Below are 43895 nucleotides of genomic sequence, written 5' to 3'. Positions count from 1 at the left end.
ACGAGCAGGGCTCGACCTCGGGGCGTAAGACGGGCATGTTTATGCAGGTTCATCCGGGGCTCCTGGTGTGCTGGTTGGGTCGCACCTCCAGAATCCCGGGATCGCCCCGGGTGAACAACCTACTGAGAGATCACAACTAGCGATGCAGCGCCACCTGGCGGAACTCGGTGGGCGTGCGCCCGTACATCTTCTGGAACGCCGCGCTGAAGTGGCTGTGGCTGGAGAAGCCAAGATCGGTGCCGAGCGCGGCGAGGTCCCCGCAGTCGCGCAGCAGGTCCAGCGCGCGCGCCAGCCGCAGCCGCAACTGGTAGCGGTAAAGCGGCACGCCTTCGACCTGCCGGAAGGCCTGGGTGAGGTAGACCGCCGATACGCCGACCTCCGCCGCCACGTCGGCGAGCGTCCAGCGCCTGGCCAGGTCGCGCGCCAGCACCAGCTTGGCGCGATCGACCAGACGCTGGCGCCCCTGGCTGGAGCCGGCCGCGTGCGTGGTGCGTGGCGCCAGCGCGCGGTGCACCAGGGTCAGTGCCAAGCTCTCGCCCTCCAGCGGCTCGGCGACGCCCTCCTGCAGCGAGTGGCGCAGCAGCGCGACCAGCACCTGCGCGCGGGGGTCGATGCGCAGGCGCGGCTGGCCGAAGCGCAGCGGCTCGTCCGACGCCAGCAGCGCGGCCGGTGCAAGCTCGCGCAGCAGCGCCTCGTCGACGGCCACCGACAGGCTGGCGTCGCCGCCCGGATTCGGATGGCTGATCTGGTAGCCCTCGCCCGCATTGAAGAACAACACCTGGCTGGCGTCGGCCACCGCCTCCTCCGCGCCGACGTGGCGCACGTAGGTGCCGCGATAGGGAAAGACCAGATGCGTGCGATCGGTTCGCTCGATCGCGCTCCGATGCCGGCAACTGCCAGCGCACACCACGTCGCGCACCTCGACCAGGGGTGTTGCGAGCAGGCAATCGATCTTGAAGTCGGACATGGCGCAATGGGACGGTGGGAAGGCCGTGTCGATTCTGCCTCCATCCACCCGTCTTCCGTGGAAGGCGGGTTTCGTCCCTGGCGCCTGAAAACCCCCGGACGGCGTACGCAATGCACGCCGCCCGGCAGCAGGGCTCAGGCTTGCGGCTCACCGCAGTGGCACGGGCGACCGGCGGCGCAGCCGCAGCCGCAGCCGGACTGCGTGGCGGGCGCGGCCTGGCAGCCACAGGCGCAGGTGGCACCGGCGCAGTCGGTGCAACGGCAGGCGAAGGTGTCGATGGCGTTCATGGTGATGTCCTCGTTGGTTTCGGTAGGGATACGGATGTTTGCTCCGTGGCGCCATTCTCTGCGCCACCCCTACCGGACGCTTGAATCGAAGGGCTAACCTTCGGTCCTGCCCATGCGGAGACCCGCCATGCCCCCCGCCCTGCCCGCCGCTGCTGCCGCACCCCGCCGTGGCCTCGCCGGCGTCGGGCGTGTGCTGCTGTGGAACGGCGGCAGCGTGTGGATCGGCCGCGACACCGGCCAGATGCAGCCGCACAGCCACCACGGCATCCAGATCACGCTGGCGTCGGCGTTGCCTGTGCGGATCCGCGCCGCTGCCGAGGACAGGTGGTACGAGACTCTTGCTGCCATCGTGATGCCTGACCGGCCGCACCTGTTCGACGGCTGTGGCCACCCGGTGGCGACAGTGTTCGTCGAGCCGGAGACACTCGCCGGCCGCGCACTGCTCGCCCGCTACGGTCAACGCGACGTAAGCCTGCTCGACGACCACGGTCTCGCCCAACGGGCGGCGGCCTTGCATGCGGTGTTCGAGGCGAAGGGAACGGACCAGGCACTGGTGGCCGCTGCACAGCAGGCGGTCGAGCACCTCGCGTCCATCCCTGCCGCATACGATGCCGTCGACCCCCGCATCACCGCGGTGCTGGAACGCGTCCGTGAGCGCTCCGAGGCCCCGCTGACCCTCGCCCAGGCGGCCTCCCTGGCCCACCTGTCGCCCAGCCGCTTCCGCCACCTGTTCGTCGCGCAGACCGGCATCTCCTTCCGCGCCTACCTGCTGTGGGCGCGCGTGGGCCTGGCGATGGCGCGCGGCCTGACGGACGCCTCGTGGACCGACGCGGCCCAGCTGGCCGGCTTCGCCGACTCGGCCCACCTCAGCCGCACCTGCCGGCGGATGTTCGGCGTGGCACCGACCATGCTGGTGCCCGAGGGCAGGGAAGGTTCGGGAAGACAGCAGAATCGGCCAGCCGCAGTCCCGCTGCCGCGCCATAGCGGGCGCATCCGACAGGCATGAGGTTGTCGTCGGTCGCGCGCTTCACCCGGCTCGTTGCCGGATCCATGTCGATGCGATCGGCGAATACACCGTGTATGAGCCTGGCCCTGGCGGCGTCGCCCGTGACCGTTGTGCAGGCGGGCGTCGCCGCGAGATCCGTTTCGCTGGCGTGACGTCCCGCCCTCTCGGCCACCCTTTCAGCTGGCGATCGGCAGGGCCGCGTCGTGGAAGAACGCCTGCACGTCGGCCAGTTCGCGCGTGCGCGGCATCGGCGGCAGGCTGGCGAGGAACAGGCGGCCATAGCCCTTGGTGGTCAGGCGCGGGTCGCACAGCATCAGCACGCCGCGGTCGTGCACGTCGCGGATCAGCCGGCCCGCGCCCTGCTTGAGCGCGATTGCGGCCGCGGGCACCTGCCAGCCCATGAAGGGGTTGATGCCCGATTGCTCCAGCGCATCCAGCCGCGCCTGGAGTACCGGGTCGTCGGGCGCCGCGAAAGGCAGCTTGTCGATCACCACCACGCTGAGCGCATCGCCGGCCACGTCGACGCCTTCCCAGAAACTCGCGGCACCGAGCAGCACGCCGTGGCCGCTGGCGCGGAAGTCCTGCAGCAGTTGGTGGCGCGGCACGCTGCCTTGCACGAACAGCGGCCAGGGCACCCGGTCGGCGAGCAGCTCCGCCGCCCGGCGCAGTGCGCGGTGCGAGGTGAACAACAGGAAGGCGCGGCCATGGGAGGCTTCGAGCACCGGCAACGCGGCGTCGATCACTCGCTCGGTATGGTCGCGTGCACTGGGATCGGGCAGGCCCGCCGGCAGGTAGCAGAGCGCCTGGCTCGCATAGTCGAAGGGGCTGTCCAGGTGCAGTGCCTGCGGATCGTCCAGGCCCAGCTGACGAGCGAAGTGGTCGAAGCTGCCGGCGACCGAGAGCGTGGCCGAGGTGTGGATCCATGCCGCCTGGGTGCGCTCGCGCATGGCGCGCAACGGCGCGGCCAGGTCCAGCGGCGTGGCATGCAGGGCGAAGCCGCGCGGGAACAGCTCGTACCAGCGCACGTCCTGCTCGCCGCCGCCCTCGGCGATGCGGTCCAGCCGTTCGGTGAGCACGGCAGCGCGTTCGTGCACGTTGGCCAGGCCGCGCGAGCGCTCGGCCTGCGAGGCGAGCAGGTCGGTGAAGGCGGCGAGCAGCTCGCCCAGGTCGCGCAGACCTTCATGCGTGGCCGGCAGCCCGTCCAGTTGCTGGAACGGGCCGCGCACGGGCAGCGGCTCCATCGCCAGGCGCAGGCGACGCAATGCGTCCTGCAGGGCCTCGGCCGGCTCCAGCAGCAGGCCGATGGCACCGGTGACGCCGTTGCATTCGCGCAATGCGTCGGCGGCGAGGTCGGCGAGCTGGCGCGCGCTGACGCTCCGGGAGAAGAATTGCCCTGCGAGCTCGGGCACCTGGTGCGCCTCGTCGAGGATGAAGGCGCCGGCGCCGGGCAGGATCTCGCCGAAGCCTTCCTGCTTGAGCGCCAGGTCGGCGAACAGCAGGTGGTGGTTGACCACCACCAGGTCCGCCTCCTGCGCTTCGCGGCGCGCCTTGACGACGTGGCAGTCCTCGAAGAACGGGCATTCCACGCCCAGGCAGTTCTCCGGCGTGGAGGTGACCCGCGGCCATAGCGGCGACTCCTCCGGCACCTCGGCCAGTTCCATGCGGTCGCCGGCGAGGGTGCGCGCCGACCAGGCGCGGATGGCGGCCAGGTGCGAGGCTTGCGTGCGCTCGAAGGTGCCGCCCTCGCGCACGGTCTGGTCCAGCCGGTGCAGGCAAAGGTAGTTGGCGCGCCCCTTCAGCAGCGCGGCCTTGCCGCGCGAGCCGAGCACCGCGCGCACCTTCGGCAGGTCGCGGAAGTAGAGCTGGTCCTGCAGCGCCTTGGTGCCGGTGGAGACAATCACCCGCTCCCCCGAAAGCAACGCGGGGACGAGGTAGGCATAGGTCTTGCCGGTGCCGGTGCCGGCCTCGGCGATCAGCGTGTCGCGGTGCTCGATCGCGTCGGCGACCGCGCGCGCCATCGCCTGCTGGGCCAGGCGCGGGGCGAAGTTGGGCAGTTCGCGGGCGAACGGGCCGTCGGCGCCGAGCAGCGCGCCGATGTCGTCGGGATCGGTCATCGCGCAAGTATCGCCGAGGTGCCAGCCATGCGCACTGGCAGGCGCGGCGGCACGGGCGCACCATGGCCGCACTTCAACCATGGGGAGCGGCACGATGGCGATCGAGCTGAAGATGCTGGTGTGGAGCGTGATCCTGGGCCTGGTGCAGATCGGCATCGCGGCCATCGCCTCGGTTGGCCAGCGCAGCCTGGGCTGGGCGGCCAGCGCTCGCGACCAGGAAGGAGCGCCATTGACCGGCGTGGCCGGCCGGCTGGACCGGGCGCGCGGCAATTTCCTTGAGACTTTCGCATTCTTCGCCGCGCTGGTGCTCGCGGTGGTGGCGATGGGTCGGCAGGACGCGAGCAGCGCGCTGGGCGCCCAGCTGTATTTCTGGGCGCGGCTGGTCTACGTGCCGGTGTATGCCGCAGGCATCCCCTACCTGCGCACGCTGGTGTGGGCGGTGAGCATCGTCGGCATCGTGCTGTTGCTCAAGGCGGCGCTCTGAACGCCCCGCACGGGGCGCGCTGACGACCCTCCCCCGCGGGAGGGATCGTCCTCAGTAGCGCGGCACGCCTTCCTTGTGGCATGCCTGCACGCCCTTGCGGGCGCCGGCGGCGCCCGCCTCGTCGCCGGCCAGCAGGCGCATCTCCACGATGGTCTGCCAGTTGCGCGCGCACAGCGGCCCCAGCTGGGGCCCGAGCGACCAGGACTGCCGCGCCAGGCGTTCGGCGGTGGCGTAGTCGTGCAGGCGCACGGCGATCTCGGCGCGGTCCTGCAGCAGGTCGGGCGAGTCGGGAGCGAGCTTCAGCGCGTGGTCGAGCGTGGCCGCGGCGTCCGCATAGCGGCCGGCGCGCTCGTCCGCCTGTGCGGCATCCTGCATGCCGCCGATGCCGGGGTCGCGCAGCGGCGCCACGTCGATCACCGACTTCTCGCGTGCGCCCGCGGCGCGGATCGCGGCGACCCGGTCGTAGCTGGGGGGCGCCGGCCTCTGCTCCTGCGGTGGCGCGTTGAAGCAGCCGGCCAGGAGAAGCGCGGCCAGCGTGGTGGAGGCGAAACGGAAGCGTGCAGCGGGGTACATCGTCAGTGAGTCTCAGGGTTGCGTGGTGGCGGCGGGCGCGGGCGCATTGCCGTTGCCGCCGAAGAAGTCGCCGACGCGCTGCCAGAAGCAGCCCTCGGTGTCGGCGGGAAGCGAGCCGGCGACGACCGGGAACTGCCGCGCGCCCTGGCATTGCGGCTGCGTGGGCTTGCCGTTGGCCGGGTCGATCCAGGCCATCTGCAGGCCCTCGCCGGGCGAGCTGGGAAGCGCCTTCGTGGGCAGGTGGCGGAACAGGTCCTGCCAGGCGCGCAGGCCGCCGGTGGCGCCGAACAGGCTGGTCGGCTTGTTGTCGTCGCGGCCCATCCAGAACACCGCCAGGTGCGAGCCGGTGAAGCCGGAGAACCAGCTGTCGCGCAGGTCGTTGCTGGTGCCGGTCTTGCCGGCGGCATTGAGCCAGGCCAGCGACGATTCGCCCAGGCTGTGCGCGGTGCCGTACTCGGCCACCTGCTGCATCGCCCAGGTCACCAGCCGCACCGCGTCCTGGTATTCGCCCTTGCCGCTCTCGACTTCGTAGCGCTTGATGGTATGGCCGTTGCCGTCCATCACGCCGCGCACCGCCAGCAGCGGCAGCGCGTGGCCGTCGGCGGCCAGGTACTGGTATAGCTGGGCGACCTGGAAGGGCGAGAGGTCGACCGCGCCGATCAGCATCGACGGGCTGGGGTTGATGTCGGTGAACCCGAAGGATTCGAGGAACGCCTTGATCCGCGGCACGCCCACCGCCAGGCCCAGGTGGATGGTGGCCAGGTTCCACGAATGCGCCAGCGCATCGACCATCGGCACCTGGCCGTGCGAGAGGTTGTCGTCGTTGTGCGGCATCCAGGTGCTGCCGTTGGGCTGGCGCAGGGCGATCGGCGAATCGTCCAGCGGCGTGCCCAGGTTCCAGCGCGACGGGTCGGTCAGCGCGACCAGGTAGACGAACGGCTTGACCAGCGAGCCGATCGGCCGGCGCGAGTCCAGCGCGCGGTTGAAGCCGGTGTCGCCCGGCATCTTGCTGCCGACCACCGCCAGCACGTTGCCGCTGGTCGTGTCGGTGACCACGCCGGCAGCCTGCACCTTCTCGCCGCGCTTGCCCAGGCCCTTGAGCGAGGAGGCGATCGCCTGTTCCGCATAGATCTGCGCGGCCGGGTCGAGCGTGGTGAAGATCGACAGGTTGCCCTGGCTCAAGGTGTCGTTGTCGAAGTCGCTGGTGATCTGCGCGCGCACCAGCTGCATGAAGGCCGGGAAGCGGTTGTGCGGCAGCTGCGCGTTGGACGCGATGTCCAGCGGCGCGGCCTGCGCGGCATTCGCCTGGTTGGCGTCGATCAGGCCGGTGTCGTAGAACTCCTTCAGCACCAGGTTGCGCCGCGCCAGCGCGCGCTCGGGAAAGCGGCGCGGGTCGTAGTAGCTCGGGCCCTTGACCATGCCAACCAGCAGCGCGATCTCCTGCGGACGCAGGTCCTCCATGCGCCGGCCGAAATAGAATTCAGCGCCCGCGGCGAAGCCGTGCACCGCCTGGCTGCCCTGCTGGCCGAGGAAAACCTCGTTGATGTAGGCCTCCAGGATGCGGTCTTTGGAGTAGTGCGCCTCGATCAGCAGCGACAGCAGCGCCTCGTTGAACTTGCGCACGATGGTCTGGTTGCGGTCCAGGAACAGGTTGCGCACCAGCTGCTGGGTCAGCGTGGAGCCGCCCTGCACGGTGTGGCCGGCCCGCAGGTTGGCGAACGCCGCGCGCAGGATGGCGGTGAAATCCAGCCCGATGTGGTGCTTGAAGTCGCGGTCCTCCACCGCCTGCAGGCCCCTGACCAGCAGCGGCGGCACGTCGGCCAGGTGCACGATGCGCCGCTCTTCCTGCTGCGCGCCGTAGACGGTGGCGATGCGCGCGGGGTCCAGGTGGGCGAGCTTGATCGGCGCACCGCTGGCCAGATCCGTCACCGATTCGACCTCGCCCTTGCCCAGCGTCACGCGGATGCGCTTGGGCAGTTCGCCGCCGTCGGGGCCGGCGTAGCCGCGCGAGGAGATCAGGTAACGGCTGCCTTCGCGGGTCCAGCTACCGGGCACCTTGCCGCTGGCGTCGCGGGTGTAGCCGGCGAAGGTCAGCTCAAGCTCCAGTGCCGATGGCGACATCGGCACGCCCGGCGCAAGCTCCAGCGGGCGGGCATACACGCGCGTGGGCACGGCGAAGACCAGTTCGTTGAAGCGGTCCTGCACGCGCTTGTTGAGGATCAGCGTGTACGGCAGCAGGAAACCCAGCCCGAGTCCCAGCACGACCCAGAACGGAATGCGCAGCAAGCGCCAGCTGTGGCGCGCAAGCGCGCCCATGCGATCGATCAGTGCCAAGGCGGGAGACCTGGATCCTAAGGTGACGCCGATGATAGGGCGTCCTTCCCCGCGCGCATCTGAACGCAGACCTGCGCAAGTGGCTTGCCACGGGCGCGGTGGTGGCTCCCGGATGGCGGGGATGCCCGGGGACCTCGCAAGGCACCATTCGCCCTGCCGCGTTTCCCGTAAACGGGGAGGATCGGAAACCCTCATCGGAGTCCTTCCGCCGCGAACGCGGGGTGCTCGGGATGTGCGGGCGAAGCTTCCGGTCGGAGCTGCGCTACGGCCGCCAGCAACCCGCATCGGGCCGGAACGGGCGCGGGTGGACGCCGAGCCATGCCTCCAGCTCGGTATTGTCGGCCACCAGATCCTGCTCCAGGCGCGCGAGCGGTCCGCGCAGGCGCGGTGCGGCATGGCGGCCCAGGCGCAGCAGCCAGGCCGGCAGCGGCAGCGGCAACGTCGCCACCGGCAGGCTTCGTTGCACGCGGGCGAACATCTCGCCCGCGCTCAGCCGCTCGCCGCCACCGAGCATGAGTACGCGGTTGGCCGGGCGCTCGATCGCGGCGATCGCGGCCTGCGCGATGTCGTCGGCGTGCACGGGCTGGCGCAGGCCGCGACCGGCCGGGCGCGGAAAGACGCGCGTACGCATCGCCTGCCGCGCGATCGGAGTGAGACTCTTGTCGCGGCCGGCGCCATAGATCAGCGTGGGGCGCAGCACGGTCCAGGCACAACCGAGTCGGGCACAGGCCGCGGCCAGTTCCGTCTCGCCCTGGGCAAGCTGGCGGGCGATCTCCCGCTCGGCGGGTACGTCCGAGGCGGCCTTGCTCTGGGCGCTCATCGAGCTGGTGGCGACGACGCACGGCGCATCCGCCGGCGCCGCCGATGCGAGCCAGCGGGCGAACGGCTGCAATGGACCGAAGCTGACCACGGCGCGCAGCGGCGGCAACGCAGGCACCCCGTCGGGAAGGCTGCCCCGGACCCAGCACAACCCGTCGCCGTCGGGGTGCGAGTGGCGACTCACGGCAAGCACCGATTCGCCGCGCGCACGCAGGCGCGGCAGCAGGAAATGGCCGATCTGGCCGCTGGCCCCGAATACTGCAATGGTCACGCAGGCGCGCTCAGCGGCCCGACTGCAGCCGCAGCGAAAGCTCGCGCACGCGTGCCTGATAGGGCGCGAGCTTGCGCGCCTGGTCGATCGACTGTGCCGCGTTGGCGCGGTCGCCGCTGTCGAGTTGCCGCTCGGCCTGGTCAAGCCAGGCGTCGACCAGCCGCCCGCGCAGCACGCCGGCGGTCGAGTCGCCCGGCGAGAGGTCGCCGAGCGCGCCGATCAATTCATTGGCCTTGGCCAGGTTGCCAGCGGCCAGCGCTTGGTTGAACTGCTGGATGACCAGGCCGGGAAGATCCTGCAGCCCCTGCAGCGCGGCCTGGTTGTTGCCGTCGACGGCCAGCGCGTTGCGGTACAGGTCGTAGGCGCTCTCGCCGGGCGGCAGCATGATCTGGCCGCTGGTAGCCGCCTGGCGCGCACGGTGGACCAGTTCGGCGACTTGATCGATCTGTTCGGGGGTCAATACGGGAGGCGGCGGTGCCGGCGGTTCGGCCGCCGGTGCGGGTGCCGCAGGCGCGCCCTTCGCGGACAGATTGGCCGGTGCGCGTGCGGCGGGTGCGCTCGCGCTGCGCAGCCGGGCACGGGCAGCGAGCAGGTCGGCGGACTTGGGCGCCAGCGCCTCGGCCTGGTCCAGCAAGCTGGACGCCTGTGCCGTGTCGTCGGCGTCGAGCGCGGCGTTGGCCTGCACGACCAGCGCCTGCGCGACCTGGCCCAGGCCTTCGCGCACCTGCGCATTGCCTGGATCGATCGCCTGCGCGGCCTTGAAGTGCGCCAGCGCGGTGTCGTCGCCGCTGCCGGCGATGCGGCCGTCGCGCAAGGCCTGCTGGCCCTGCGAGATCGCCGCCAGCAGTGCGCCGTTACCCTGCTGCTGCGCCTGCGCGAGCGCCGCGCGCAGCGCCGGCAGGTCGCCGTAGGTGGGCAACAGCGCGGCAAGCTGGTCGATCGTGGCCGAGGCGGTGTTGGGGTCGCCGTTGGCCAGCGCCGCGCGCACCTGCGTGGCAAGGCCTGCGCCGACCTGGTCCAGGCCGTGCCTGGCGACGGCGTTGTTCGGATCGGCAGCCAGCATGCGCTGGTACAGCACGCCGGCGCCGTCGGCGCCGGTGAGCTTGCCGGCGGCGAGGGCCTGCTGGGCCTGCGCCACCAGCCCGTCGGCCGGCACGGCGGCGCCGCGCGCCTGCTGGATCATGCGATCGAGCCGGTCGACGTCGCTGCCGCCGCCGAGCAGTTCGCGCGCGACGGCGAGTTCCTGCTGCGCCTCGTCAAGATGGCCGGCGCGGTAGGCGGTGTCGGCGCGGGAGAGCTCGGCCATGCCGACCTGGTGCAGGCCGTCGCGCGCGCGGTCGTTGTCCGGCTCCAGCGCACGCGCGGACTGGTAGAGCTCGCGCGCGCTGGTGCCGTCGGCGCCGTCCAGGTGGCCGTCGCGCAACGCAGCGTCGGCGCGGCTCAGCACGTCATTGAGCTCGGTGCGCGGGACCATGTCGCGCAGGCTGCTCTGGTACTGGCGCAGGGTCCACACGCCGCCGGCCAGAAGCAGCACGAGCACTGCCACGATCACGTGCCATGCACGCAGGCGTGCATGGTGGCGGCGCACCGGAGCGCTGCGTCGCGGCGCCTCGAAATTGATCTGGGGCAGGCGGTCGTCCGGATCGTCCGCACGCGAGCGCGGTGCGTCCAGGTCGCGCAGATTGCCCAGCGTGGGTTCGGTGCGCCCGTCCCGGCTCCCATCTTGGCTATGGTGGTCTTTGCGTCCGCTCATGGTCCCAAGCTGTCCTGGCAACGCCCGCAGCTTAGCATCGCGAACCTGGCGCGCCGGGCCGCGATGACGCGGCGTTCAGCTTGCGCTGACGCGCCGCGCTTCCACCACATTGGGCAGCGCAACCAGCCTGCCCAGCAACGCGGAAAGCTGCTCGAAATCGCGCACGCGCAGGGTGAAGCGCATTTCCACCTCGCCGGTGCGTCCCTCCAGCCGGCTCGAGGACGCAACGATCGGCGTACCCACGTTGCTGATCAGGCTGGTGACGTCTTTCTGCAGGCCCTTGCGGTCGAAACCGTGCAGCTCGATGTCCACCTGGTAGGACTGCGCGCTGGCACGCCCCCACTCCACCTCGATGACGCGGTCCGGGTCGCGGCGCGCCAGCCGCGCCAGGCTCGCGCAATCGGCGCGGTGCACCGAGACCCCGCGACCCTTGGTGATGAAGCCGCGCACGCTGTCGCCCGGCAACGGCTGGCAGCAGCGTGCGAGCACCGTGAGCAGGTTGCCCACGCCCTCGATGCGCAAGGCGCCGTGGTCGTGGACGGCATGCCGCGCCACGGCTGGCGCCGGCGCGGGCGTCGGCTCGACCGGATGCGCCGCCTCCTGCAGCACGCGGGCGATCTGGCCGGCGCTGACCTCGCCCAGCGCGAGCGCGACCAGCAGCTCCTCGTGGGTCTTCAGGTGGAAGTGCGCGGGCAGCCTCGACAGGTCGGCCGCGGGCAGCGCCAAGCGCTTGAGCTCGCGCTCCAGCAGCGCGCGGCCGGCCGCGAGGTTGGCATCGTGGGCGATGCGGCGGAACCAGCTGCGCGCCTTCTCGCGGGCGCGGCTGGTGTTCAAGTAGCCGTGGTGCGGCGAGAGCCAGTCGCGACTGGGCTCGGCGTTCTTGGCGGTGACGATCTCCACGCGGTCGCCGCTGCGCGGCTGGTGGGTCAGCGGCACGATGCGCCCGTTGACCTTGGCGCCGCGGCAGCGATGGCCCACCTCGGTATGCACGTAATAGGCGAAGTCCAGCACCGTTGCGCCATGTGGCAGGTCGAACACCTCGCCCTTGGGCGTGAGCAGGTAGACGCGATCCTCGATCAGTTCGGTGCGCAGCTCGGCCGCCAGCTCCTCGTCGGCGCGCGGCTCGAGCAGCTTGCGCATCCAGGCGATCTTCGCCTCGAATTCCGCATCTGCGCCGCCGCCTTCCTTGTAACGCCAGTGCGCCGCGACGCCCAGTTCGTTGTCGCGGTGCATGGCGTGGGTGCGGATCTGCACCTCCAGCGTCTTGCCCTGCGGCCCGATCACCGCCGTGTGCAGCGAGCGGTAGCCGTTGCCCTTGGGGCGCGCGAGGTAGTCGTCGAACTCGCGCGGCAGGTGCTGCCACTGCGCGTGCACCACGCCCAGCGCGGCATAGCAGTCGGCGACGCTGTCGACCAGGATGCGCACGGCGCGGATGTCGTACAGGTCGGCGAAGTCCAGCTCCTTGCGCTGCATCTTCTTCCAGATGGAATAGATGTGCTTGGGACGCCCGGCGAGATCGGCCTGGATGCCGGCATCGCGCAATGCCGCGCCCAGCTCGGCCAGCACCTGGGCGATGAACGCCTCGCGGTCGGCGCGCCGCTCGTCGAGCAGGCGCGCGATGCGCTTGTAGGTGTCCGGCTCGAGGTGGCGGAAGGCGAGGTCCTCCAGTTCCCATTTCAGCTGCCAGATGCCCAGGCGATTGGCGAGCGGCGCATGGATGTCGCGGGTGAGCCTGGCCAGCGCCATGCGCTCGTCTTCGGGCAAGGCCGCCGCGCCGCGCATCCTGGCCAGTTGCCGCGCCAGCAGCACGAACACCACGCGCAGGTCGCGGATGATCGCCAGCAGCAGCCGGCGCAGGCCCTCGGACGTGCCCGCCGCGCGCTGGGCATGCAATGCCCAGACCTTCTGCGCGGCGAGCTGGCCCTCGACCAGGCGCCGCAACTCCACCGGCAGGCTGCCGGCGCGCGCCTCCCACGCCGACGGATCGCGCCGGGCCAGCTCGAACCACACCGCCGCGGCCTGCGTCTGCGCGTCGCAGCCGAGCATCGCGAGCAGGTCGAGCACGTCCGCGCACTCGGTCTCGCTGGCCGGCGCACACGCATCCAGCGCCCCCGCGAGCAGCGGCGAGGCAGCCGCGCGCGCCTGCCATTGCGCGAGGCGGGTGGATACGGAGCGGGAGGATGGGGCCATGGCGACTACCTTCTGGGCGTCCATTCTAGGACGGGGCCAGGGCGCCCGCTCGGACGAGGGAGCGGCACGCGCCTCGCGGGCGAAGCGGTGCCCGGCGGAAGGAACCCACCGTGCCGATGGCCGCGTTGTCCGCATGCTGGCGCCGCCATCGTTCGAGCGCCGACTCCCTTGCGCGTCGGGCTAGCGCGATCCCGCGGCCTGCACTTCTTCCAGCGCCTTGGCCAGCCGCTTGGCGGACACCGGTTCGGCCGTCTTGAGCTCCTGCGCGAACAGCGACACGCGCCATTCCTCGATCAGCCAGCGCAGTTCGTCCAGGTCGCCCGCACCGGCCGCCTGCTGCCTGAGGTATTCGCGCCAGTACGGCAACACCTGCAGCATGCGCTGCTGATCCCTGGCGGGGTCCTGGCGCAGGCGCTCGGCGCGCAGGCGCATCGCCTTGAGGTAGCGCGGATAGTGCGCCAGGCGCGCGGTCGGCAGTTCGCGGGCAAAGCCGGGCGCGAGCAGCGCGTCCAATTGCTCGCGCAGATCGTCGTAGCTGGCGCGGGCGAAACCGATCAGGGGCGGCTGCAGCCAGGGCTTGAGCTCGGCCTGCGCCTCGATGGCCGGCTCGACCAGCTTGAGCCGCTCGACGGCGGCGCCGAACAGCTCGCGCGCCAGCGCGGCGCGCAGCGCCTCGAACTCGCCCGCCATGCGCGCATCGAGACCGTGCGTGGCCAGCAGATCGGCGAAACCGCCTTCGGCCAGGTCCTCGCGCAGCGATTCGACGCTGCCCAGCGGGGCGTACTTGAGCGACAGCGCATTGGCGATCGGCAGCCGCCGGCGCACCTGTCTCATCTCGCTGGCCAGCGCGTTGCGCAGCAACCGCTCGACGCCCTTGACGTGCGCCGCACGCGCCTCGTCGCCGCGTTCGAACACGCGCAGCGCCACCGCCTCGCCCAGATCCACCAGCGCCGGGAATGCCGTGAGGCCGCCCTCGGAGCGCACCTGCGCCGGGATTTCCTCGAAGTCCCAGCGGGTGACGTCCTCGCGGATCAGCTCCACGTCGGTCTTGCGCGAGAAAGCTTCGCGGGCCTGGTTCTCCCACTGCGCGCGCAGGGCGGCCAGATCGCGTCCGGTGGCCAGCGTCTTGCCGCGCTCGTCGTGCAGGCGGAAGCGCATCTTCAGGTGCATCGGCAGTTCGACCGCGGCGAATTCCGCCGGCGGCGCCTCGGCGCCGGTGGCACGCTTGAGGAAGGCGGCGAGCGCCTCGGCCAGCGGCTGGTCGCGCGGCGCCTCGGCCTCGGCGAAGGCGCGCGCGAAATCGGGCGCCGGCACGAAGTTGCGCCGCAGCGCCTTGGGCAGTCCGCGGATCAGCTCCGCCGCCTTGTCGGCCAGCAGGCCCGGCACCAGCCATTCGCAGCGTGCGGCCGGCAACGCGTTGAGCATCGCCAGCGGCAGCTGCAGGGTGACGCCGTCGGCCTCGTCGCCGGGGACGAAGCGGTATTCGAGCTTGTAGCGTTGTGAGCCCGCCGGCGACCCGACTGCGGATTCAGGCGCGATGTCGAGCGTGGCGGGAAAGGCCTTCGGGTCCAACCCGGCGCCGCCGGCCATCACCTCCTCCAGCGACCAGCGCAGCGCGGCCTGCTCGGCGGGACGCGCACGGCCGTACCAGGCATCGAGCGCTCGACTGCTGGCGATATCCTGCGGCAGCTTGCCTTCGAAGAAACCGGCCAGTTCCTCCTCGCCGCGCACCAGGCCTTCACGGCGCTGCTTGGCCTCGATCTCGTGCGCCTGCGCGAGCACGCGCTGGTTGGCGCGCACGAAGTCGGCGCGGGCATCGAGGTCGCCACGCGCCAGCGCCTCGCGCAGGAAGATCGCGTGGGCGAGCGCCGGGTCCTGCTGCTGGAACGTGACCGGCCGGCGCTCGACCAGGGTCAGGCCGAACAGACTGACCTGCTCGTAGGCCACTACCGCGCCGCGCTTGCGCGACCAGTGCGCGTCGCGGCAGCTGGCTTTCGTCAGGTGCGCGGCCTGCTGCTCGATCCACAGCGGCTCGACGCGCGCGCAACTCATGCCCCACACGCGGCCGCCGACGTCCAGGATCTGCGCGGCGAAGATCCAGGCAGGCGGAACCTTGGCCAGCGCCGAACCGGGAAAGACCTGGAAGCGGCGCTCGCGGGTGGAGCGGTAGATGCCCTTCTCGTCCTTGTGGCCGACCTGGGTGGGCAGGCCGGCCAGCAGGGAGCGGTGGATCGCTTCAAAAAGACGCGCAGCGTCTTTTTCTTCGATAACCCGCTCTTCGCGTTCGCCTCCTGCCCCCCCCGGGGAGAGAATTGAGGTGAGGGGCCGGGGCTCGCCACGAGGCAGCCTTTCGCGTCCGCTCCCGCTCCCCTCCGGGGAAAGGGCTGTGGTGAGGGGTCGGGACTCGCCTTGAACTTTCCTGGCGCGACGGGGCGCTGGCGCTTCACTGCGCAAAGGCCTCCCCCTCTCCCCAACCCTCTCCCCCGGCGGGGCCGGGGGAGAGGGGTCCTGCCTTACGCCAGCGTCGAGCTTCCAGCCCAGTTCCGCCACGACCAGCAACAACTGCCGGTGCAATTCGCGCCACTCGCGCATGCGCAGGAACGACAGGAAATGCCGCCCGCACCAGTCGCGCAGCTTCGATTGGGTGAGTTCCTCGTGCGCCTTGGTGTATTCGCGCCACAGGTTGAGCACGCCGACGAAGTCGGATTTCGGATCGGCGAATGCCGCATGCGCCGCATCGGCCTGCTGGCGCGCATCGGCCGGCCGCTCGCGCGGATCCTGGATCGACAGGAAGGCGACGATCACCAGCAGCTCGCGCAGGGCATGGCGCTCGTGCGCCTCGACCAGCATGCGCGCCAGCTGCACGTCGATCGGCAGCCGCGCCAGCTGGCGGCCGATGGCGGTGAGGTGGCGGCGCTCGTCGATGGCGGAGATCTCCGCCAGGCGCCGGTAGCCGTCGGCGACCATGCGCGGGTCGGGCGCTTCCAGGAACGGGAAGTCCTCCACCTCGCCGAGCCTCAGCGAGAGCATGCGCAGGATCACGTTGGCCAGCGAAGAGCGCAGCAGCTCCGGATCGGTGTAGCGCGCGCGGCTTTCGAAATCCGCCTCGTCGTACAGGCGGTAGCAGATGCCCGGCCCGATGCGGCCGCAGCGGCCCTTGCGCTGGTCGGCAGCAGCCTGCGAGACCGGCTCCACGTGCAGCCGCTCGAGCTGGCTGCGCTGGCTGTAGCGCATCACCCGTGCGCTGCCGGTATCGACCACGTAGCGGATGCGCGGCACGGTGAGCGAGGTCTCGGCCACGTTGGTGGCCAGCACGACGCGCCGCTTCGGGCCGGGCTTGAACACGCGGTCCTGGTCGGCGGCCGAGAGGCGGGCGTACAGCGGCAGCACCTCGGTCTCGCGGTACTGCCGGCGCGAGAGCAGCAGGTGCGCGTCGCGGATCTCGCGCTCGCCGGGCAGGAACACCAGCACGTCACCGGGGCCGCCGCCCAGGCTGCGGTCGGTCATGATCTCGTCCAGCGCCAGCGCGACGTGCTCGGCGCTGCCCTGTTGCACGCGGTCGGCCGCCTCGGCGGCCTGCGGCCGACGTTCGCGGCCGCCGCGCGCGCCCATGGCGTCGGCGGGCCGCCAGCGCACTTCCACCGGATAGGCGCGGCCTTCCACCGACACCACCGGCGCGTCGCCGAAGTGCTCGGCGAAGCGTGCGGTGTCGATCGTGGCCGAGGTCACGATGATCTTCAGCTCGGGCCGCTTCGCGGCGAGCCGCTTCAGGTAACCCAGCAGGAAGTCGATGTTGAGGCTGCGCTCGTGCGCCTCGTCGATGATGATCGTGTCGTAGGCGGACAGCCAGGGATCGCCCTGCGTCTCGGCAAGCAGGATGCCGTCGGTCATGAACTTGACCAGGGTTCGGTCGGACACCTGGTCGCTGAAGCGCACCTGGAAGCCGACCTGCTCGCCCAGCGCCGTGCCCAGTTCCTCGGCCACGCGCCGCGCCACCGAGCGCGCGGCCAGCCGGCGCGGCTGGGTGCAGCCGATCATGCCCGCCTCGCCGCAGCCAGCGGCCAGGCACAGCTTGGGCAGCTGGGTGGTCTTGCCCGAGCCGGTCTCGCCGGCGATCACCACGACCTGGTGCCTGCGGATGAGCTCCACGATCTCATCCGCGCGCGCGCTGATCGGCAGCGCCTCGTCCAGCGCGATCGCGGGCTTGGCCGCCGCGCGCGCCTGGCGGCGTGCGGCCGAGGCGGCGATGTCGGCCGCCAGCGCGTCGAGCTTGCTCGCGTCGGGCTGGCGCGACAGCCCGCGCCAGCGTCCCAACAACCGCCCGAAGTCGCGGCTGCAGACGCCCGCCATCGCCTCGCGCAAGGCGCGCAGGCGGGGCGCAGGGGGCGTGGAGGGTGAGGTGTCGTTCATGGGACCGCACATCATAGCTGCAGGCTATGGCGCCGATCGGAACGATTCATTTCACTCGGGCCCGGCCAGCCGCTACCTTGGCGCGGTACCCACCAGGAGCAACATCCATGGCCAACATCGGTATCGCCCCGCAGGATCGCCAGACCATCGCCCAGGAGCTCTCCAAGCTGCTTGCCGACACCTACTCGCTGTACCTGAAGACGCACAGCTTCCACTGGAACGTCACCGGCCCGCAGTTCAACAGCCTGCACGCCATGTTCCAGACCCAGTACAACGAGCTGTGGCTGGCCGCCGACGAAATCGCCGAGCGCATCCGCACGCTGGACGTGTTCGCCCCCGGCTCCTACAGCCAGTTCGGCAAGCTCACCTCGATCAAGGAGGAAGCGGGCGTGCCCGACTGGAAGGAGATGGTCGGCCAGCTGGTCGAAGGCCACGAGATCGCCGCCCACACGGCCCGTGGCGCCATCAGGGTTGCCCAGGACGGCGGCGACGAGGGCACCGCCGACATGCTCACCGGTCGCCTCAAGGAGCACGAAAAGACCGCCTGGATGCTGCGCTCGCTGCTCAAGTGACGATGCCCTGCACACGTGCGAGGCCGGCCCTCGGGCTGACCTCGCGCTGACCATCCCCGTCGGCCTTTATTGAGCCATCCGTGCCGGATCGTTAAGCTCCGCGAGCTTGATTGGCCTCACTCAGGAGGCGTCCGACGGGGAACGTTTTGAGCGCCACAGCAGCCAGACACGACAGCCGGTTCCCGCTGCTTGCGGCCATACTGCTCGCGTTGTTCGTTGCGGCCCTGAACATCGGCCTGTGGTGGTGGGGCAATCTTCCGCACGGCCCGGAGGACTGGCACGGGCCGATCAGCGGTTATTCGGTGTCTGTGTTCCAGCGCTACCAGAACCCGCTCAAGCAGGATTTCCCCTCCGACGAGGAGATCGACGCGGACCTTAAGCTGCTGCGCCGCTACACCCCGCGCATCCGCACCTATTCCACGCTGGAAAATCCGCAGGTCTACCGCCTGGCCGAGAAGGAAGGCCTGAAGGTGATGGCCGGCGCCAACATCGACCCGCGCCTGATCAACAACGAGAAGGAGCTCGACACGCTGATCGCGCTGGCGCGGCGCTATCCGGAGACCATCAACCGGGTGATCGTCGGCAACGAGGTGCTGTTCCGCGGCGATCTCAGCGTCGAGCAGATGGAGCGCTACCTCGACCGCGCCCGCGCGGCGATTCGCCAGCCGGTGTCGATCGCCGAGCCGGACTTCATCTGGATCAAGTATCCGGAGCTGGTCCGGCACGTGGACTTCATCACCATCCACCTGTTTCCGTTCTGGAACGGCGTTGCGCGCAAGGACGCGGTGGATGCGGCGCTGGGCGCCTATCACAACATCCGCCAGATGTACCCGTACAAGCCGGTCGTGGTCGGCGAGATCGGCTGGCCGTCCAACGGCGACCGCCACGAATACGCCGACCCGTCGGTCTCCAACGAGGCGATCTTCATCCGCGACTGGCTGAACGCGGCCAAGGCCGAGAACATCGACTACTACCTGCTGGAAGCCTTCGACCAGCCGTGGAAGGAGAACCTGGGCGAGGGCCGCACCGGCGCCTACTGGGGCACCTTCAACGCCGACCGTCAACTGAAATTCCCGTTCACCGGCCCGGTGACCGAGGACACCGCCTGGCCGTGGAAGGCGCTGGCGGCGAGCCTGCTCGCGCTGATTCCGATGATCTGGTTCGCGCGCAAGTTCAAGCGCTTCAAGCTGATGGGGCGATTGTTCTTCTGCCTGCTGATCCAGCTGGCCTGCGGGCTGATCGTGTGGTCGGCCACCCTGCCCTTCAATTTCTACCTGAGCTGGATCGACTGGACCATGCTGGTCCTCTTGTTCCCGGCGCAGGTGGCGATCCTGGCCATCCTGCTGATCAACGGCTTCGAGTTCACCGAGGTGCTGTGGCGCCGTCGCTGGCAGCGCGACGCCGGGCTGCTCAAGCCCGACCGACCGGAAAGGCAGCCGTTCGTCTCCATCCATCTGGCCTGCTACAACGAACCGCCGGAGATGGTGATCGCCACGCTCGACTCGCTCGCCGCACTGGACTACGAAAACTTCGAAGTGCTGGTGATCGACAACAACACCAAGAACCCGGACGTGTGGAAGCCGGTGCAGGCCTACTGCGAGCAGCTGGGCAAGCGTTTCCGCTTCTTCCATCTGGAGCCGTGGCCAGGCTTCAAGGCCGGCGCGCTCAACTTCGGCCTGAAGGAGACCGACCCGCGCGCCGAGGCGGTGGCGGTGATCGACGCCGACTACGTGGTGCGGCCGGACTGGCTGGCCACGCTGACCGGCTACTTCCATGATCCGAAGGTGGCCGTGGTGCAGTGCCCGCAGGCCCACCGCGATTTCGAGCACAACCGTTTCCGCCGCATGACCGCGTGGGAGTTCGACGGCTTCTTCCGCATCGGCATGCACCACAGGAACGAGCGCAACGCGATCATCCAGCACGGCACCATGACCATGGTGCGCCGCTCGGCGCTGGAAGGCACCGGCGGCTGGTCGGAGTGGACCATCTGCGAGGACGCCGAGCTCGGCCTGCGCCTGATGCATGCCGGCTACGAGCTGGTCTACGTCGACGAACTGATGGGCAAGGGCCTCACCCCTGCCGACTTCAAGGCGTACAAGAGCCAGCGTTACCGCTGGGCGTTCGGCGCCATGCAGATCCTCAAGGGCCGGTGGCAGTGGATGGTGCGCAAGGGGCCGCTCTCGCCGGGCCAGCGCTTCCACTTCCTCACCGGCTGGTTCAGCTGGTTCGCCGACGCGCTGCATCTGATCTTTACCCTGATGGCGCTCTACTGGACCGCCGGCATGGTCGCCTACCCGCAGTACTTCAGCCTGCCGATGCAGCTGTTCCTGATCCCGGTGATCGGCTTCTTCTTCGCCAAGGCGATCTTCGGCATCGTGCTCTACCGTGCGCGCGTGCCCTGCAGCTGGTACGACACGCTGATGGCCTCGCTCGCCAGCATGAGCCTCTCGCACGCGATCGCGCGCGGCATCCTGCACGGGTTGACCCGCGAGAAGACCTCCTTCGTGGTCACCGCCAAGAGCCGGCGCCTGGGCGAGTCCGGCTTCGCCGCCTTCGCGCCGGTGCGCGAGGAACTCCTGATGGCTTGCGCGCTGGTGCTGTGCATCATCGGCATGGCGCACTCCTTCGGCACGCGCTACATCGAAGGCACCTTGTGGATGTTCATCCTGGCGGCGCAGTCGATTCCCTACTTCTCCGCCGTTGTCGGCGCCTGGATCGCGCACAAGGCGGGCGACAAGGTCGGCTGAGCCCGCACGTCCAGGAGGCCGCGTGGCACAGTTTCGCTGGGGCTCGGAACAGCACGCGCTGCTGGAGCTGGCGGAAGGATCCGCCGCGGCGGTGGCCATCCGCGATGCGGCCATCGCCGGCCAGCCGCTCGTGGAAGGCCATTGCCCGGTTTGCCGCCGCCCCACCCGCTTCACGGTGGGCACCGGCGCCATGTTCGGCCCGCGACCGAACCTGCGTGAGGGCCTGCGCTGCGCTTACTGCCGGCTCACTGCCCGCCAGCGGCTGGTGTTTCTCGCCATGGAGCAGCGCATCGGGAAACAGGCCCGGCGTGGCGCGCTGCTTGAACAGACCACCTTGTTGTATCGCCGCGCCCACGCTCGCTGGCCCTGGTTGGTCGGGTCCGAGTACCTCGGCGAGCGCCATGTCGGCGGACGCCGCTACTGGTGGTCCGCCCGGGGGCTGCGCTGGTGGCGTGTCCGGCAGGAATCGATCACCCGCCTGTCCTACGCGGACGGCTCGCTCGATCTGCTGGTCCACAGCGACGTGCTGGAGCACGTGTATGAGCTGGACCTTGCGCTGCGCGAGGCCGCACGCGTGCTCCGTTCCGGGGGAGTCATGCTGTTCACCGTGCCGTTCTTCGCCGACCGCGCCACCTCGCTGCTGCGCGGAAGGCCGCGCGAGGACGGCGGCATCGAACATATCGAGGCGCCCGAGTACCACGGCGACGGTGTGCGGCGCCAAGGCATCTATACCTTCCACAGCCTTGGCTGGGATTTCGTCGGCCGGATCCAGGCGGCCGGCTTCAGCCGCGTGGAGATCGGCCTGTGTCACGCTCCCGAAGAGGGACTGGCGGCGGCCGATCCCGGCGGCCCCGTTCCGTGGCTGGGCCTTCCGATGGTGTTCTGCGCCACCCGCTAGCAAACCCACCTTGATCCGGTGCCAACATGGCGGCCGCTAGGCTCGGGTTCGTTTCGGCCACACGCCCGCAGGCCCGCGCGTTCCAGGAGGCTGGTTTCCCTTCCCCATGCATGCCCTCCTTCGCCGCTGCCTGTGCCTGGTGCTGCTGCTGTTTCCCCTGCTCGCCCAAGCGGGCGTGACGTTGGTCGTCCAGGGCATCGACGATCCGCTCAAGTCGGCGGTGCGCGACGGCGTGGAGCTGACGCAGTACGCCAAGCGACCGGTGAGCGAGGCGCAGATCCGCCGCCTCTATGAGGAGGCGCCCGACCAGGCGCGCAAGGCACTGGAGCCCTACGGCTACTACGACGCGGGCGTCCAGGGCAGCCTCACCCGCATCGGCGCTGAGGATTGGCGGGTGGTGCTCAAGGTCGTTCCCGGCGAGCCCGTGCGCATCGGCGCGGTGGACGTGAAGATCGACGCGGAGGCGATGAAGGTGGGTGCGGTGCGGCGCGCCGAGCGCGCGGTCGAGCAGCTCAAGGGCAAGGTGCTGGACCACGGCGCCTACGAAAAGGCGCGCGACGACGTCGGCGCCGCGCTCACCGCCACCGGTTTCCTCGGCGCGAAGCTGGTCACGCACAGGGTCGAGGTCAGCCGCGCCGACCGCAACGCCACGGTGCAACTGGCATGGCAGGCCGGGCCGCGCTACCGCTTCGGGGACGTGCGCTTCGAGGGCTCGCAGTTCGAGCCGGGATTCCTCGACCGCTATGTGCCGTTCCGCCACGGCGACTATTTCGACCAGGCCGACTTGCTTCGCCTGCAGGAGGCGTTGAACGGCGCCGACTACTTCTCCGTGGTCGACGTGGTGTCCGACGTGCACGACGCCGACCGCACCGTCGGCATAGAGGTGCGGCTGCAGCCGGCCCGGCGCAGCGTTTACACCGGCGGCCCGTTCATCGGCACCGACACCGGCTTCGGCGTGCGCGGCGGGCTGGAACGGCGCTGGATCAACGGCAAGGGGCACAAGTGGAAGAACGAGCTGGTGCTGGCGCAGCGGCTCAAGACGCTGTCCTCGCTGTACACGATCCCGTTGCCGGGGGACAACCAGCGCAGCCTCAACTTCGGCGTCAACTTCCGGGATGCCGACACGGTGACCTCGCAGTCGCGCACGCTGGAGCTGGTCGGCAACGAAACCGAGCTGTGGCATGGCTGGACACGCACCGTCGGCGCGCATGCGCTGGTCGGCACCTTCACCGTCGGGAAGCACGGCAACGAGCCGGACAACACGCCCGGCATCGAGCGCGGCCGCAGCCAGCTGGTGTTCGCCGAGGCCTCGCTTTCGAAGAAGCACGGCGACAATCCGACCTTCGTGCGCCGCGGCTGGTCGCTGAGCTTCTACGCACGCAGCACTGCGGGCACGCTGCTGTCGGACACGCGCTTCAGCCAGGTCGGCGCGGACGCCAAGTGGATCCGCGCCTTCGCCGGGCGCAACCGGTTGATCCTGCGCGGCAGTGCCGGCATCACCTCGACCGGCGACTTCAGCGCGCTGCCGCCGCAGCTGCGCTTCTTCGCCGGCGGCGACCGCTCGGTGCGCGGCTACGGCTACCAGGCGATCGGCCCGCGCAACGCCTATGACCGCGTGATCGGCGGCCGCAACCTGCTGGTGGCGAGCGCCGAGGTCGAGCATTACTTCACGCGCAACTGGGGCATGGCCGCGTTCGTCGATGCGGGCAACGCTTTCGACGGCTTCGACTACCGCCCCCGCCTGGGCACCGGCCTGGGCGTCAGATGGCTTTCCCCAGTGGGCATGATCCGCGTGGACGTGGGCGTGCCGGTACACGACAACCATGCCCACGGCATCCAGCTGCACGTGGTGATAGGGCCGGACCTGTGAAGCACGCTGCGTCCATGAAGTGGCTCAAGCGCCTCGGCCTCGCCCTGCTTGCGTTGCTGCTGTTGCTGGCGCTGGGGCTGTGGTGGCTGCTGGGCAGCGAGGCCGGCCTGCGCTTCGCGCTGGCCCGCGCTGGCGGCTTCACCGGCGGCGCACTCAGCGTGCAGCGGGCGCATGGCCGGCTGGTCGGGCCGCTCGCGCTGGAGGGGCTGCGCTACGCCAATGGAAAGGGGCTGGACCTGCGCGTGGCCAGCGTGACGCTGGACATGCGCCCGTGGTCCCTGCTCGCCCGGCGCCTGCACGTCGATGCGCTGGACGTGCAGGGGTTGACGGTGACGCTGCCACCGCCCTCACCTTCGGCCGGGCCGTCCGGCCCGGTCTCGCTGAAGCCGCCGCTGGCGATCCAGCTCGACCGCGCACACGTGGGCGACATTGCCGTGCGCCAGGCCGGGCGACAGGTGTTCGCCGCCGACAGCCTGGACCTCGTCGGCCGCTGGGACGACTCAGGCTTCGCCGTGCGCTCGCTGCGCCTGCACTCGCCGGACGGCGAGGCCGACCTGCACGGCACGCTGGCGCTCGGCGGCGGCTATCGCGGCAAAGGCCAGGCCAGTTTCGCCTGGAAAGTCGGCAACGCCACCTACGCCGGCCGGCTTGACGCGGACAGCGACGGCGCGCACGCGCAACTGCAGCTGGCGCTCGCCCGCCCGATGGCCGCGCAGCTGCGACTGCAACTGGAGCAGGCCGGCGCCTACCCCTGGAGCGGCACGCTCAAGGTCCCGCGCTTCGATCCCGCACCCTTGCTTGGACCGGGCTCTGTACGGCACCTCGCGCTCGACCTCAGCGGCCAGGGCGACCGCGGCGGCGGCACGCTGACCGGCGAAGTCGGCATCGACCAGTGGCAACTGCGCTTCTCGCCGCTGCGTGCGCGGCTGGGCGAAAAACATTCGCAGGTGACGCTGGAAGCGCTCACCCTCACCTCCCCGCAGGTGAAGGGGCGGCTCGACGCACACGGCCAGTTGCGGCTGGGCGATCCGGCGCCCAGTGGCACGCTCGAGTTCGACTGGCAGGACCTGCTGCTGCCGACCGAACTGGCCGGCCAGCCGCTGGCCAGCCACGGCCACCTCGGCGTGCGCGGAAGCCCCCAACAGTTCCATGCCCAGGGCGATGTCGCGATCGGGCCGCCTGGAAAACCTGCGCAATTGGCGCTGGAGCTGGACGGCACGCCGCGCCAGCTCGTCCTGCACACGCTGGACCTCAAGCAGCCACAGGGCCGGCTGCACGCGCAGGGCACGCTCACCCTCAAGCCCGCACTCGGCTGGGAGCTGGCGGCCGAGGCCAACCGCTTCGATCCGGGCCGGCTCTTCGCCGGCTGGACTGGCGCGCTCGACGCACAGCTCACCACCCACGGCACGCTGCCCAACGGCCGTCCCGACGCCACGCTCGACCTGGCCCGCCTGGACGGGCGCCTGCGCGGCCGAGCGCTGCGCGGCCAGGGCAAGCTGCATCTGGCGCCCAGCCAGGTGCTCGACGGCAGGCTCACGCTCGCCTCCGGCGGCAGCAAGGCCAGCATCGAGGGCAAGCCCGGCGCGCGCAACGACATCGCCGTGCAACTCGACGTCGCCACCCTCGCCGACTGGCTGCCCAACGCCGGCGGCCAGCTGCGCGCGCAAGCCCACGTGACCGGCCTGCCCTCCGCGCTCGGCGTCGACGCCAGCGCGCACGGCCGCGCGCTGTCGCTGCGCGGCCAGCGCATCGGCGCCCTGGCGCTGGACGCGCACCTGCCCGACCTCAGCCGGCCCAGCGGCAAGCTGTCGCTGGACGCCCGACAAGCGCAGCTCGGTGGCCTGGCTTTCGACACGCTGACGCTGCGCGCCGACGGCACCGAGGCGGCGCATCGGCTCGCACTGGATGCGCGCGGCCGCCAGCTCTCGGCCAACCTGGTGCTGCGCGGCAGCCTGCGGCAGGGCCGCTGGAAGGGCACGCTGGACACGCTCGACCTCACCCCGCAGGGCCTGCCGCGCTGGCGCCTGCAGCATCCGGCCACGCTGGACTACGGCGACGGCGCGATGGCGCTGTCCGAGCTGTGCCTGAGCGCCGGCGATCCGCTGCTGTGCGTGCAGGGCCGGCAGGACAAGAGCGGCAACCTGGCCGCCAGCTACCGCCTGCAGGCGCTGCCGCTGGCGCTGCTGCTCAACGCGGCCGGCTACGCCGAACTGCCGCTGCGCGCCGACGGCAGCCTGCGCGGCGCGGGCACGTTCAAGCGCAGCGCATCCGGCGTGCTGGACGGCCAGGCCACGCTGGCCTCGGACCAGGGTTCGGTCACCTACGCCCGGCAGGCGCAGCGTCCGTTGCTGGCCTGGCATGGCCTCACCGTCGACGCGCGCCTGGCACCTGGCCACCAGCGGGTCGAGGCCCACGCCAACATCAACGCAAACGGGCGCCTGGACGGCCATCTGACCATCGACGGCGCCAACCAGACGCTCGGTGGCGAGCTGTCGCTGCGCCTGGACAGCCTCGCGCCGATCGAACTCCTCACCACCCAGGTGGCCGGCGTGCAGGGCCGACTCGACGGACGCTTCGGCTTCGCCGGCACGCTGGCACAACCGGCCGTGACCGGCCAGGCCGACGTGGCTGGCTTCGCCGCGGAGCTGCCGGCGCTGGGCCTGACGCTCACCGACGGCGCGCTGGTGCTGCATTCGCCCGACGCGCAGCATCTCCAGCTCGACGGCCACGTGCGCTCGGGCAAGGGCACGCTCAGAGTGGCCGGCAGCTACGGCCTCACCGCGCAGGCACCCACCGCGATCACCCTGACCGGCCAGGCCGTGACGGTGGCTGACATCCCCGCAGCCAAGGTGGTGCTCACGCCCGACCTCAAGCTGCTGCGCGATGCCAAGGGCGTGCGCGTCACCGGCGCGGTGGCGCTGGACAGCGCCGACGTGAACCTGGACCGCCTGCCCGGCGCCGGCGCCACCAGGGCCTCGCCGGACGTGGTGGTGGTCGATGAACGCGCGCAGGAACAGGCCGCCGCGCAACTGCCGGTCAGCGCCAACGTCAAGGTCGACCTGGGCCCACGCGCCCATCTCAAAGGCAAGGGCCTGGATGGTCGCCTCACCGGCACGCTCACGGTGCTCGAGCAGCCCGGCCAGGCGACCCGCGGCCAAGGCCAGATCGGCGTGAGCGGTACCTATAGCGCCTATGGCCAGGACCTGCACATCGAAGCGGGCAAGCTGCTGTTCGCCAGCACGCCGATCGACAACCCCGGCCTGGACATCCGCGCGGTGCGCAAGCTCAACCCCAACGCGACCATCGACGAAGGCCAGGAAGTGGGCCTGCTGGTCAGCGGCACGGCGCAACGGCCGATCCTGACGGTGTTCTCCAATCCGCCGATGGAGCAGTCCGACGCGCTCTCCTACCTCATCACCGGCAAGCCGCTCTCGCAGGTCAGCGGCGGCGAAGGCAACATGGTCGGCGCCGCCGCACAGGCGCTCGGCTCGGCGGCCGGCGACCTGCTCGCCAAGAGCGTCGGCCGCAGGCTGGGCATCGACGAGATCGGCGTGTCCAGCAACGAGGCACTGGGCGGCGAATCGGCCTTCACCGTGGGCAAGTACCTCTCGCCACGGTTGTACCTCAGTTACGGCGTGGGCCTGTTCCAGCCGGGCCAGGTGATCACGCTGCGCTACCGCCTCGGCCAGCGCTGGAACCTCGAGATGCAGAACGCCACCGAATTCAGCCGCGCGAGCTTGAACTATCGCCTCGAGCGCTGAGCATCCTCCGCTGCGCCGCCAGGCGCACCTCTCACATCCGCACCACGGCGGACAGCCATCCGCCAGGCCGCTCCTGTAGTTCTTTCCCGCGGCCCAAGCAATTTTTCAGCACGCGCTCTGCGCTGAGCAGCGAAACCCGCACCGCTGCGCGGATCTTCTCACTGGCACCGCTGTTGCAACGCCCCGGTTGCCCGGCACCTGGGGCCGGGCGTCCAACCACGGAGATGACCATGACTCGACAACAGTCCTCCACCCACGACCAGCACAAGAGCAAGCACGCCAGCGATTCCTCCTCGCGTGCCGTCGGACGTGGCGATACGACCGTCCGCGAAGCCGGCCAGAAGGGAGGCCAGCGCGTGCGCGAACTGATCAGTGAAGGCCGCGAATCCGAGCAGCGTGGTCGGCAGCACTGACCCGTCGACGGTCACCACGATTCCATCCACGGAGCCCACGAAATGAGCCAGAAGCAGCAGAACGACCGCAACCCGAACCAGAAGCAGGCCCACGCCGGCGACAAGGGCGACATGACCGTCCGCGAAGCCGGACAGATGGGCGGCCACAAGGGTGGCCAGCGCGAACGCGAGCTGGTCGAGAAAGGCCACCAGGCCGAGGAACGTGGCGGCCGCAAGCACTGAACGATCCGCGTCGAGCGCTCGACCGGGACACCTTCCCCACAGCACAGGAGACATCTCATGAAGAACCAGGGCAACGACAAGGGCGACATGACCGTCCGCGAAGCCGGCCAGAAGGGCGGCGAGATCCGCAAGGAGCAGCTTGGCCCCGAGGGCTACTCGGCGATCGGCAAGAAGGGCGGCGAAGCACGCAAGGAGGAGTTGGGCCCGGAGGGCTATTCGGAGCTTGGCACCAAGGGCGGCCATCGCGTGCGTGACCTGATCAACAAGGGCAAGCAGAGCGAGGGCGACTGAACAGGCAGGCGACCCACATGCACCCGCGAGGCTGGCAGTTCTTTTCAAGGGCAGGCGCAAATTTACACGCCTGCTGCCAGACCTGCGGCCGGCAGGTGGCATGGCATCGCGCCTGCGCACTGGCATACGGGTTGCAACACATGCCTCGCCCGCTTGGCGGGCTCCCCTAGACCACCCGGAGAAACACCATGGCGAACAACGATCGCAACAACCAGACACCCTCCAGCAGCGCCAGCGGCAGCGGCGACATGAGCGTGCGCGAAGCCGGCCAGAAGGGCGGCGAGATCCGCAAGGAACAGCTCGGCCCCGAGGGTTACTCGGACCTGGGCCACCAGGGCGTCGAAGCACTGCGTGAGCAGCGCGGCCCCGATGCGATGAGCGAGATCGGACGCGAAGGCGGTGAGACCCGCAAGCAGCAACTCGGCCCGGAAGGCTATTCCGAACTTGGCCAGAAGGGCGGCCAGCGCGTGCGCGACCTGATCAACAAGGGCAAGGAATCCGAAGGCAACGAGTGATCCATCGCGGAGAAGACCATGACACGAGGCGTAGGAGGCCATTCACCGGCCAACGTGCAGAAGTTCCTGAGCGGCGTGGGCTACCCGGCCGACAAACAGGACCTGATCGAATGCGCCCGCCGCAACAACGCGCCGGACGAAGTGATGCAGGAGATCCGAAAGCTGCCTGACGAACAGTACGGTGGCCCCCAGGACGTGATGAAGGGCTACGGGCAAATCGAGTAGCCCACTCAACATTCAACCGGAGCGATCCATGAGCAAGCAGGGCCACGACAAGGGCGGCATGACCGTCCGCGAAGCCGGCCACAAGGGCGGCGAGGCACGCAAGGACGAACTGGGCCACGAGGGTTATTCGGAGCTCGGCAAGAAGGGCGGCCAGCGCGTGCACGACCTCGTCAACGAAGGCAAGCAGGCCGGGCACGGCCGCAGGAAATAAGCCTGCGTTGGCGACTTTCCCCACCATTGCAAAGAGGCACAGACCATGACCAGCAACAAGAACCAGGGTGACATGAGCGTCCGCGAAGCCGGCCAGAAGGGCGGCGAGATCCGCAAGGAACAGCTCGGCCCCGAGGGCTACTCGGAGATGGGCAAGAAGGGCGGCGAGACGCGCAAGGAACAACTGGGCCCCGAGGGCTATTCGGCCCTGGGCAAGAAGGGCGGCGAAGCCCGCAAGGAAGAGCTCGGGCCGGAAGGCTATTCGGAATTGGGGACCAAGGGCGGCCAGCGCGTGCGCGACCTGGTGAACAAGGGCAAGGAATCCGAAGGCTAGAGCCGCGACCGCGGCGGGCTGCAAGCGCACCCGCCGCGCGCCAACCCGGCAGGGAAAGCCCATCCGCCTTCGGGCACCCCGCGCGCAGGGGCGCGGGGAGGCGCCAGGGACGGCGCCGGCCCGGGCGACCGGGCAACGCCAGCCCCTTCCCTGTCAACCCAGCCCCAATCCCTCGATACCGCAGATCGTCTTCGGGTCGAATCCCGCCAGTGCCGCGAAGTGGCGTCCGCGTTCGGCATAGTCGTGGAACTGGTCGAAGCTGGGCGCGCCCGGCGAAAGCAACACCACCCCACCGACGGGCACAAGCGAGCGCGCACGCGTCACCGCCTCGTCCAGCGAGGCCACCTCGACCACCTCCACCACGCCGGCGCCTTCGCGCAGGGCCTTGGCGATGCGCGGCCCATTGGCGCCCTGCGCCACGATCGTCAATCCCGCCTGTCCTTTCACCGCCGCGACGAAGGCCGACCAGTCCAGGCCGCGGTCGTGCCCACCGACGATCACCGTGACCGGACGCCCGGCCAGGCTGGCCAGCGCCGCCAGGGTGGCCTGCGGCGTGGTGCTGATGGAGTCGTTGACCCAGTACCGGCCGTCGCGTTCGCCCAGCGGCTGCAGGCGGTGAGGCAACGGGTGGAAGCGCGCCAGCGCCGGCGCGGCGGCGCGTGCGTCGTGCCCCATCGCCTCCAGTGCCGCCAGCGCGGCGCAGGCGTTGAGCGCGTTGTGCCCGCCCGGCACCGGCAGCCGGGCGATCTCGAACACGCGCTCGTCCGCGCGCCGGATGAACCCCTCGCGCAGGTGCCAGCCCCCAGTTACGCCGAACAGCACGCGGTGCGGATGCGCCGCCGTGCGCTCGACCAACGCCTCCTGCGTGCCGTTGACCAGCAGGGTGCGCGACACGTCGGCGAGCTTGAGCTTGTCGGCCACGTAACGCTCGCGCGAGCCGTGCCAGTCCAGGTGCTCCTCATAGAGGCTGGTGACCACGCCCAGCGGCAGCGGTCCGGCCTCGCCGGTCTGGAAGCTGGACAGCTCCACGGCCCACAGCTGCGCCTGCGCGTCGAGCAGCTCCAGCAGCGGCATGCCGATGTTGCCGGCCAGCGCGGTGCGCAGGCCAAGGGACCGCGCCAGGTGCGCGAGCAGCGCCGTGGTGGTGCTCTTGCCCTTGGTGCCGGTCACGGCGACCACCGGCGCCTGCGGGTGCTCGGCGAACCACAGCGCGGTGCCGGACGTGAAGCGCGTGCCGCGGCCCTGTGCCTCGATCAGCGCGGGCTTGTAGGCCGAGATGCCGGGCGACTTCACCACCACGTCGAAGGCGGCCAGGGCGGCCGCATCGGGATCGCCGCCGGCCACCGCCAGCGTGGGTTCGAAGGCCTGCGCCGCGGCGGCTTCCGTTTCGTTGCAGAACAGGGTGAGGGCCAGCGCCGGCAGGCGCGCGCGCAAGGCGGCGATGGCCGCCCTGCCCTCGCGGCCGAAGCCCCAGATGGCGACCCGCCGACCCGCCAGTTCGGCGATGCGCATCAGCCAATCGCCTGCAGGGCAGGCTGCAGCCGCACGGGCACACGATGCTCGGCCGAGGGCTCCAGCCAGGGCTCCAGCGCCAGTGACGCCGGGTCGAGCTGGGGCAGGATCTCGCGGGTGAAGCGCGCGACCAGCGCGTCTTCCTGCCATTCCGGACGCTGGCTCAAGGCGTACATCGCCGCGCGCGCCTCGGCGCCCTCGCCCACGCACTCGAATGGCTTGTGGTCCTGGTATTCCAGCAGCGCGTCGAAACCGGCCGCCTGCGTTTCATCGTCGAGCAGGTTGCGCCCGAAGATGGAAAGCAGCCGCGGCTTCGGGCAGAACGGCGCCAGCGCCAGGAACACGAAATGGCACTTCGGGCATTGGCCGCACCAACGGTCCGCCGGCCTGGGGCCGAGGATGCGGAAATTGCGGTTGCAGCTGGAGAACGCGTCGAAGTACGGGGTGAGCCGGGCGAACGCGCGGGTGATGGCCAACTCCGAAAAGGGGCGCAGCAGCGAGCAATAGTCGAGGTCGGCGGCCACGTGGGCATGCAGCCAGTCCGACAGCATGGCCTCGAACACGAAACCCTTGCTCCACTGATGGTTCACCTGCTGGCCTTCGTACTCCAGCGTGGCGGCCGAGGCCGAGCGTTCGTTGGCAAAGGCGATCGAGTCGTAGCCGTAGAGGATCGCCGCCACGGCCAGGATGACCGAGTTGATAGCGGTCACCGGGATGTGCCCGTTCCACGCACCCAGGCGGTTGAGCTCGAACAGCACGGGCGAAAGCTCGCGCTGGATGTTGAGCGTGGGCAGGCCGGTGCGCTCGGCGCAGGCGGCGATGAGCGGCGAATTGCCGACCCACGCCGCGGTGGCTTCGCCGCCGATCGACTTGATCGCCTCGACCGCGACCAGCGAGTCCTTGCCGCCGCCGATCGGGACGAGGGTGCGCCTGGGCAGGCCGAGGGCGGGCGCGGCAGCCGACGGGGCGCCATCGCGCGGGAAGGCGATGCGTCCGCGCAGGTCCAGCCCGTTGCGGTAGGCGAACTCGGCCAGGCCGTGGAGGTAGAGCGCGTCGAGCAGGTCGGCCGTGGCGCCGTCCAGCGGCGCGGCCTCGATCTTCGGCGGCACGCCGGCCTTGTAGTAGCTCACGCCGGCGGCCAGGTGCAGCAGCTTTAGCGCAGCATCGAAGGCATGCCGGCGCTCCGGCGGCACGGCCGGCGCACCGGGGAAGCGGATGCGCTCGACCATCTCCTGGCCATGGTCAAAGGCGTAGACGAGTTCGGCCACGCCGTCGGCGTAGGTCGCGCGCACGAAGCGGAAGCTTTGGGTCAGGCGGGGGTTGGTGTTCGTCACTCGTCAATCTCTCCGGCAAGCCATGCTCCCTCTCCCCCATCCTTCACCAAGCATGGGGGAGAGGGCGGGGGTGAGGGGCGGAGGCTCGCAAAAGCCTTCACCAGCACCTCAAGCACGCTCTCGATATTCGTCAGCACGTCATTGTTCCAGAAACGCAGCACGCGGTAGCCCTGGCCCTGGAGGTAGCGCGTACGCGCCTGGTCGTAACCCTCCTGCTCAGATTTGGCCGCCGTCGAGCTCCCGGAAGCCTTTCGCTGGAGCAGCCCCTCAGCTATCCAAAACCACCTCGTCCGCCTCCTCCCGCAGGTTGTAGCGCGAGGACATCACCTTGCCGTACGCCCCGGCCTGCGCGATCAGCATCACGTCGCCCTCCTGCGCCTCCGGCAAGCGGCGGTCCGTGCCCAGCACGTCGCCCGACTCGCAGATCGGCCCCACCACCTGGTACAGCGCTTCGGCCCGCTCGTCCAGGCGCGTGAGGTTGGCGATCTCGTGCCAGGCGTCATAGAGCGTGGGGCGGATCAGGCTGTCCATGCCGGTGTCCAGGCCGAGGTAGCGCAGGCTGCCCTTGCCCTTGAGCTGGGTCACGCGCGCCAGCAGCACGCCGGCATCGGCAACCAGGTAGCGGCCCGGTTCCATCCATAGCTGGTAGTGCGGATAGGCGGCGCGGACCTCGCGCAGCACGCGGTCCAGCGCGTCGATATCCAGCGGCGCTTCGCCCGGGTGCGAGGGCACGCCCAGCCCGCCGCCGATGTTGAGGAAGGCCACGCTGCCGATGCGCTCGGCCAGGCTCGCCAGCTGCGAATACACCTCGCCCCAGTGTTTGGGATCGAGCACGCCCGAACCCAGGTGTGCATGCAGCCCGCGCACGCTCGCCTGGTGCGCGTCGGCCAGGCGCAGGAAGGCGTCGAGCTGCTCCAGCGGCAGGCCGAACTTGCTGCCGTCGCCGCCGGTGCGCACCTTCTCGTGGTGACCCAGGCCGCGGCCCAGGTCCACACGCAGCACGATGTCGCGGTCGCGGAACAGCTCGCCCCAGTGCTCCAGCGGATGCAGCGCATCCAGCGTGACCGTGGCGCGCGTGGCCAGCGCCTGGGCGTAGTCGGCGCGGCGGGCGAAGTTCGGCGTGAACAGGAGCGGCGTGTCCACCGGCACCGCCGCGGCCACCGTGCGCAGCTCGCCCGGCGACACGCATTCGAAGGCGAAGCCTTCCGAGGCGAGCGTCCGCAGGATGGCCGGATGCGTGTTGGCCTTGACCGCATAGTGCAGGCGATCGACCGCCGACAGCGACTTCAGCGCCTGCGCCTGCGCGCGCACCGTCGGCAAATGGTAGACGTAGCGCGGCGAGCGCTCCTGCGCCAGCGCCAGCAATCGCCCGCGCTCGTCCGGGCGACGCCACCAGGCAGCCGCCGGCGCCGCCGCCTCACCGCTGCCGTACAGCGCCTGCCAGCTCGGGCCGAACAGCGCGCTGTCGTCGGTACGCAGCGCGCCGGCGGCGATCAGCAGGTCGTGCAGGTGCGGCAACAGCTCGTCCACCACCGTCTCGTCCACCACGAAGGTGAGATTCAAGTTGTTGGACGACTGCGAGATCAGGTGCACGCGCAGCTGCCCGAACTCGGCCAGCACGGTGGAGAGCGTGTGCAGCATCGAGCGCATGCCGCGGCCGACCAGGGTGATCGCCGCGCAGGGCGCAATCACCTTGACCCGGCACACCTTGGCCAGGTCCGCCGCCAGGGCCGCCACCGCGTCCGAGTCCAGCAGGTTCTCGGTCGGATCGAGCGAGACGGTGACGTTGGTCTCGGCCGAGCCGATCAGGTCCACCGAAAGGCCATGCTTCTTGAACTCGCCGAACACGTCGGCGAGGAAGCCGACCTGCTGCCACATGCCGACCGACTCCATCGACACCAGCGTGAGCCCCTTGCGCGCGCTGATCGCCTTGACCGAAGGCGCATGCTCGCGCACCTGCGGGCCGATCACCGTGCCCTCGAGCTCGGGCCGGTTGGTGTCCTTGACCAGCAGCGGCACGCGCGGCTCGCGCAGCGGCGAGAGGCAGCGCGGGTGCAGCACCTTGGCGCCGGTGGTGGCGATCTCCTGCGCCTCCTCGTAGTCGAGTTTCTGCAGCAGGCGCGCGCCCGGCACCTGGCGCGGGTTGGCGCTGAACATGCCGGCAACATCGGTCCAGATCTCCACGCGCTGCGCTTTGAGCAGGGCACCGAAGTAGGCCGCCGAGGTATCCGAGCCACCGCGGCCGAGCAGCACCGTCCGACCTTCGCTTTCGCGCGCGATGAAACCCTGCGTGATGAACACCTCGCCGAGCCCCGCCAGGCGCGCGGCCAACGCCGTGTCGGGCCGCGCCTCGACCGTGGCCGAGAGCAGGCGCGTGCGCTCGTTCTGGTTGGGCAGCGCGATGGCGGCCAGGCACTCGCGCGCATCCACCCACTGCGTGGGCAGCCCGCTGGCGGTCAGGTAGGCCGCGCCCAGCGCGCTCGACATCAGCTCACCATGCGCCTGCACCTGTGCCGCCCAGGCCAGCTCGCCCAGCGCCGCCGGGCCGTCGGCCGCCAGCGCGGCCAGGTCCGCCAGCCGCGCGGCGAGCGCGTCCGGCAGCGGCAGCTGCATGTGGCCGACGAGCTCGTGGTGGCGTTGCGCGATCGCATGGGCCGCCGCCTTGCGTTTGTCCCCGTCGCCTTCGCCGCACAGCTGTTTCAGTGCGTCGGTGATGCCGGTGAGCGCGGACACGACCACCAGCACGCGGGCGCCTTCGGCGCGGCGGCTGGCGATCAGCTCACGGATGTTCTGCCAGCGCGGCAGCGTCGCGACGGACGTGCCGCCGAACTTCATCACGATCCAGGGTTGGCCTGGAACAGGCGCGTCCGCTGGAAGCGGCGCGGGGTTGTGCGGGTTCACAAGGGCTCCATTGCAGTGGTGGCGAAAGGCAATCGCATCAGTGTTGCGCTGCGGCATGCGGAATGCAATGGATTTTTTCGGGCGGGATATGGACGTTTAGCCATCCAAACATGGCAAGCCGCCGGATTGGCGCCTGCCCGCTCCGGGAGGATGGCTGGGGTGAAGGGCCGGCCTGGCCTCGATCCGTACCTATGGGTGGGCGCCTCGCTGTAGTTCGCGGCGAGCCCCGACTCCCAACCTCGATCCCCTTCCCGGAGGGATGGAGGCAAGGCGGCTCGTCGCAGGTCCTTGGGTTCCCCAGCGCGGTCGCCCCCCTCCGCAAAGGAGAGGAAGCAGAGCGGCTTATCGCGAGCCTCCGCCCCCAACCTCAATCCTCTCCCCGGCGGGGAGAGGAGGCGATGGTGGGCGCTGTGCACACTGCTTTTATTGAACCAGGACGGGGATCTTGCCGATCCGCGCCTGCCACTCCTTCGGTCCGGTCTGGTGCACCGAGGTGCCCGCCGAGTCGACCGCCACAGTGACTGGCATGTCCTTGACCTCGAACTCGTAGATCGCCTCCATGCCCAGATCCGCGAAGCCGACCACGCGCGAGGCCTTGATCGCCTTGGACACCAGGTAGGCCGCGCCGCCGACCGCCATCAGGTAGACCGAGCGGTGCTTCTTGATCGCCTCGATCGCCGCCGGGCCACGCTCGGCCTTGCCGACCATTCCCAGCAGGCCGGTCGCACCGAGCACTTGTTCGGTGAACTTGTCCATGCGCGTGGCGGTAGTCGGGCCGGCCGGGCCGACCACCTCGTCGCGCACCGGATCGACCGGGCCGACGTAGTAGATGAAGCGGCCCTTGAAGTCGACCGGCAGCGGCTCGCCCTTGTCGAGCATGTCGACCATGCGCTTGTGCGCGGCATCGCGGCCGGTGAGCAGCTTGCCGTTGAGCAGCAGCACCTCGCCCGGCTTCCAGGTCGCCACCTCCTCGCGGGTGACGGTGTCCAGGTTCACCCGGCGGCCCTTGGAGGCGTCGTAGGTGAGCTTGGGCCAATGCTCCAGCGACGGCGGCTCCAGCATCACCGGGCCCGAACCGTCCAGGGTGAAGTGCGCGTGGCGGGTGGCCGCGCAGTTGGGGATCATCGCCACCGGCAGGTTGGCCGCGTGGGTCGGGTAGTCCTTGATCTTGACGTCGAGCACGGTGGTCAGGCCGCCCAGGCCCTGCGCGCCTATCCCCAAGGCGTTGACCTTCTCGTACAGCTCGATGCGCAGTTCCTCGATGCGGCTGGACGGCCCGCGCGCGATCAGCTCCTGGATGTCGATGTGCTCCATCAGCGACTCTTTCGCCAGCAGCATCGCCTTCTCCGCGGTGCCGCCGATGCCGATCCCAAGCATCCCCGGCGGACACCAGCCCGCGCCCATGGTCGGCACCGTCTTGAGCACCCAGTCGACGATCGAGTCGGAGGGGTTGAGCATCACGAACTTGGACTTCGCCTCCGAGCCGCCGCCCTTGGCGGCCACGATCACGTCCACCGTATCGCCGGGAACGATGGACATGTTGATCACTGCGGGCGTGTTGTCGCGGGTGTTGGCGCGCCTGCCGGCGGGGTCGGTCAGCACGCTGGCGCGCAGCTTGTTGTCCGGATGGTTGTACGCCCTGCGCACGCCCTCGTTCACCATGTCCTCGAGCGACATCGTGGCGTCCCAGCGCACGTCCATGCCGACCTTCAGGAACACGGTGACGATGCCGGTGTCCTGGCACAGCGGGCGGTGCCCCTCGGCGGCCATGCGCGAGTTGATCAGGATCTGCGCCATCGCGTCGCGCGCGGCGGGCGAGTCCTCGCGCTCGTAGGCGGCGGCGAGGCTTTCGATGTAGTCGACCGGGTGGTAGTAGCTGATGTACTGCAGCGCGTCGGCGACGGACTGGATCAGGTCGTCTTGCTTGATGGTGGTCATGGGCGGCTTCGGCTTCGGACGCGCCGCCTTGCGCGGCGCACAAGCCGCCTATTGTGCCGCAGCAGGCCGGGCCGGACAAAAGACAACGGCCGCGCGAGGCGGCCGTTGCGCTACTGCCGCAGAGCGGATCGCCTTAGAAGCGGTACTCGGCCGAGAGCATGTAGGTGCCCACGTTGCCACCTTCCGACTGGCCGTCGTACTTGGCCTTGGCGTGATAGTTGTCGTAGTTCAGGCCCAGGCTGAAGTTCGGGGCAAAGTCGTAGCCCACGCCCACGCCACCGTACCAGCCGTTGCCGTGTGCGCTGTTGCTGGCATGGGCGGTGCCGACGGTCGAGGTGGCCTTGAGGTCGGAACGGAACCAGCCGGCGCGTGCGGAGACGTACCAGTTGTCGGCGAAGTTGTACTTGCCGTTGCCGCCCAGCATCCAGCCCCTGGCGGTGAGGTCGGCCTTGGCGAAGTTGGTGCCGTCGTTGTACTTGGCGACCAGCTTGCCGAGGTCGGCGTAGCCGCCTTCGACGCCGAGGTTGAACGCCGGCGCCACGCGCCAGGCGTAACCGAAGCGCAGCGCGCCGGCAGTGTCCTTGTCGTCCAGCTTGTAGCCCAGGCCGTCGGTGTGGCCGACGTGGTACTGCGCCTGGCCCACGGCGGCGTTGATGGAGAACGCGCCGTTGGCGTCGGCAGCGGCGGCCGACAGGGACGCAGCGCCCAGCACCGCGCCAAGCGCGGCGATCATGATCTTGTTCATGGGAACGTTTCCTGTTCTTGTGGTTTTGATAGCCACCGCGGGGATCGGCGGCGGGCGGATTCTAGCCAGGCCTCCCGGCGCATCGCTGTAGGCGATCACCTACACTTGCCCGCGGCCATCTGCCTGCGTTCAGCTGGCGCCAGCCTGCGAGTTCCCATGCCCACCTTCGATTTCCTGCAACTGGACGTGTTTGCCTCGCGCCTGCTCGAGGGCAACCCGCTGGCCGTGGTGGTCGGCGCCGACGCGCTGGACGGCGCGGCGATGCAGCGCATCGCGCGTTGGACCAACCTGTCCGAGACCACCTTCCTGCTGCGCCCGTCGCAACCAGGGGCGGACTATCGCGTGCGCATCTTTACTCCGCGCCAGGAGCTGCCCTTCGCCGGCCATCCGAGCGTCGGCAGCGCCTATGCGGCGATCGATGCCGGCGGCGTGCCGGCACGACCCTCGCTGCTGCAGGAATGCGCCGCCGGATTGCTGCCGGTGGCCGTGGAGGGCGACGGCGCCACGCGCACCATCCACGTGCAGGCGCCCGCCGCGCGCATCGCTCCCGCCGACGCCGCGCTGCGCGAGGCGCTAGGCGGCGCCCTGTCCTGCGCGCTGCCGGCAGCGGCCGTGCACTGCATCGACAACGGGCCGCTGTGGATCGTCTGCGACCTGGGTCGGGCGCCTGCGGTGCGCACCCTGGCGCCTGACCTTGCCGCCATCGCCACGCTGTGCATGGCACGCGGCGCGGTGGGCGTGAGCGTGTTCGGCGCGCAGGAGGGTGGCGATGCGGCGATGGCCGTGCGCGCCTTCTGCCCCGCCGACGGCATTCCCGAAGATCCGGTCACCGGCAGTGCCAATGCGGCCATCGGCGCGCTGCTGCACCAGACCGGCGCGCTGGCGAAGTACGGCCGCTGCTACGTGGCCAGCCAGGGGCGCGAAGTGGGCCGCGATGGCCGCGTCGAAGTTCGCGTCGACCAGGCCGGCGGCGCGGTCACGATCGGTGGCCGGTGTGTGGTCGGCGTGCGCGGAACGTTCACCCTGGATTGACACCTTGCGCCGCGCACACACGCGGCCCTTCCCTTCCTGCGTGCTTGGGTGCAAGCTCGCCGACGGTGCCGTCCGCAGGGGGTGCGGCGCCGATAGGGAGAAATCCATCAGCCATCGCACGCCCGCGGCTGTCGGCGCAGTGCTTACTAGCCCCTGTGTCTTTCGGTCGCGCGCATTCCAGGGAGAAACCCCATGCTCGCGAAGTTGCACCAGAAAGCCCTTGCTGCCTCGTTTGCCGTCCTGTTCGCCGGTGCCGCCTGGGCCGGGCAGACCGCCCAGCCCGCCATCGACATGGGCCTTGCCGCCGCCAGCCAGAACGCGAACGTCACGCTGATCCTCAAGCTGCGCAACCAGGACCAGCTCGAGGACCTGATCCGCCAGACCGTCACGCCGGGCAGCGCCAATTACCACCGCTTCCTGACCACCCGGCAATTCGCCGAACGCTTCGGCGCGACCGACGCGCAGATCGCCGACGTGCAGGCCTACCTCAAGAAGCAGGGACTGCGCAGCGAGGTGCTGGACAACAAGATGGCGATCCGCGTGCAGGGCACGCTGGCGCAATTGGGCCAGGCCTTCGGCACGGCCATCCACACCTACAAGTCGACCGACGACGGCCGCGTGTTCCGGCGTCCGGCGCAGCCGGCCAGGCTGCCCGCGGCGCTGGCCGGCACGGTCATGGTGGTCTCGGGCCTGAGCACCGAGCGCCAGTACCTGTCCCACCGCATCGGCACGCCCAAGCCGATCTCCCGCGCGACCTCGTTCGCGTCCCGGGCGCTGCATCCGGACCTCAAGGCCGGCGCTGGCGGCAATCCCACCGCGACCGGCATACCGGGCGAATACACGGTCGGCGACGTGGCCAACTTCTACGACATCAATCCGCTCTACGCGAAAGGCGTGACCGGCAAGGGCGCGACCATCGGCATCGTCACCCTGTCCAACTTCGATCCGGCCGACGCGCAGGCGTACTGGGACGGCATCGGGCTGGTCACCAAGCCGCACCGGATCACCCAGGTGCACGTCAACGGCGGCGGCGCGATCAACGGCGGCAGCGGCGAGACGGCGCTGGACGTGGAGCAGTCCGGCGGCCTGGCGCCCAAGGCCAACATCATCGTGTACGACGCGCCCAACACCAGCGGCGACTTCGTCGCAGCCTTCGCGCAAGCCGTGTCGGACAACTGCGCCGACAGCATCTCCACCAGCTGGGGCCTGCCGGAGATCTTCAACTTCGCGGCACTCAACGTGAACGGCGCCTCCGACACCGACACCACCGACGTCGGCGACCTGCGCGCATTCCATCAGGTCTTCCTGGAGGCGGCCGTGCAGGGCCAGTCGGTGTTCGCCGCCTCCGGCGACTCGGGCGCCTACGACACCGTGCGCGGCCTCGGCCACGGCAACGGCCCGGGGCAATTCAGCGCGCCGCTGACGGTCGATTCGCCGGCCTCCGATCCGTTCATCACCGCCGCCGGTGGCACCACCACGCCCTACAGCTACTCCTTCAGCGGGGGCCCGGTCGAGTCGATCAAGCGCGAAAGCGTATGGGGCTGGGACTACATCCAGAACTACTTCGACACCAACTTCGGCCCCGGCCGGATCGACCTGTTCTCGGTCGGCGGCGGCGGCGGCGTGAGCGTGTACTGGCACACACCGTTCTACCAGCAGTTCACCCACGGCGTGCGCCGCAGCGAGAAGAAGCAGGCGCTGGTCTTCAACGACCCCAAAGCGGGGCCGACCACCCTGCTCAAGCTGCCCGGGCACTTCAGCGGGCGCAACGTGCCGGACCTCTCGCTCAACGCCGATCCGGAAACCGGCTACATCGTGGTCTCCAGCACCGACGGTGGCGTGATCTCGGGCTACGGCGGCACCAGCTTCGTGGCGCCGCAGCTCAACGGCATCAGCGCCTTGCTGACGCAGAGCGCCGGACATCGCGTGGGCTTCTGGAACCCGCAGGTGTACTTCCTGCAGAACGTGTTCGGCTACGGCAAGTACTCGGCGTTCGACAGCGTGCGTGACGGCGACAACTGGTTCTACTACGGCAAGCCGCACTACACGCCGGGCGCCGGCATCGGCACGCTGGACGTGGCCAACCTGGATGCGTTCCTGCGTACCTTCTGAGTGAGCGGGGCGGCTCTCGGGCGCAATGCCCGGGTGGGGGGCGACGCAAGGTCTCCCCCCAACCGCCCCTCGGGCACCTTCCCTCGTAAACGGGGGAAGTGCCCATGATCAACACCCAAGCCGCGCGAATGAAGGCTACGCGGACGGACCCTCCGCTAACCTTGCCCGCGCCCGCCGTACCAGCGATCCTCGCGCTTCCTTTCCCGACGGCGGCCGATGACGTGAACAACCCGACCCCAGGCTACCGGCGCAGCCTCGGCCCGTGGGACGCCGCGCTCATCGTGGTCGGCGGCATCATCGGCGGCGGCATCTTCCTCAACCCTGGCATCGCCGCGCAGCGCACCGGCTCGGGCCTGGCGCTGCTGCTGGTGTGGATCGGCGCTGGGGTGCTCACGCTCATCGGCGCGCTCTGCTACGCCGAGCTCGGCGCACGGCGGCCGCAGGCGGGCGGCACTTATGTCTACCTGCGCGAGGCGTTCGGGCCGCTGGCCGGCTTTCTGTTCGGCTGGACCATGCTGCTGGTGATCTATTCGGGCTCCACCGCGGCGGTGGCGACGATCTTCGCCAGCTACGCGGCGGCCGCCTTCGGCCTGCCCGCGGACGCGGCGCTGCCGCTCACGGTCGGCGCGCTGGTGTTCGTCGCCCTGGCCAACCTGTTCGGCCTCAAGCTCGGCGCGCAGGTGCAGAACCTGTTCGCGCTGCTCAAGCTGCTGGCGGTGGCGGCGCTGGTGGCGTGCGGACTGTACCTGGCCGGCGCGCATGCGCCGGCGGCCCTGGCGACCGATCCGGCGCGCGCGGGCGTCGGCTTCATGGGCGCGGCCCTGCCGGTGCTGTTCGCCTATTCGGGCTTCACCTACTTGAACAACCTGGCCGGCGAAGTGGACGCGCCGCAACGCAACCTGCCGCGCGCACTGCTGGTGGGCATGCTGCTGGTGGTGACCGCCTACGCGCTGGTGAACCTCGCCTACCTCGCGGTGCTCGGCCACGCCGGCCTGGCCCAGAGCCGCGCGCCCGCGGCGCAGGTGATGGACCGCATGTTCGGACCGCTCGGCGCGCGGCTGATCGCGCTGGGCATCGCCATCTCCACGCTGGGTTTCTGCAACATCACGCTGGTGGCCGGCGCGCGCGTGCTGCAGGTGATGGGGGCCGACGGCCTGTTCTTCCGCTTCACCGCACGGCTGCACCCGCGCCACGGCACGCCCAACGTGGCGCTGGCCGCGCTGTGCGGCTGGGCGATCGTGCTGGCGTTGTCGGGCAGCTACGGCGCGCTGCTGGACTACGCCACCTTCGGCGACTGGCTGGCCTGCGCGGTGGGCGTGGCTACCCTGTTCTGGTACCGCCGCCACGACGATGGCGGCCCGCGCTTCCGCGTGCCCGGCTACCCGTGGCTGCCGCTGCTGTTCGTCGCGGCGATCGCGGCGGTGGTGGTGGCGACCATGCGCGACAACCCCCGCAACGCCGGCATCGGCGTGCTGATCATGCTCGCCGGGGTGCCGGTGTATTACGCCTGGCGGCGCCGGTCGGCGAAGCCGGAGCCTTGACCACGCCCGCCGTGCGGCGTGCTGATCCGCAGGCATTCGGGCTGACGCGCCGCAGTGCCGGTCAGGTGAATGGCTGGCAGGCATTTCGAGGGCTCCGCAAGGCGGCCTCGTGAAGACCCCCAACTGAACGTCTACAGGCCCCCCGGCTGCCTCATTCCCCACGCGATGCCACAATAGGCGACCCTCGCGTGGAGACTCCCGATGCCGCAAGCGCAAGCCCAGGGCCTGCCGCCCGCCACCGCCGGCGACATCGCGCCGGAACCCGTGCGCGAGGGCATCGACCTGATCGTCAACGGCGAGCGCTTCCGGCACACCGGCGATCCGCTGATGCCGCTGCTGTGGTACCTGCGCGACGTGCTGCGGCTGACCGGCACCAAGCCCGGCGGTGCGCACGGCGAAGGCGGCTACGACCTGGTGCTCGTCGACGGCAAGGCCGCCTCCGCGATCAAGCGGACGATGGCGAGGCTGGCCGGCGCGCGCATCACCACGGTCGAGGGCCTGGCCGCCGACGACGGCAGCCTGCACCCGCTGCAGCAGGCCTTCGTCGACGAGGATGCGATCGGCTGCGGCTACTGCACCGCCGGCTGGCTGATCGCCGGGGTGGACCTGCTCACGCGCAAGTCCAAGCCCACCGACGACGACATCGACCAGTTGCCCAACCTTTGCCGCTGCGGCTGCCAGACCCGCGTACGCCGCGCGATCAAGCGCGCCGCCGGAGTGCAGGCATGAGCGGCTGCATGGAGCTTTCGCGCCGGCGCTTCCTCAAGGTGCTCGCCGGTACCGCCGGGGCGCTGGTGGTCGGCATCGGCTACGCCGACGCGGCCGAAGTGCCGGTTCCGCCCGGCATGCTCGGGCAGGACTTCGGCAAGCTTGGCGCCTACGTGCGCATCGACCGCGACGGCAACGTACTGATCGGCGCGCGCGACCCCGACACCGGCACCGGCACCGCCACCGCGCTGCCACGCATCATCGCCGAGGAGCTGGACGCCGACTGGACCCGCGTCACCGTGGTGCCGCTGGGCCTGGGCGTGGAGACCAAGAACGGCAAGCCCGCGTGGACCTACGGCCACCAGCGCAGCGGCACCGGCGACTCGATTCCCGCCGCCTGGGCCGACCTGCGCCAGGCCGGCGCGCTGGCGCGCTGGCTGATCACCCAGGCCGCCGCGCGCCGCCTGGGCATCGCCGCCGACCGGCTGCGCTGCGAGGACGGCATGGTGATCGCGCCTGATGGCCGGCGCTTCCCCTACGGCAGCCTGGTCGAGGCTGCCGGCAAGATCGACCCGCCCGGCGCGCCGCTGCCGCTGAAGGCGCCGCAGCGCTACAGGCTGATCGGCCAGAACGCCGGCGACGTCGACGCCCGCCGCATCGTCACCGGCCAGACCGGCTACGCCATCGACGCGCACTACCCCGATGCGCTGGTCGCCGTGCTCGCGCAATGCCCCTGGCCCGACGGCAGCCTGGCCAGCATCGAGACCGCGTTGGCGCTGGCGGTCAAGGGCGTGGTCAAGGTGGTG

The 43895-nt window shown here is 70.3% G+C and carries 34 protein-coding genes (1 of these 34 running past the window's edge); 19 read left to right on the top strand and 15 right to left on the bottom strand.

The genetic code is table 11. The annotated features are described in order from the left end of the window. Positions 1-136 precede the first annotated feature (136 nt). Both VGU65_RS01255 and VGU65_RS01250 read right to left on the bottom strand, forming a co-directional pair. Positions 137-967 (bottom strand): helix-turn-helix transcriptional regulator, encoded by an 831-nt coding sequence (locus VGU65_RS01255; protein WP_327472339.1) that lies wholly within the window; start codon positions 965-967, stop codon positions 137-139. A gap of 134 nt (positions 968-1101) precedes the next feature. Further along, positions 1102-1254 (bottom strand): hypothetical protein, encoded by a 153-nt coding sequence (locus VGU65_RS01250; protein WP_327472338.1) that lies wholly within the window; start codon positions 1252-1254, stop codon positions 1102-1104. Between the two features lie 127 nt (positions 1255-1381). On the opposite strand from VGU65_RS01250, the gene VGU65_RS01245 reads away from it, so the two are divergent. Further along, positions 1382-2260, top strand: a complete 879-nt coding sequence (locus tag VGU65_RS01245) for a helix-turn-helix transcriptional regulator (protein ID WP_327472337.1) — start codon at positions 1382-1384, stop codon at positions 2258-2260. Between the two features lie 176 nt (positions 2261-2436). On the opposite strand, the gene yoaA is transcribed toward VGU65_RS01245, so the two are convergent. Further along, on the bottom strand, positions 2437-4374 hold the full coding sequence (gene yoaA / locus VGU65_RS01240) for a DNA repair helicase YoaA (RefSeq protein WP_327472336.1): 1938 nt from the start codon (positions 4372-4374) through the stop codon (positions 2437-2439). Positions 4375-4468: 94 nt separating this feature from the next. Between yoaA and VGU65_RS01235 the strand changes: the two genes are divergently transcribed. Then, complete coding sequence (locus VGU65_RS01235) at positions 4469-4858, top strand: MAPEG family protein (RefSeq protein ID WP_327472335.1); 390 nt, start codon at positions 4469-4471, stop codon at positions 4856-4858. A 51-nt stretch (positions 4859-4909) separates the two neighbouring features. Here VGU65_RS01235 and VGU65_RS01230 read toward each other — a convergent pair whose 3' ends face one another. The 6 genes from VGU65_RS01230 to hrpA all read right to left on the bottom strand — a co-directional run bounded on the left by VGU65_RS01230 (position 4910) and on the right by hrpA (position 17208). Then, a complete protein-coding gene (locus tag VGU65_RS01230) occupies positions 4910-5431 on the bottom strand; it encodes a tetratricopeptide repeat protein (RefSeq protein WP_327472334.1) in 522 nt (173 codons plus the stop codon). 12 nt (positions 5432-5443) lie between these two features. Then, entirely contained in the window at positions 5444-7747 is a 2304-nt protein-coding gene (gene mrcB / locus VGU65_RS01225; protein WP_414655778.1) for a penicillin-binding protein 1B, read from the bottom strand. 280 nt (positions 7748-8027) lie between these two features. Further along, positions 8028-8855, bottom strand: coding sequence for an SDR family oxidoreductase (locus tag VGU65_RS01220; RefSeq protein WP_327472332.1), 828 nt, complete (start codon positions 8853-8855; stop codon positions 8028-8030). A 10-nt stretch (positions 8856-8865) separates the two neighbouring features. Further along, positions 8866-10608: a hypothetical protein gene (locus VGU65_RS01215; protein ID WP_327472331.1), complete on the bottom strand. Its 1743-nt coding sequence runs from the start codon at positions 10606-10608 to the stop codon at positions 8866-8868. 75 nt (positions 10609-10683) lie between these two features. Then, positions 10684-12798 (bottom strand): bifunctional (p)ppGpp synthetase/guanosine-3',5'-bis(diphosphate) 3'-pyrophosphohydrolase, encoded by a 2115-nt coding sequence (locus VGU65_RS01210; RefSeq protein ID WP_327472330.1) that lies wholly within the window; start codon positions 12796-12798, stop codon positions 10684-10686. A gap of 180 nt (positions 12799-12978) precedes the next feature. Further along, positions 12979-17208, bottom strand: a complete 4230-nt coding sequence (hrpA, locus tag VGU65_RS01205; protein ID WP_327472329.1) for an ATP-dependent RNA helicase HrpA — start codon at positions 17206-17208, stop codon at positions 12979-12981. A 107-nt stretch (positions 17209-17315) separates the two neighbouring features. Here hrpA and VGU65_RS01200 point away from each other — a divergent pair, with 107 nt between their 5' ends. From VGU65_RS01200 to VGU65_RS01145, 12 genes are all read left to right on the top strand, one after another. Next, the gene (locus VGU65_RS01200) at positions 17316-17780 is read left to right on the top strand and encodes a Dps family protein (RefSeq protein ID WP_327472328.1); all 465 of its coding nucleotides are present in this window, start codon (positions 17316-17318) and stop codon (positions 17778-17780) included. A 146-nt stretch (positions 17781-17926) separates the two neighbouring features. Next, on the top strand, positions 17927-20527 hold the full coding sequence (locus VGU65_RS01195) for a glycosyltransferase family 2 protein (protein ID WP_327472327.1): 2601 nt from the start codon (positions 17927-17929) through the stop codon (positions 20525-20527). Positions 20528-20549: 22 nt separating this feature from the next. Next, complete coding sequence (locus VGU65_RS01190) at positions 20550-21425, top strand: class I SAM-dependent methyltransferase (protein ID WP_327472326.1); 876 nt, start codon at positions 20550-20552, stop codon at positions 21423-21425. Positions 21426-21531: 106 nt separating this feature from the next. Beyond that, positions 21532-23295 (top strand): autotransporter assembly complex protein TamA, encoded by a 1764-nt coding sequence (locus VGU65_RS01185; protein WP_327472325.1) that lies wholly within the window; start codon positions 21532-21534, stop codon positions 23293-23295. A gap of 14 nt (positions 23296-23309) precedes the next feature. Beyond that, positions 23310-27056, top strand: a complete 3747-nt coding sequence (locus tag VGU65_RS01180; RefSeq protein ID WP_327472324.1) for a translocation/assembly module TamB domain-containing protein — start codon at positions 23310-23312, stop codon at positions 27054-27056. Positions 27057-27286: 230 nt separating this feature from the next. Further along, on the top strand, positions 27287-27469 hold the full coding sequence (locus tag VGU65_RS01175) for a hypothetical protein (RefSeq protein ID WP_327472323.1): 183 nt from the start codon (positions 27287-27289) through the stop codon (positions 27467-27469). A gap of 42 nt (positions 27470-27511) precedes the next feature. Beyond that, positions 27512-27691: a hypothetical protein gene (locus VGU65_RS01170; RefSeq protein ID WP_327472322.1), complete on the top strand. Its 180-nt coding sequence runs from the start codon at positions 27512-27514 to the stop codon at positions 27689-27691. Positions 27692-27748: 57 nt separating this feature from the next. After that, positions 27749-27982, top strand: a complete 234-nt coding sequence (locus VGU65_RS01165; protein WP_327472321.1) for a KGG domain-containing protein — start codon at positions 27749-27751, stop codon at positions 27980-27982. 188 nt (positions 27983-28170) lie between these two features. Then, a complete protein-coding gene (locus tag VGU65_RS01160; RefSeq protein ID WP_327472320.1) occupies positions 28171-28497 on the top strand; it encodes a hypothetical protein in 327 nt (108 codons plus the stop codon). Positions 28498-28515: 18 nt separating this feature from the next. Next, entirely contained in the window at positions 28516-28722 is a 207-nt protein-coding gene (locus tag VGU65_RS01155) for a DUF2795 domain-containing protein (RefSeq protein WP_327472319.1), read from the top strand. Between the two features lie 28 nt (positions 28723-28750). Further along, the gene (locus VGU65_RS01150) at positions 28751-28933 is read left to right on the top strand and encodes a hypothetical protein (protein WP_327472318.1); all 183 of its coding nucleotides are present in this window, start codon (positions 28751-28753) and stop codon (positions 28931-28933) included. Between the two features lie 45 nt (positions 28934-28978). Next, positions 28979-29266, top strand: a complete 288-nt coding sequence (locus tag VGU65_RS01145; protein WP_327472317.1) for a KGG domain-containing protein — start codon at positions 28979-28981, stop codon at positions 29264-29266. A 153-nt stretch (positions 29267-29419) separates the two neighbouring features. Here VGU65_RS01145 and murD read toward each other — a convergent pair whose 3' ends face one another. The 6 genes from murD to VGU65_RS01115 all read right to left on the bottom strand — a co-directional run bounded on the left by murD (position 29420) and on the right by VGU65_RS01115 (position 37696). Continuing rightward, positions 29420-30778, bottom strand: coding sequence for a UDP-N-acetylmuramoyl-L-alanine--D-glutamate ligase (gene murD / locus VGU65_RS01140; RefSeq protein ID WP_327472316.1), 1359 nt, complete (start codon positions 30776-30778; stop codon positions 29420-29422). Continuing rightward, positions 30778-32112: a UDP-N-acetyl-alpha-D-muramoyl-L-alanyl-L-glutamate epimerase gene (gene murL / locus VGU65_RS01135; protein ID WP_327472315.1), complete on the bottom strand. Its 1335-nt coding sequence runs from the start codon at positions 32110-32112 to the stop codon at positions 30778-30780. The genes murD and murL overlap by 1 nt, the downstream gene beginning before the upstream one ends. Beyond that, entirely contained in the window at positions 32109-32375 is a 267-nt protein-coding gene (locus tag VGU65_RS01130) for a DUF559 domain-containing protein (protein ID WP_327472346.1), read from the bottom strand. The genes murL and VGU65_RS01130 overlap by 4 nt, the downstream gene beginning before the upstream one ends. Before the next feature lie 4 nt (positions 32376-32379). Further along, on the bottom strand, positions 32380-34953 hold the full coding sequence (locus tag VGU65_RS01125) for a bifunctional aspartate kinase/diaminopimelate decarboxylase (protein WP_327472345.1): 2574 nt from the start codon (positions 34951-34953) through the stop codon (positions 32380-32382). 483 nt (positions 34954-35436) lie between these two features. Further along, positions 35437-36951, bottom strand: coding sequence for a fumarate hydratase (locus VGU65_RS01120; protein WP_327472314.1), 1515 nt, complete (start codon positions 36949-36951; stop codon positions 35437-35439). A gap of 133 nt (positions 36952-37084) precedes the next feature. Beyond that, a complete protein-coding gene (locus tag VGU65_RS01115) occupies positions 37085-37696 on the bottom strand; it encodes an outer membrane beta-barrel protein (RefSeq protein ID WP_327472313.1) in 612 nt (203 codons plus the stop codon). A 156-nt stretch (positions 37697-37852) separates the two neighbouring features. On the opposite strand from VGU65_RS01115, the gene VGU65_RS01110 reads away from it, so the two are divergent. The 5 genes from VGU65_RS01110 to VGU65_RS01090 all read left to right on the top strand — a co-directional run. Beyond that, entirely contained in the window at positions 37853-38728 is an 876-nt protein-coding gene (locus VGU65_RS01110) for a PhzF family protein (protein WP_327472312.1), read from the top strand. Between the two features lie 192 nt (positions 38729-38920). Beyond that, positions 38921-40840, top strand: a complete 1920-nt coding sequence (locus VGU65_RS01105; RefSeq protein ID WP_327472311.1) for a S53 family peptidase — start codon at positions 38921-38923, stop codon at positions 40838-40840. Positions 40841-41061: 221 nt separating this feature from the next. Beyond that, complete coding sequence (locus tag VGU65_RS01100) at positions 41062-42381, top strand: APC family permease (protein WP_327472310.1); 1320 nt, start codon at positions 41062-41064, stop codon at positions 42379-42381. Between the two features lie 201 nt (positions 42382-42582). Next, positions 42583-43110, top strand: a complete 528-nt coding sequence (locus VGU65_RS01095; RefSeq protein ID WP_327472309.1) for a (2Fe-2S)-binding protein — start codon at positions 42583-42585, stop codon at positions 43108-43110. Beyond that, positions 43107-43895, top strand: partial view of a xanthine dehydrogenase family protein molybdopterin-binding subunit gene (locus VGU65_RS01090; protein WP_327472308.1) — the beginning only. It continues 1464 nt past the right edge of the window; only the first 789 of its 2253 coding nucleotides appear in the window; its start codon is at positions 43107-43109; its stop codon lies off the right edge, out of view. The genes VGU65_RS01095 and VGU65_RS01090 overlap by 4 nt, the downstream gene beginning before the upstream one ends.

Origin of the sequence: Frateuria sp. (assembly GCF_035943815.1) — a bacterium.
Lineage (GTDB): Bacteria > Pseudomonadota > Gammaproteobacteria > Xanthomonadales > Rhodanobacteraceae > Frateuria_A.
The sequence above is the reverse complement of the archived record's forward strand: the minus strand, read 5'-3'. Positions and strand labels throughout refer to the sequence as shown.

Excerpts from the sequence above, each read along its gene's own strand:
- VGU65_RS01255 (WP_327472339.1), bottom strand. The coding sequence starts at position 967 with ATGTCCGACTTCAAGATCGATTGCCTGCTCGCAACACCCCTGGTCGAG.
- VGU65_RS01250 (WP_327472338.1), bottom strand. The coding sequence starts at position 1,254 with ATGAACGCCATCGACACCTTCGCCTGCCGTTGCACCGACTGCGCCGGT.
- VGU65_RS01245 (WP_327472337.1), top strand. The coding sequence starts at position 1,382 with ATGCCCCCCGCCCTGCCCGCCGCTGCTGCCGCACCCCGCCGTGGCCTC.
- yoaA (WP_327472336.1), bottom strand. The coding sequence starts at position 4,374 with ATGACCGATCCCGACGACATCGGCGCGCTGCTCGGCGCCGACGGCCCG.
- VGU65_RS01235 (WP_327472335.1), top strand. The coding sequence starts at position 4,469 with ATGGCGATCGAGCTGAAGATGCTGGTGTGGAGCGTGATCCTGGGCCTG.
- VGU65_RS01230 (WP_327472334.1), bottom strand. The coding sequence starts at position 5,431 with ATGTACCCCGCTGCACGCTTCCGTTTCGCCTCCACCACGCTGGCCGCG.
- mrcB (WP_414655778.1), bottom strand. The coding sequence starts at position 7,747 with ATGGGCGCGCTTGCGCGCCACAGCTGGCGCTTGCTGCGCATTCCGTTC.
- VGU65_RS01215 (WP_327472331.1), bottom strand. The coding sequence starts at position 10,608 with ATGAGCGGACGCAAAGACCACCATAGCCAAGATGGGAGCCGGGACGGG.
- VGU65_RS01210 (WP_327472330.1), bottom strand. The coding sequence starts at position 12,798 with ATGGCCCCATCCTCCCGCTCCGTATCCACCCGCCTCGCGCAATGGCAG.
- hrpA (WP_327472329.1), bottom strand. The coding sequence starts at position 17,208 with ATGAACGACACCTCACCCTCCACGCCCCCTGCGCCCCGCCTGCGCGCC.
- VGU65_RS01200 (WP_327472328.1), top strand. The coding sequence starts at position 17,316 with ATGGCCAACATCGGTATCGCCCCGCAGGATCGCCAGACCATCGCCCAG.
- VGU65_RS01185 (WP_327472325.1), top strand. The coding sequence starts at position 21,532 with ATGCATGCCCTCCTTCGCCGCTGCCTGTGCCTGGTGCTGCTGCTGTTT.
- VGU65_RS01180 (WP_327472324.1), top strand. The coding sequence starts at position 23,310 with ATGAAGTGGCTCAAGCGCCTCGGCCTCGCCCTGCTTGCGTTGCTGCTG.
- VGU65_RS01175 (WP_327472323.1), top strand. The coding sequence starts at position 27,287 with ATGACTCGACAACAGTCCTCCACCCACGACCAGCACAAGAGCAAGCAC.
- VGU65_RS01170 (WP_327472322.1), top strand. The coding sequence starts at position 27,512 with ATGAGCCAGAAGCAGCAGAACGACCGCAACCCGAACCAGAAGCAGGCC.
- VGU65_RS01165 (WP_327472321.1), top strand. The coding sequence starts at position 27,749 with ATGAAGAACCAGGGCAACGACAAGGGCGACATGACCGTCCGCGAAGCC.
- VGU65_RS01160 (WP_327472320.1), top strand. The coding sequence starts at position 28,171 with ATGGCGAACAACGATCGCAACAACCAGACACCCTCCAGCAGCGCCAGC.
- VGU65_RS01155 (WP_327472319.1), top strand. The coding sequence starts at position 28,516 with ATGACACGAGGCGTAGGAGGCCATTCACCGGCCAACGTGCAGAAGTTC.
- VGU65_RS01150 (WP_327472318.1), top strand. The coding sequence starts at position 28,751 with ATGAGCAAGCAGGGCCACGACAAGGGCGGCATGACCGTCCGCGAAGCC.
- VGU65_RS01145 (WP_327472317.1), top strand. The coding sequence starts at position 28,979 with ATGACCAGCAACAAGAACCAGGGTGACATGAGCGTCCGCGAAGCCGGC.
- murD (WP_327472316.1), bottom strand. The coding sequence starts at position 30,778 with ATGCGCATCGCCGAACTGGCGGGTCGGCGGGTCGCCATCTGGGGCTTC.
- VGU65_RS01120 (WP_327472314.1), bottom strand. The coding sequence starts at position 36,951 with ATGACCACCATCAAGCAAGACGACCTGATCCAGTCCGTCGCCGACGCG.
- VGU65_RS01115 (WP_327472313.1), bottom strand. The coding sequence starts at position 37,696 with ATGAACAAGATCATGATCGCCGCGCTTGGCGCGGTGCTGGGCGCTGCG.
- VGU65_RS01110 (WP_327472312.1), top strand. The coding sequence starts at position 37,853 with ATGCCCACCTTCGATTTCCTGCAACTGGACGTGTTTGCCTCGCGCCTG.
- VGU65_RS01105 (WP_327472311.1), top strand. The coding sequence starts at position 38,921 with ATGCTCGCGAAGTTGCACCAGAAAGCCCTTGCTGCCTCGTTTGCCGTC.
- VGU65_RS01095 (WP_327472309.1), top strand. The coding sequence starts at position 42,583 with ATGCCGCAAGCGCAAGCCCAGGGCCTGCCGCCCGCCACCGCCGGCGAC.